We start from the raw sequence: 56,941 nt of genomic DNA on the forward strand, positions 1-56,941 counted from the left end.
ACTTCGCTCCTCCGAGAACTCCGACAACCTCGTCCGCACCGGCATCCGCACCGGCATCCGCACCGGCATCCGCACCGGCGTCCGCACCGGTCTCGCCCGCGTCCGGACCCGCGCCCCCGGCGTCCTTGACGACGCTCCACTGGGTCACCGGCATCGCCTGCCGCCACCCCGTGAACCCGCCCACCGGCACCGCGTGCGCCACGCCCAGCTTCACCAACTCGCCGCCGTGGCGCCGGTACCACTGCGTCAGCAGCGCCTCCGACTCCAGGGTCACCGTGTTCGCCACCAGCCGCCCGCCGGGCCCGAGCGCCGACCAGCACGCCTCCAGCAGCCCCGGCGCCGTCAGCCCGCCGCCGACGAACACCGCGTCCGGACGGTTGAGTTCGGTCTCCAGCCCGGCCAGCGCCGACGGCGCGGCCCCCGTCACGACCCGCAGCCGGGGCACGCCGAGCGCCGCCGCGTTGCGGACGATCCGCTCCGCCCGCGCCCGGTCCCGTTCCACGCTCACCGCCCGGCAGGTGCGGTGCGCCCGCAGCCACTCGATGCCGATCGACCCCGAACCGCCGCCGATGTCCCACAGCAGCTCGCCCGGTGCCGGGGCGAGTGCCGCCAACGTCGCCGCCCGGACGTGACGCTTCGTCAACTGTCCGTCCGACTCGAAGAGTTCGTCCCGCAGGCCGGGAACCAGCTGCTGCCGGGGGGCGTCCGCCGCGACGGCCGGGTCGAGGACGCACTCCACCGCCAGCACGTTCAGCGGATCGCCCGGCGGCAGCGACCAGCCCGCCGCCACCCCCTCGCGCACCGCCTCCGCCGGACCGCCCAACTGCTCCAGCACCCGCACCCGGCTCGGCCCGAACCCGCGCTCCGCCAGCACCCGCGCCACCCGCGCGGGCGTCGACGCGTCCGCGCTCAGCACCAGCAGCCGACGCCCCGGGTACAGCGCCGCGTGCAGGGACGCGACCGGCCGGCCGACCAGCGTCACCACCTCGGTCTCCTCCACCGGCCACCCCAGCCGGGCGCACGCCAGCGACACCGAGGACGGATGCGGCAGCACCCGCAGCGACTCCGCCGGGACGCCGCACTCCAGCAGCGTCCGCCCGATCCCGTGGAACATCGGATCGCCGCTGGCCAGCACCGCCAGCCGCCGCCCCGCGAACCGCTCCAACAGCCCCGGCACCGCCACCCGCAACGGCGACGGCCACGGCACCCGCTCCGCCGCCACCCCCTCCGGCAGCAGCCCCAACTGGCGCCCCCCGCCGAGCACCACCTCCGCCGCGCCCAACGCCTCCCGCGCCGCCGCCGAGAGCCCCGCCCAGCCGTCCGCACCCACCCCGACGACGGTGATCGCAGACACGCGCAACTCCTCAGGGCTCGGGGACGGGGCAGCCGCAGCCTACCCGCAACCGGCCGCCGTACCCCCCGCGAGCTGCGGAGATCCAGCGTGCGACATTGGCCACACCGGGCGGGGCGGGCCACCGGCGCGGACGCGGGCGTGCGCGCGGAAGTCCACTGCGTGAAAAGCCTGTTGGAGCGACGGGTGGTTCTGGGGTTGGGTGGGGGTGATCGAATCCGAGAGACCTGACGGGGGATTCCGCGTGCGGACAAGAGCGGGAGGGGCGGCCCTCGCGGTCGCCTGCGTGACACTGCTGGCCGGCTGCGGTGGCGGCGGCAGCGGTACGGACTCACCGGGCCGGAACGGCGACGCGGCCGTGGGGCGCGGGAAAGCGGCGGTCGTCCTCTCGGCGGAGCAGCTCCGGGTGGCCGCGCCCCTCGGCGACGCCCTGCCCGACGGGCTGGGCGGGGGGATGGGCGGCACGGACATCTTCGAGGGCCAGAAGGCCGCCGACCGGTGCGACTCGGAGACCGGCACCGCCTGCTCCGGGCTGGTGGCGGCGGCCCTGAGCGGATACACCACCCACCCGGGGGACGGCGACGTCTTCTGGGACGCCTTCTCCTTCGACACCGCCGAGGACGCGCAGGTGGCCTGGAAGGCCATGGCCGCCGGCAAGCGGGAGGAGGAAGCGTCGTCCGACCCGCAGCCGCTGGAGGTCTCCGCGGACGCGGACGAACTCGACGCCTACGGCCTCCCGCCCTCGCACGACTACTCCAGCGGGCAGGACATCGAGATCCACGACGCCAAGGTGATGATGCGGATCGGCGGGGTGGTCGTCCTGCTCACCGGTTACGACATGCCCGACTTCGAGATCATCCAAGGGCTCGCCACGGTGGCGGCGGATCGCGTGGCCCAGGTGGCCCAGGGCAAGAACCCCGACGCCTGAGCGCCGCACCGCACCGTACTGCTCCGCGCATCGCACCGCTCCGCGCACCGTTCCGTCGATTTGTCGACCTGTCGGCTCATCGAGGCCGCCCACTCCGGAGGACCGCACCGCCCATGACCGACCTCTCCTTCCTCACCGCCCCCGGCATGGCGGCCGGGTTCATCGCCGAGACCCGTCCGCGTGCCCACGGCGCGGGCATCGACCCCTACGAGTACGACCGGGTCACCGCGCCGATCGACTCGCTGCTGCACTGGCCGGACGCCTGCCGGACGGCCGCCCTCGCCCACCGCGCCCGGGCCGAACGGGCCGCCGGGCGCGGCCGGGTCAGCACCGCCGGGCAGCACCACCGCTCGGCGGCCCGCTGGTTCCAGCTCGCCGCCATGCTGCCCGACCCGGACCGGGAGCGGGCCGCCGCCGTCGCCGCGGAGGCGGACCGTGCGATGGGCGACGCCCTCGCGCTGCTCGAACCCCGGGCCCGCCGGACCGAGGGCGAGGGCTACGCGGGATGGCTGCGCCTGCCGCCGGCGGCGGACGGTGAACGCCTCCCGCTGGTGGTGCTGGTGCCGGGGATGGACTCCTCGAAGGAGGAGTTCCACGGCCCGGCCGACGCGCTGCTCGCCCGCGGGCTGGCCGTACTGGCCGTCGACGGGCCCGGACAGGGCGTGCTGGCCGACGGCCCCGCGCTCGGCCCGGACCACCGGCACGCGATCGGCCGGGCCCTGGACCACGCCCTGGCCACCGCCGCGGACCCGGCGGACCCGGCGGTTCCGGCGGACCCGGCGGACCCGGACGGGCCCGGCGACAGCGGCGTGATCGACCCGGAGCGGATCGCGGTGCTCGGGTTCAGCCTCGGCGGCTACCTGGCCGCCGCCGTCGCCGCCCACGACCCGCGGGTCCGAACGGCGGCGCTGGTCAGCGGCCCGTACCGGCTGGACTGGGACGCGCTGGTCCCGTTCGTCGTCGCCACCCTCTCCCGGCGCTGCGGCGGCACGTCCGCCGCCCGCGCCTTCGTCGAGCAGCTCGACCTGGCCGCGCTGGCCCCCCGACTGCGCGGCCTGCCACTGCTGTTGGTCGACGGCGGCCGGGACCGCATCCCGGGCGTCACCAACGCCGACGCCCTCACCGCCGACCTCCCGCACGCCGAACTGCTCCACGTCCCGCACGGCAACCACCTCCTCGGCAACGCCCTGCCGGACTGGCTCCCCGACACGGCCGACTGGCTGGCGGACGCCCTGACGGCGAAGCGCTGAACCGACCCCGGCGCCCTCCCGGCCCGGCCTCCCGGGCCTCAGGCCGGGGTACGAGCACGAGGGGACGGGGACGCGGAACGAGGTACGGACCTTCGTCGCGGCAGGCCCGCTCCCGACCACGGACGCGGAGACGGACGCGGACCTGGAGGAGCTCGACCGGCGCCGTCGGCAACTGGAGGACATCCCCCGGCCGGTCACGGCCGAGGAGGCGGCCGCGCTCGCGGCCCGCTTCGGCCCGGACGACTGCTGCGCCGTCGCCTGGACGCTGCCGCACCTCGTCCAGACGGCACCCGGCCCGCCGCACCCGCGCTCGAAGGACGACCGGTGGCACGTCCTGCACCGCCGCTGGGGGCGGTCCATCGGGCAGGGCGGGGAGTCGGCAGAATGCGGGAGATGGAGCCACCGCTGCTGTACCTCGACGTCGACGGCCCGCTGATCCCGTTCGGCGGGCCTGCCGGTCGGCACCCGGAGCACCTGACGGAGCGCCGGATCCGCGACGTGCTGGGGACGGCGGCGGGGCACCCGCTGCTGGCCCGGCTCGACCCCCGGGTCGGGGCGCGGCTCGCGGCGCTGCCCTGCCGCCCGGTGTGGGCCACCACCTGGGAGCACGCGGCCAACGACTGCGTCGCCCCCCTGCTCGGCCTGCCGCCCTGGCCCGTCCTGGAGGAGCCGGCCGACCCGGACCGGCCGGACCTCCCGCCGGGAGTGCACTGGAAGACCCCGCTCCTACTGGCCCACGCGGCCGGCGCGGCGTTCGCCTGGGTCGACGACGAGATCGGCCCGCCCGACCGCGCCTGGCTGGCCGCCCACCACCCCGCCCCCGCCCTCCTCCTCCGGGTCGACCCCCGGACGGGCCTGACGGACGACGACCTCACCACCCTGGACGACTGGCTGCGCGCCCCGACCTGAGCGGTGCTGCGGGGACCGCGAGGGCGCGGCCGGAGCCCGGCCGATCAGGCGGGCGGGGACTCGGCGGGCGAGGTGCGGCGTCCCGGGTCGGGTTCGGCGAAGAACAGCGGGTGGGCGAGGGCGGGGACCGGCGGGTCGGTGGCGGTCATCGCGGGGTGTCTGCCGGGGTGGGGCCGCCGAGGTGGCGGTTGCGGGTGGCGCGGGCGCTGAGGCGGGCGGGGGTGGGGAGGGCGGCGAGTTCGGTGAGGGCGGTGGTGATCGCGGTGGCGAGGCGGTCGCGCAGGTCGGTGGGGTAGGGGGTTTCGGGGATCACCTGGTCGACCAGGCCGGTGGTGGTCAGGTCGGTGGCGGTGATGCCCTGGGCGCGGGCGAGTTGGGGGGCGTGGTCGCCGTCGCGGTGGACGATCGCGGAGGCGCCCTCGGGGGGCAGTGGGGCCAGCCAGGCGTGCTGGGCGGCGAGGACCCGGTCCGCGGGCAGCAGGGCGAGTGCGCCGCCGCCGCTGCCCTGGCCGAGCAGGACGGCGAGGACGGGGGTGCGCAGCCCGACCAGGGTGGTCAGGCAGTGGGCGATCTCCAGGGCCACGCCGTCGAGTTCGGCCTCGATGGAGAGTTCCGCGCCGGTGGTGTCGACCACGGTGAGCAGCGGCAGCCCCAGTTCCTCGGCGATCCGGGCCTGGCGCCGCACCGCGCGCAGATCGGCGGCGGTGACGGGGAGTTCGGGCTGGTCGGGGCCCTGGCGCTGCTGGGCGACCACCATGACGGGCCGTCCGCCGATCAGTGCCAGGCCCCGGACCAGCGCGCTGTCGCCGTCCAGCGGGAGGAACAGGTCGGCGGTGTGGTGCAGGAGTTCGAGCGCGGAGAGGCGGTCGGGGCGGCGGCTGAGCAGCACCGACTCCCAGGCGTCCGGCGGCGCGGCGGGGGCGGCGGGGAGGGACACCGGTGAAGGGGAGGGGGCGGGGTGGGACGTCGGGGAGGGGGCGGTGAGGACGGTGAGGGCGCGGGAGAGGAAGACGCGCAGCCGTTCGGGCGGGACGATGGCGTCCAGCCGGCCGTGGGCGGCGAGCGTCTCGGCGCGCTGGACGGCCGGCGGCAGCGGTTCGCCGCGCAGTTCCTCGTACACCCGGGGGCCGAGGAAGCCGAGCCGGGCGCCCGGCTCGGCGAGCACCAGGTGGCCGAGGGTGCCCCAGGAGGCGAACACCCCGCCCATGGTGGGGTTGCGCAGGTAGGTCAGGTAGGGGAGCCCGGCGGCGCGGTGCGCGTGGACGGCGGCGGTGACCCGGACCATGCACAGGAACGCGGCCGAGCCCTCCTGCATCCGGGTGCCGCCGGAGACCGGCAGGGCGAGCAGCGGCAGGCGTTCGGCGGTGGCGCGCTCCACGGCGCGGGTGATCCGTTCGGCGGTGGCCACGCCGATCGAGCCGCCGAGGAACCCGAACTCGCCGGCGACCAGCGCGATCGGCCGCCCGTCCAGCAGGGCGCGCCCGGTGAGCACGGCCTCGTCCAGGCCGGTGCGCTCGCGGGCCCGGGCCAGCGCGTCCCGGTAGGCGGGGTCGGCGTACCCGGTGCCGACGGGCTCGTCCCAGCTGTGCAGACTGCCGGGGTCGACCAGCAGGTCGAGGAGCTGACGTGCCGTCACCGGGGCCTCCGTCACGGGGGAGTCGGGCAGGGAGCGGGGGCGGGCCGCGCCACCGAGGCTAGCGGGGCGGCGGGGCCGTCGGCGGGTGCGCCGCACGGTGGTGAGCAGGATCACCGGGCCGTGCGGCGGGCTGCCGCGGGCGTGACGCAGCAGACAGCCCGGGCACGGGTGTCCGCGATGCGCAATTGGCTAGGGTCGGCCCCGTGAGGCTGACCAAGGGCACCGACGTCGCGCTCCGCATCGCCATGCGCCTGGCGGTGCTCGACGAGGACCGGAACCCGACCACCCGCGAGGTGGCCGAGGCGGTCGCCGTCCCCTACCACCACGCGGCGAAGGTGGTCAGCCGCCTCCAGCACCTGGGCGTGGTCGAGGCCCGGCGCGGCCGGGGCGGCGGGCTCGCCCTGACCGCCGCCGGGCGCACCGGATCGCTCGGCCGGATCGTCCGGGAACTGGAGGGCGTCGGCGACGTGGTCGGCTGCGAGGACGAGCCGCCCTGCCCGCTGCGCCACTCCTGCCGGCTGCGCGGGGCGCTGCACCGGGCCCAGGAGGCGTTCTTCGCCTCCCTCGATCCGCTGACCGTGGACGACCTGGTCGGCGGCGGGCCGGACGGACCCGGCGGGCCGGTCCTGCTCGGCCTGCCGGTGCCGGGTGGCCCGTCCGGCCCGCCTGCTCCGCCTGGCCCGCCTGGCCCGCCTGCTCCGCCTGGCCCGCCTGGCCCGCCGGGGCCGTCCGGCCCGTCCGGCCTGCCGGGGCCGGGGCCGTTCGGCCCTTCCGCGTAACCGCCCGCCGGGCGAGCATCGAGGCGGGCGCCACCCGTTCCGCGAGCGGGCCTCCCCCCATCGTCCGACGGGTCTTCCCGGATCGTTTAATACGCATCGCAGATGCGAGTTTGGAGCTTCGGATGCTGTCCGAGAAGTCCGCGCGGACCGTGCGCGCCACCCTGCCCGTGGTGGGCGCGGCCATCGGGGAGATCACCGGATCGTTCTACGACCGGCTGTTCGCGGCCCACCCCGAGCTGCTGCGCGACCTGTTCAACCGGGGCAACCAGGCCGACGGCAGCCAGCGCCAGGCGCTGGCCGGTTCGATAGCCGCCTTCGCGACCGCCCTGGTCGAGCACCCCGACCGGCGGCCGGACGCCATGCTGGCCCGGATCGCCCACAAGCACGCCTCGCTCGGCATCGCCCCCGAGCAGTACCGGGTGGTCCACACCCACCTGTTCGCCGCCATCGTGGAGGTGCTCGGCGAGGCCGTCACCCCCGAGGTCGCCGCGGCCTGGGACGAGGTGTACTGGCTGATGGCCAACGCCCTGATCGCCGTCGAGGCCCGCCTGTACGAGGAGAGCGGCACCCGCGGCGAGCGCCGCCCCTACACGGTGGCCGCCCGCACCGCCGAGACCGACGACGTGACGACCTTCCTGCTGCGCCCCGCCGACGGCGGCCCCGTCCCGGCGCACCGGCCCGGCCAGTACGTCTCGGTGCAGGTCGAACTCCCCGACGGCGCCCGCCAGATCCGCCAGTACAGCCTCTCCGGGCAGCCCGACGGCGGCCTGCGGATCACCGTCAAGCGGGTGGCCGGCGACCCGGCCGGGGAGGTCTCCACCCACCTGCACCGGCACGTCGGCGAGGGCGACACGCTGCTGGTCGGCGCCCCGTTCGGCGACGTGCAACTGGCGGACGGCGACCGCCCGCTGCTGCTCGCCTCGGCGGGCATCGGCTGCACCCCGATCATCGGGATGCTCACCCACCTCGCCGGGACCGGCGCCACCCGCAGGGTGATCGCGGTGCACGGCGACCGGCGGGAGTCCGCGCACGCCTTCCGGGACGACTTCGCGCGGCTGGTCGACGAGCTCCCCGGCGGCGAGGCGCACGTCTGGTACGAGCGGCCGGAGGGCGAGTGGCCCGCCGACCGCACCGGCGTGGTCGACCTGGCCGGCCTGGACGTCCCCGCCGACGCCGTCGCCTACCTGTGCGGCCCGCTGCCGTTCATGCGCGCCGTCCGCGCCGGGCTGCTGGCCGCGGGCGTGCCCGCCGCCGACATCCACTACGAGGTGTTCGGCCCCGACCTGTGGCTCGGCCGGGACTGACCGGACGCCCCTCCCCGTGGGCCCGGCCCCGGACCCGTCCGGAGCCGGGCCCCGCCGGTCACCGCGCGGCCGGGCCCCCGCCGGTCACAGCGCGGCCGTGATCGCGTCCCACAGCCCGACCCGGGCCCGCAGCGCGGTGCGGACCGTCGCCGCGCACTCCTCCCAGCGCTCGGTGTCGTCGCCGCACAGGTCGATCAGCATCTGCATCGCCATCGGGGTGTGCTGCTCGCCGTCCACCTCGATGTGCCGGGCCAGGTAGTCCTTGAAGACGCTCAGCCGGCCCTCGGCGTCGTCGATCCGGACCACCTGCTCGAACATCTCCGGGATCAGGTCCTCCCGGCCGAACGCGAACGCCGCGGCCTGGCAGTGCACCGGCGCGTCCTCGATGATCCGGAACGTGACGGCCGCGAACTCGGCCGCCGCCTCCGGGATCTCGGCCGTCTTCGCGGCCTCCGCGACCGACCGGCCGGCCCGGATCGCGTCCAGGAACGCCTCCACCGGGGCGGTGTCCGCGCCCGCCCTGGCCATGCCGTCCAGGTACAGCTCGAAGTGGCTGATGTAGCCGTCGCCGAGCTCGTCGCTCTCCTCGACCAGCACGATCTCGTTGATCAGCCGGCGGCTCGCGGTCGGACCGTCCGGCAGCCACGGCAGGGTCACGCAGGTGAGCTGCCGCTGGAGGCACTTGAGCAGGGACATGAAGTCCCAGACGGCGAACACGTGGGTCTGCTGGAAGGTCCGCACCTTCTCCAGGCTGTCCAGCGACAGGTACATCGGGTGGGACACCACCTCGTGGCGGACCTCCTCGATGGACTCGCGCAGGGCGGTCAGGCCGGGGTGGCTGCGGTCCCAGTGGTAACGGTCGCTCATGGCTGCTCTCCTCTGTGGTGTGGTGCAACGGGGGTACGGCGGGGTGCGGCAGGGTGCGGCGGAGGCAACGCGGGTGGACGTCGCGGTGGTCCGGTGGTGGACAACGACCGCCCGGAGGCGGCGGTTACGCGGGAACGGCCGGGGCGGGAGGGGTCACTTCAGGACGGCGCGGATCGCGTCCCGCAGCTGCTCGGCGCTCGGCTGCAGGGCCCGGTCCAGGGCGAGGGCGAACGGGAGGACCGCGCCGTCGGGGCGGGTGACCCGGCGGGGCGGGGCGAGCAGCCGGCACTCCTCGGCGGCGACCGCCAGCACCTCGGCGGCGAAACCGGCGAAGCGGTTGGAGTCGTCGGCCACCACCAGCCGCCCGGTGCGGTCCAGCGACTCCACCAGGGCCGCCCGGTCCAGCGGGTACAGGGTGCGCGGGTCGAGCACCTCCACCGACACCTCGTCCGCCAACTCCTCGGCCACCGACAGCGCCTGCTGGACCAGGTGGCCGACCGCCAGCACCGTCACGTCCGAGCCCCGCCGGACCGTCCGGGCCTCGCCCAGCGGCAGCGGGGCCAGCGGTGCCGTCACGTCCTCCCGGACGCCCAGCGCGCCCGCCGGGGCGAACAGCACCACCGGGTCGTCGTCCGCGATCGCCGAACTCAGCAGCCCGTACGCGTCGGTGGGCGTCGCGGGCACCAGCGTCTTGATGCCGACGTGCGCGAACAGGCCGTACGGGTGGTCGGAGTGCTGGCCCGCCCAGCCGCTGCGCGAGCCCGAGCCCGGCACCACCACGGTCAGCGGCACCCGGGCCTGCCCGCCCGTCATCAGCGAGAACTTGTGCGCCTGGTTGGCGAGTTGCTCGAACACCAGGAACAGCAGCGACGGGATCTGCAACTCGATCACCGGCCGCATCCCGGTCAGCGCCGCCCCGATGCCCGCCGAGGTGAACGCCTGCTCCGACAGCGGCACGTCCACCACCCGCTCGGCGCCGAACCGCCGCTGAAGGCCCAGCGTCAGACCGGCCAGGCCCGCGCCGACGTCCTCGCCGAACACGCACACCGCCGGATCGGCCTCCAGCGCGTCCGCCAGCGCCCGGTTCATCGCCTTGGCGTACGACAACAGCGTCACAGGGCCGCTCCCGACCGGGGCCGCAGCCCGCTCGCGTACAGGTGATCATTGGCCGTCACCGGATCCGGCTCCGCCGAAGCTAGCGCGAACCGCGCCGCCCTGGAAAGGAGTTCGACAATCTCCCGGTCGATCGCGGCGGCCTCCCCGGCGGGCAGCGCGGTCGCCAGCGGGTCGCGCTCCCGCCAGGACGCCACCTCCTCGGCCGTGCGGTAGGACAGCCGGAAGCGCCGCTCCATGGTGTGGTGCGCCTCGAACCGGTACGTCAGGCACTCCAGGAACGACGGCCCGCCCCCCGCGCGCGCCCGCTCCACCGCCCGCCCGGCCGCCGCCCGGACCGCCTCCACGTCCATCCCGTCCACCGTCTCGGCCGGGATGCCGAACGCCTCGGCCCGGCCGCAGGCCGAACCGCCCACCGCCGCGCCGGCCGGCAGCGTCGTCGCGTAGCCGTTGTTCTCGCAGACGAACACCACCGGCGCCCGCCAGATCGACGCCAGGTTCAACGACTCCAGCAGCACGCCCTGGTTGAGCGCGCCGTCGCCGAAGAACGAGGCCACCACCGTGGGTTCGCCGCGCCGCCGGGCCGCCCAGGCCGCGCCGACCGCGATCGGCGCGCCCGCGCCGACGATGCCGTTGGCGCCCAGGATGCCCAGCGAGAAGTCCGCGGCATGCATCGAACCGCCCCGGCCGCCGTTCAACCCGCCGACCCGGCCCAGCAGTTCGGCCAGCAGCCGGGCCGGGTCGGCGCCCTTCGCCAGCACGTGCCCGTGCCCGCGGTGGGTGGAGGTCAGCCGGTCGGCCGGCTCCAGCGCGGCGCACACGCCGACCGCCACCGCCTCCTGCCCGATGTACGGGTGGGTGCCGCCGACCACCAGCCCGGCGCGCACCCACTCCAGCGCCAGCTCCTCGAACGACCGGATCAGCCGCATCGTCCGGTACCGGCCCGCCGGGTCCGCCAGGTGCGGCAGGCTCACCGGCCCGACCGCCCCGGCTCCGACCGCCCCGGGCCCGACCGCCACAGCACCGGGCAGAACTCCGGGTCCGCGTAGTCCGGCCGGCCGTCCGCGTCCCGCCGCACCACCGCGTCGTGGTTGTACACCACCGGCGAGCCGTCCGGCCGCAGGTACGAGCGGTAGCGGTTCGAGCCGTCCTGCAGGTGCAGCGACACCGCCCGGCGCGGCTGCGCGGACCGGTTCGGGCCCGAGCCGTGGTAGGTGCGGCAGTGGTGGAAGGAGACGTGCCCGCGCGGGATCTCGATCGGCACGGTACGGACCTCGGTGCCGTTGAACTCGGCGTTCTCGTGCAGCAGTTGCTCCAGCTCGGAGCGGTCCCGGGCGGCGAAGTGCCGGGTCGAGTCGTCGCCGCCGGGGCGCTCCTCCCAGCGGTGGCTGCCGTCCACCATGGTAATGGTGCCCATCTCCTCGGTGCAGTCGTGGAACGGCAGGAACGCGGTCAGCATCCGCTGCGAGGTGGAGGTCTGCCAGTAGTGCTTGTCGAAGTGCCACGGCACCACGTTGCTCGGCTCGCCCGGCACCGGAGGCTTGTAGATCAGCGTCGCCTGGAACAGCCGGATCTCCGCCGCCTGCGCCAGCCGCGCCGCGACCGCGCCCAGCAGCGGCTTGCGCAGGATGCGGCCGATCTCCGCGTGCTCGTAGTGCACGTAGTCGTTGTGCCGCTGCACCGGCCCGTCCGACGGCCGCCAGGACGCCAGGTGCGGCGGCCGGGCCGGGAGTTCGCGGTCCCGCTCGCCCGCGTAGTAGCGCTCGGTGGCGGCCTGCAGCGCGTCCAGCTCGGCGTCGGAGAACAGCCGCCGCGACAGGTACCAGCCGCGCTCCGCGTACTCCAGCACCTCCTCGACGGTCGGCAGCAGCGCCGACTCCTCCTCGGTCAGCTCGAACCGGTCGATCGCGGTGGTCACGTGGGCTCTCCTCTGCTCAGCTGTCCGCGGTGGCGCGCTCGCGCTCCACCGCCTCGTACAGGGCCTTGATGTTGGCGGTGCCGAAACTGCCGGCGCCGCGCCGCTCCACCAGCTCCAGGAAGAAGGTCCGGCGCGGGTGGGTGGAGCGGGCGAAGATCTGGAACAGCTCGCCGCCGTGGTCCCGGTCCACCAGCACGTGGGTGTCCCGGAGTTCGGCCACCGGGATGGCCGTCGGGCCGAGCCGGGACTCCAGCGCCTCGTAGTACGCGCCCGGGGTGCTCAGGAACGCCACCCCGCGCCCGCCCAACTCCCGCACCGCGGCGGTGATCGACTCCGTCGCGTACGCCAGGTGCTGGACGCCCGCGCCGCCGTGGGCCGTCAGGAAGCCGTCGATCTGGCCGGAGGCCCGCGAGGTGTCCGGCTCCAGCAGGGTGAAGGTGACCGTCCCGCACGGGCTCTGCACCACCCGGGAGTCCATCGCCTGGTCGCCGACCTCCACGTACTCCCGGAACACCTCCCGGAAGCCCAGCCCGTCGACCGCCCACCGCACCGAGCCGTCCAACTGCCCGCCCGGCACCACCACCGCCACGTGGTCCAGCGACAACAGCGCTCCTTCGCCCGGGAGTTCGTCCGCCGGCAGCAGGTCGTCCGGGCCGACGAAGCGCAGCGCCAGGTCGCCGAAGCCGGAGACCGTGCCCGCCCCGCCCGGCCCGGCCCCGTCCGCGCCCGCCCCGTCCGGCCGTTCGCCGTCCGGCCGTTCGCCGTCCAGTCGTTCTGCGCCCGCCGCCAGCGCCCGTCCGGCCGCCGCGTCCGCCGACGCCCGGTCGGCGTGCCGCAGCGCGATCACCGCGACGCCGTCGCCGTGCCGCCGCACCCAGGCTGCCACCGGGTGGTCGGCCTCCACCGCCGAGGTCAGCAGCACCCGGATCGAGCCCTGGTGCGCCACCACCTGCGCGGTGCCCGGAGCGGCCCGGTCCGGCTCGCTCAGCGTGAAGCCCCAGTCGTCGCGCAGCAGCGCGGCGTACTTGTGGGCGTCCTCCACGTACAGTTCGGTGTACGCGATGCCCGGCACGGTCATGAGTCCCCTCCGAGGTGCTTGGCCGTGATGCTCGGCGGGCCGAACAGCAGGCTCAGGTTGTGGCCGCCGAACGCGATCGAGTTGGACAGCGCGTGGCGCACGACACCGTGCTCGGCCGCGCCGCGGACGTGCCGCAACGCGCAGGCGTCGTCCGGCTGTTCGAGGTTCAGGGTGGGCGGGATCAGGCCCTCGGCGACGGCCAGCGCCGACACCGCCGCCTCCACCGCCCCGCCCGCGCCCAGCAGGTGGCCGGTGGCGCCCTTGGTCGAGCTGACCCACGGCCGGTGGTCGCCGAACACCTCGCGCAGCGCCGCCGCCTCGGCCCGGTCGCCCAGCTTGGTGCCGGTGCCGTGCGCGTTGACGTAGTCCACCGCCGACGGCGCCAGGCCCGCCGAGCGCAGCGCGGCCCGCATCGAGGAGACCGCGCCCGCGCCGTCCGGACGCGGCATGGTCGGGTGGTGGGCGTCGGTGGCCGCGCCCCAGCCGGCCAGCGCGGCGTACGCGGAGGCGCCGCGGGCCGCCGCGTGCTCGGCGCGCTCCAGCACCAGGACGGCGCTGCCCTCGCCCAGCACGAAGCCGTTGCGGCGGGCGTCGAACGGTCGGGACGCCTGCGTCGGGTCGTCCCAACCGGCCGCCAGCGCACGGGAGTTGTCGAAGGCGGCGGCGATCGTCGGGTGCAGCGGGGCCTCCGCGCCGCCGCACACCACCACGTCCGCCTCACCGCCGCGGATCAGCCGCAGGCCCTCGGCGACCGCCTGGGCGCCCGCCGCGCAGGCGGTGATCACGGCCGAGCTGTAGCCGCGGATGCCGTGCGCGATGGCGATCCGGGCGGCCGCCATGTTCGACAGCATGCCCGGCAGCAGGTACGGGCTGACGGCGGCCCGGCCGCGCTCGCGCCGCCCGGCGGCCTGCTGCTCGTAGCTCTCCAGCCCGCCGCCGCCGGTGGCCAGCACCACCGCGACCCGTTCCGGGTCGGTGTCCTGACGGATCGTCAGCTTCGCGTCGGCGAGGGCGTCCTCGGCGGCGGCCAGCGCGAGCAGCAGGAAGCGGTCGGCGACCCGGGTCTCGGTCGGCGGCAGCACCTCGGTGGCCGGGACGTGCGGGGCGATGCCCGCCACCCGCAGCCAGCCCGCCGCCGGGTGGTCCGGCGGCGGGGCGACCAGCCCGGAGCGGCCGGCCGCGAGCGCCCGGTACACCTCCGGCACGGCGCGGCCCAGCGGCGTCACCCAGCCGATCCCGGTGACCTGCGCGGTGACGCCGGCGGGGCTGGTGGCGCCGGCGGCGTCGGGGGCGGTCACGGCGCGCCGGTCCCGGCCCCGGCGGCGATCCCGGCCCCGGCTCCGGTCCCGGCCTCGGCCAGGTGGCGCTGGCGCAGCAGCACCTTGCGGACCTTGCCGGTCGGGCCGAGCGGGATGCGCCCGTCCGGGACGGCCAGCACGGTGCGGACCACGGCGGCCACGTGCGGCTCCAGCGCGGCGAGCACCTCGGCGGTGCGGTCGGCGTCCTGGTCGGCGGCCGGGTCGAGCTGGAGCAGCACGTCGGCGACGGTCCGCCCGCCGTCGCGGAAGGCGACCACGGTGCAGTCGTGCACGTCCGGGCAGGCCGCCAGGACGCGCTCCTCGCTGGCGGCGGTGTGCAGGCGGCGGCCGTCGCCCAGGTCGACGGTGTCGACGGCCCGGTCCACGTGGTAGTAGTAGCCGTCCTCGTCGCGGTACACCAGGTCGCCGGTGAGGAAGTAGTCGCGGACCCGGGTGCGGTGGGTGGTCACCGAGTCGTTCCAGTAGCCGGGGGACAGGGTGGGCGAGCGGGTGCCCAGCTCGCCGACCTCGCCCGGGCCGAGCTCGTTGCCGTCGGGGTCGAGGACCGCGCAGTCGACGAAGGCGTGCGGGCGGCCCACGCAGCGGCCGTAGCGCTCGGAGTCGACGGTGTGGGTGATGAAGAAGTGCGAGTGGCCCATCTCGGAGGAGCCCAGGCCGTCGATGAACACCGACCCGGCGGTGCGGACCCGGCCCTGCCGGGTGGCGGTCTCGCGCGAGCCCTGGGCGACCAGGCGGCGGATGTGCGCCTCGTGCGCGCAGTCGCCGGTGTTCCACCACAGGCCGACCGAGGAGAGGTCGCGGGCGGACAGGTCCTGCCGGGCCAGGTCGGCCCAGGTGGTGGCGAAGCCGTACACGCCCAGCGGCTGCCAGCGCTCGATCGCCTCCAGCACCGCCGGTCCCGACTGCTGGGAGATCAGGTGCAGTTGGGCGTCGAAGCTGAGCGCCAGGTTGACCGCGATCAGGGTGGCGGCGTGCGCGGCGGGCAGCGCGCTGAGCACCCGGTCGATGCCCTGCGGCCGGGGCAGCAGCAGGCGGTGGCGGATCGCCGCGTACAGGCTCTGGTGCGAGTGCAGCACCGCCTTGGGCAGGCCGGTGGTGCCCGAGGAGTGGGTGATCGCGACCGGGTCGGTGGGCCAGTGCCGGTACGGTTCGGGCGCCGACTCCGGGTCGCCGTCGGCGAGTTCGGCGGTGTCGGCGAGGACGGGCGCGCCGAAGTCCACGTCGGCCAGGGCCTTGGCGTGGGCGGCGTCCGCGAGCAGCCCGACCGCGTTCAACCGGCGCAGGTAGCGGGCCGAGGTGTCCGCGTCCAGCGCCGGGTTGAGCAGGGCCGGGATCGCGCCGAGCCGGCTCAGCGCGAGGAAGCACAGCACCTGCTCGGCCGCGGCGGACGCCTGCACGGCGACCGGGTCGCGGCGGCGCACCCCCCGGGCGTGCAGGGCGGCGGCCCGGGCCCGTACCGCGAGGTCGAGTTGACGGAGCGTCAGTGCGGTGCCCGCCGGGTGGCCGTCGACGGGGGTGTCGAAGGTCAGGGTCGGCGAGTCCAGGCCGAGGCCCTGCTCGACCCTGGTGGTCAGGACGTTGCCGGCGCCGACGGAGCTGTCGGCGGACAGCACGGCGCGAAGGGTGCGGAGGCTCATCGTTCCCGTTCTCTTCTCGTGGTGCGGGAAAGGGGGCGGGCTCCCCCGGCGGGGGCCGCGGTGCCGCGAGGGGCGGCGCGGGTGTCAGGGGGCGAGCAGGACGGCGGTGGCGCGGTCGGGCGGGCCCTGGACGGCGGTGATGGCGAGCACCTGCTCGGCGTCGCCGTCCTCGATCAACAGGGCGGCCCGCTCGTGCAGTTCGCGCTCCTCCTGGAAGCCGGGGCCGAGCGCGACGACCGGGCCGTCCAGCTGCCAGCGGGCGGCCAGGTGGCCGAGCACCGCGTTCGGGTTGGACTGGAAGAAGAGCAGCGGGGCGACCCGCTCCCCGGCGGCGGTGGCCCGGGCCAGCGCGTCCGCGGTGCCGGTGTCGCCGCTCGGGCTGGCCAGCAGCAGCGCGGTGCGCGGCGCCCCGGCGGCCGGGGGCGGGCCGTAACGGGCGCGCAGGCAGCGCTCGGCGGTCTCGGCCACCAGCGGGCTGAACGAGGACTCCACGAAGCCCGCGATGGCGGGCAGTTCGTCCCCCGGCCGGTCCGGCCAGCGGGCGGCGGCCAGCACCCGCAGCGGCCCGGCGAGAACGCGCGGCGCCGCCGACGGGGACGCCGGGCGCGGGTGGCCGGGAACGGGGACGGCGACGGCAACGGGGGCGGGGACAGGAACGTGATCGGGGGCAGGAACGTGATCGGGAACGTGGTCGGGGAGGACGGCGGGTCTCGGGGCGGTCATGCGGGAGTCACCAGGGGTGCGGGCCGGGCGGCGACCGGACGGGAACGGACGGGGAGGGCGCGGCGGTACGGACGGTGCGGGCGGTCGGGGCGCGGCGTCATGCGGGGGCCACCAGCAGCGCGGTGTTGGCGCCGCCGAACGCGGCGTTGACGGTCAGCGCCAGGCCGGGGGCGGCCGGGCGGGGGCGGTCGAGCACCAGGTCCAGCGGGCAGCCCGGGTCGGGAGCCTGCCAGCCGGCGTTCACCGGCAGCGCCCCGGCACCCAGCACGCCCACGGTGGCGGCGAGTTCGAGCAGGGCGGAAGCCTCCAGGGCGTGGCCGTGCACGGACTTGGTGGAGCTGACCGGCGGGGTGCCGGCCGGGAAGACGGCGCGCAGCGCGGCGGCCTCGGCCAGGTCGCCGAGCTTGGAGCCCGCGCCGTTGGCGTTGACGTAGCCGATCGCGTCCGGCGCGGCGCCCGCCCGGTCGAGCGCGCCGTGCACCGCCCGGGCCAGGCCGGTGCCGTCGGGGTGCGGCCGGCAGACGTGGAAGGCGTCCCCGGTCCGGGCCCAGCCGGCGATCCGGGCGAGTGCCCGGCCGCCGCGCCGGCGCAGGGCCGGTGCGGACTCCAGGACCACGGCGACCGCCGCGTCGCCGAGCAGCATGCCCCGGCGGCCCAGACTGAACGGGCGGACGGCGCCGTCCCCGGCCAGCGCCCGGCCGGCGTCGAACACCGCGAAGGTGTCCGGCTCGACCAGGTACCCGGCCGCGACCAGCACCCGTTCGCGGCGCCCGGAGGCGATCAGCGCGGCGGCGTCGGCGACGGCGCCGGACGCCGCGACGCACGCCCCGGTGTAGACCCGGGGCCGCAGCCCGGTCCGTTCGGCGACCTCCGCCGCGACCGGACCGGCCCGCCGGTCGCCGTGCAGGGCGAGCAGCAACTCCTCTTCCGCAGACGGCTGTTCGAGGTCGACCGGGCCGGAGAGCGCACCCGCCTCGGCGAGCACCGCGACCAGCTGGTCGGCCAGCCGGGGGGAACCCGGCCCGGTGGCGGCCCGGTCGGTGCGGTGCGCGGCGGTGCCGAAGCGCTCCACCGGGGTGAAGGCCGGCCGCCCGGCGAGCACGCCGTCGGTGAGCGCCGCGAGCCCGGCACCGAACGCCGAGCGCACGCCGATGCCGCCGACCAGGACGGCGCGCCGCGGCGGACCGTTCCGGAGCGCGGTCCCGGTCGCGGACGTGGTCGTGCTCACGGACGTGGTCGCGGAGGCGGGCGGGGTCATGGCGCGGCGGCCCCCGCCTCCGTGGCGGCCCCGACACCGGCCGTGGCAGCGACACCGGCACCGGCACCGGCTGTGACACCGACCCCGGCCGGGGCGGCTGCCGGGACGCCCGCCGGGGCGGCGGCGAGCTGCGCGTCGAGCGCGGCGACGGCGTCGTCCACCGTGCGGATGGCGTCCAGGCGTTCGTCGTCCAGGTCGATCTGCACGCCGTAGGTCTGTTCGGCCTGGGCGATCAGCCAGGCCAGTTCCAGCGAGCCCAGGTGCTCGTCGACCTGCTCGGGGGAGCGGTCGCCGTAGCGGGCGAGCATGGCCAGCGCCTCGGTCCGGCCGAAGCGGGTGCGGGCGTCCGTGCTCATCAGGCGGTGCTCACCGTGGACTTGGCGACCCGGGCGGCGACCTCGGCGCTGAACTCGTCGATGGTCATCAGCGCGGTGGACTCCATGTCGTCCAGCTCGAAGCGGATGCCGAACTCCTCCTCGACCTGCACCGCGAGGTCGGCCAGCGCCAGCGACTCCAGGTCGAGGCCGGCCGGGCCGAGGTCGGTCTCCGAAGTGACCTGCGAGACGTCGTAGTTCATCCCGGCCAGGGCGGTCAGGACGAACGTGCGGATCTGTTCCTGCATGGACGGACTCTCTCCAGTGCGTCGGGGAGGGGAGGGGAGGGAAGGTGTTTCCGGGCAGGGCGCGCCGACGGACGGGCGGACGGTGTCTGGAGCCGTCCACCCGGCCGGTGACGGCCGCACCGGAAGGGGAGGGAGAAAACGCGGAACGAGCAAAACGCGGGACGAGCGGGAGGGGTGGATCAGCGGGCGGCGTCGGCCTGTCGGCGCAGGGCGGCGGCGTCCCGCAGCAGCTTCCCGGTGGCGGTCCGGGGCAGCCGCGGCATCAGGTGCAGCCGGCGGGGCAGCTTGTAGCTCGCCAGCTCCTTGCCCAGCAGTTCGCGCAACTGCTCGGCGGGGCCGCCCCGTTCGGACGGCGCGGAGGTGACACCCTCGGCGGTCGCGGCGTACGCCTCGATCGCGCCGTCGGCGAACAGCACCACGGCCTCGACCACACCGGGGAGCCCGGTGAGGGCCTGCTCGACCTCGTTCAGGTCGACCTTGAGGCCGCCGATGGAAATCTGTGAGTCGCGCCGCCCGAGCACGGTCACCAGGCCGGTGCCGTCCTCGATCAGCGCGGCGTCGCGGGTGTGCAGCAGGCCGTCCGACCAGCGGGTCGGGTCGGTCGGGCCCAGGTACGGGGACCGCTCCCGGGCGATGTGCAGTTCGCCGCCCGCGACGGACAGTTCCATCCCGTGGACGGGTGCCACCGCGGGGTGGTGGTGGCCGTTCAGGTCGGTGGCGATCACGCCGGTCTCGGTCATCCCGTACATGGTGCCCAGCGGGACGCCGAACCTGGCCCGGAACGCGGCGGGCAGCTGTGGTCGGACGAGTTCGCCGGCCACCACCATCCGCCGCAGCTGCGGCAGTTCGGGCGGCGCGGCGGCCGCGGCCAGCAGCTCGGCGTGGAACGGTACCCCGATCACGGTGGTCGGGGCGCCGCCCTCGGCGATCGCGGCCAGGATGCCGGTCGGGGTCATCCGCTGCGGCACCACCAGCTCCACGCCCGCGTGCAGGGCGTGCAGCAGTCCGCCGACCAGGCCGAGCACGTGCACCGTCGAGGACAGCAGCACGGTGCGCTCGCCGCGGGTCGGGAACTCCGGGAGCCGGGCGTAGCGGTCGAGTTCGCGCAGCAGGTCGGCGGCCGTCCGGGCGATCACCTTGGACGGTCCGGTCGAGCCCGAACTGAGCTGCACCAGGGCGTGCTCGGTCGTGGCTCCGGCACCCCCCGGCAGCGACCGGAACTGCGGTCGGCCGTCGGTGAGTTCGGCCAGCACCCGGGGGTGCAGCCGGTCCACCGCGCGGTCCACCTCGGCGGCGGTCAGCCGGTGGTCCAGCAGGATCGCCTGGGCGCCGGAGCGCCAGGCGGCCAGCAGGACGGCGACGAACTCCGCCGACGGCGGCATCCGCAGCGCCACCGTCCCGCGTTCGCCGAGCCCGGCGGCGGCCAACTGCCGCTGCCGTTCGGCCACCAGGGCCCGCAGGGTGCCCCTGTTCACCGGAGCGCCGAAGCGCAGGCACGGTTCGCCGTCCGGTCCGGCGAGTAACTGCTCGTCCACCCAGTCCGCGGCGACCGTGCCGCCGCGTACCGGGGTTGGGGTAAGCGTCAACGCAACTCCACGCGCTCGTGTGGGAAGCAAGGTTCGGAAGTTGTGATGCTTCAGTGTGGAACCCCCGTCGGTGCCGACCTTTGCACGGGAGCGCATCAAGGGTCAAGGTCTATACCAGTGGCGGACTGCCCCCTACGCTGTCCCTCGTTTTCGCACGAGTTGACGGAACATCAGGAGGTTCGGACGCGATGGTTCCGCTCACCCTGGCGGAGCACGGCGCACTGGCCAAGGCCCGACTGCCCGCCGTGATCTGGGACTTCTTCGACGGCGCGGCCGGGTCCGAGTGGACCGCCCGGGCCAACCTGGACGCCTGGCGCCGGTACGTGCTGCGCCCGCGCGCCCTGGTGGACGTCTCGGCCCCCGACTGCGGCACCGAGCTGTTCGGCGACCGGCTGGCCGCCCCGTACGGCGTCGCCCCGATGGCCTACCACGGGCTCGCCCACCCCGAGGCCGAGTGCGCCACCGCCCGGGCCGCCGCCGGGGCCGGGGCGCTGCTGGTCACCAGCATCTTCGCCGGGTGCACCCTGGAGCGGATCGCCGAGGCCGCCCCCGGCGCGCCGCGCTGGCTCCAGCTGTACTGGCTGCGCGACCGCGAGGCGCTGGCCGGGATCGTCCGGCGGGCCGAACGGGCCGGCTACCGGGCCCTGGTGCTCACCGTCGACGCGCCCAAGGTCGGCCGCCGGCTGCGCGACCTGCGCAACGGCTTCGCGCTGCCGCCCGGCATGACCGCCGCCAACCTGGCGCCCCGGCTCACCAGTGCCGCCGGGCAGGCCGCACCCGGCCGCTCCGGCATCGAGGAGCACTCCCGGCAGCAGTTCGACCCGACGGTCACCTGGGCCGACCTGGCCTGGCTGCGGCGGCGCACCGAGCTGCCGCTGCTGCTCAAGGGCGTGCTCACCGCCGAGGACGCCCGGCGCGCGGTGGAGCACGGCGTGGACGGCCTGGTCGTCTCCAACCACGGCGGCCGCCAGCTCGACGGCACCCCGCCCGCGCTGGACGCCCTGGCCGAGGTGGTGGACGCCGTCCCGGCCGACCACCCGGTGCTGGTCGACGGCGGCCTGCGGCACGGCTCCGACCTCGCCAAGGCGCTCGCCCTGGGCGCCCGCGCCGCGCTGGTCGGCCGACCCGTGCTGTGGGGCCTGGCGCACGGCGGCGCGGACGGCGCCCGGGCGGTGCTCGACCTGCTGCGCGAGGAACTCCTCGACACCATGGTGCTGGCCGGCCGGCCCACCCTCGCGGACCTCGACCGCGGCGCGCTCGCGCCCTGGCCGGCGGCCCCGCGGACGTACCGCTGAGCGCGCGTCCCTCTCCTTATATATAGGGGCCGTGACGGAGCACCGACAAAGTATGTGAAAGAGAACGGAAGAACCCCCGTGACGCACACCGAATCCCGCGCCTCCGACACCCCCGCGGACCCCGCCGCCGAGCTGTTCGCGGACTGGGACTGGGAGGACCCCGACGGCCTGGCCGCCCGCACCGACGCCTTCACCGAGGACCTCGCCCGGTGCACCGCGATCGAGCTGGTCCGCCCCGAAGCGCCGCACACGCACCAGGACTTCCGGGACCTCGGCGTCACCGGCGTCGAGTTCGCCGCGTTCCGCACCCGCCACCCGCAGGGCCTCGGCACCGACCTGGTCGGCCTGCACACCGACACCGAGGAGACCCGCCCCGGCCCGGTCTACCGGATCGACGGCACCAGCCTGTACACCCGGCTGGACATCGGCGCGCCGCTCCCGTTCGCCGACCACAGCGTCGACTGGGTGTACGCCGAGCACCTGATCGAGCACGTCCCGCTCGACACCGCCGTGCGCTGGCTCGCCGAGGTGCGCCGCGTCCTGCGCCCCGGCGGCCTGCTCCGCCTCACCACCCCCGACCTGGCCCGGTACGTCGAGGGCTACCTCGACGACCGCGAGCAGTTCTTCCGCCGCCACCGCCGCCGCCTGCGCACCATGCGGGTCGGACCGCCGATGCCGGAGCGGCGGGCCTTCATGCTGAACCAGATCTTCTACCACTTCGGCCACCGCTGGATCTACGACGAGGCCGAGCTGCGGTACGTCCTGGACCGGGCCGGCTACGGCGCGTTCACCGTCGTGCGGCAGGAGTTCCAGACCGGCGCCCGACCCGACGTCGCCGCCCTCGACACCGCCTTCCGCAAGGACGAGTCGATCTACCTGGAGGCCGTCGCCCCCGGAGGACCGCGCTGATGCCGCTGCACCCCCAGGCCGAGGCGGTGCGGGCCCGCCGCGCCGCCGCCGGCACCCCGCCGCTGTACACCCGCACCCTCGCCGAGGCCCGCGCCGCCGACCTCGCCGACCTGCGCGCCGCCACCGGCGCCGGCGAACCCGTCCACCGGGTCGAGGAGTCCACCGTCGAGGGCCCCGGCGGCCCGCTCGCACTGCGCCGCTACCGGCCCGCGCCGCGCCCGCAGGACGCCCCGCCCGGCCCGGCCCTGCTCTACCTGTACGGCGGCGGCTGGGTGCTCGGCTCGCTGGAGACCGGCGACCCGGTCTGCCGCGCGCTGGCCAACGCCACCGGCGCCGACGTGTTCGCCGTCGGCTACCGGCACGCCCCCGAGCACCGCTTTCCCGCCGCCCTCCACGACTGCTGGGCCGCCCTCGACCGGATCGTCCGCCAGGCCCCGCAGTGGGGCCTCGACCCGGCCCGGATCGCGGTCGGCGGCGACAGCGCCGGCGGCAACCTGGCCGCCGCCCTCACCCTGCTGGCCCGCGAACGCGGCGGCCCCGCGATCCTGCACCAGCTGCTGGTCTACCCCAACACCGACCACCGCGTCCCCGCCGACGGCGAGGCCGACCCGGCGCTGTTCAACCGGCACTCGGTGGCCTGGTACTGGTCGCACTACCTCGCCGACCCCGCCGACGGCGCGAACCCGCTGGCCTCCCCGCTGCGCGCCCCCTCGCTGGCCGGCCTGCCGCCCGCCACCGTGATCACCGCCGAGTACGACCCGCTGCGCGCGGAGGGCGAGGAGTACGCCGAGGCCCTGCGCGCCGCCGGCGTCCCCGTCGCACTGCGCCGCTACGACGGCATGCCGCACGGCTTCTTCGCCATGCCCGGCCTGCTGGACGACGGCCGCCGCGCCCAACTCTTCGCCGCCGAGCGGCTGGTGGCGGCCTACCGGACCGGCGTGGCGGAGGGTGCCCGGTGACCAGGGTGCTGCACCTCGCCGACCTGCACGGCTCGCTGTCCGACCCGCTGCTGGACGCGATGACCTTCCTCAACGAGGTCACCGCCCGCTACCCCGAGGCCGTCTCCTTCGCCCCCGGCCGCCCGTACGAGGAGTTCTTCGACCCGGCGGACGTCCCCCGCCACCTGGAGACCTACCTGCGCCACCTGCGCGAGGAACGCGGCCTGACCGACGGCCAGGTCCGCCGGGAGGTGTTCCAGTACGGGCGCACCAAGGGCCTGATCGCCCCGCTGATCGCCCGCGCGCTGGCCGCCGACGAGGGGATCGACACCGACCCCGAGGCCCTGGTGGTCACCGTCGGCGCCCAGGAGGGCATGCTGCTGGTGCTGCGCGCCCTGTGCGCCGGGCCGGACGACGTGCTGCTGGTCTCCGCGCCCTGCTACGTCGGCGTCACCGGCGCGGCCCGGCTGCTCGACCTGACCGTGCACCCCGTCCCCGAGGCCGGGCGGGACGGCGGCCTCGACCCCGCCGCGCTGGCCGCGGCCGTCCACGCCCTGCGCGCCGCCGGGAAGCGCCCCCGGGCCTGCTACGTCGTCCCCGACTTCGCCAACCCCAGCGGCGCCAGCCTGGACGAGGCGGCCCGCCGCCGGCTGCTGGAGGTGGCCGAGGAGACCGGCGTCCTGCTGATCGAGGACAACCCCTACGGCTTCTTCGGCCGCACCGCCGCCGCCCGCCCCACCCTCAAGGCCCTGGACGGCGACCGCGGCAACGTGGTCTACCTCGGCTCGTTCGCCAAGACCTGCTTCCCCGGCGCCCGGGTCGGCTACGTGGTCGCCGACCAGCGGGTCGCGGGTGGCAGCTCCCACGTCGCTTCCGGCGGGCTGCTCGCCGACGAGCTGGCCAAGCTCAAGAGCATGACCACCGTGAACACCTCGGCGCTCAGCCAGGCCGTCATCGGCGGCATGCTGCTCGACGGCGGACTGCGCCTGCGGGACGCCAACGAGCCCGCCCGACGCTTCTACGCCCGCAACATGGACACCCTGCTGGACGCGCTGGAGACGGCCTTCCGGGGCGTTCCCGGCGTCTCCTGGAACCACCCCGACGGCGGCTTCTTCGCCGTCGTCACGGTGCCCTTCCGGGCCGACACGCAGGCCCTGGACGCGTGCGCCCGCAAGCACGGCGTGCTGTGGACCCCGATGGACGGCTTCCACCCGGGCGGCGGCGGGGAGCGCCAACTGCGGCTCTCCTGCTCCTACCTGACGCCGGAGGAGATCACCGACGGCGTGCGGCGGCTGGCCGCCTTCGTGGCCGAGTACGCCGAGTACGCCGAGCCCGGGGGGTCCGCGGAGTGCGCGGCGGAGGGCGGCCCGGGGAACGGCTGAGCGCAGCACCGAGCGGGGCCCGGCGGCACGGGAGTGCCGGGCCCCGCTCGGGTGCGTCCCGCCCCGGACCGCACGGGCGGTCCGGGGCGGTCCGGGGTCAGCGGATGCGCTGGGCGAACAGCCGGGCCGACCAGGCCACCGCGAGGGCCGTCATCAGCCCGGTCAGCAGCAGGCCGCGCCACACCTCGGGGGCGTCCAGGTGCCCGGCGAACAGGGCCCGCATGCCCTCCACGGCCCAGTAGCAGGGGTTCCAGGACGCGGCGGTGCGCAGCCAGGCGGGGGCCAGCGCGATCGGCAGCAGGGTGCCGGAGAGCAGGGCCAGCGGCTGCGCGATGGTGTTGACCACCGGCCCGAGTGCCGCGTCGGTGGGCACCAGCAGGGCCAGGCCGTAGGAGACCGAGGACGCCATCAGCGCCATCAGCGCGAGCAGCGCCAGCGCCAGCAGCAGGTCGGTGAAGCCCACGGTCAGGCCGAACGGGATGGCCAGCACGGAGATCAGCACCGCCTGGATGAGCAGCGCGGTGGTCTCCCGCAGCGCCCGGCCGAGCAGCAGGGCGACCCGGCTGACGGGCGTCACCCGGGAGCGCTCGATCACGCCCGCGTGCAGCTCGCCGAGCAGGGTGAAGCCGGTGAACAGGCCGCCCATGACGGCCAGCGCGGACAGCAGGCCGGGTACGTACACCCGGTAGGCGTCGGCGGTGCTGTGCGCGCCGGACGCGGCCAGCGCGGAGGTCAGCAGCGGGGCGAACAGCAGCAGGTAGCACAGGGGTTGGAGCAGTCCGACGGCGATCCACACGGGGGAGCGGGCCATCAGGAGCAGTTGGCGCTGGTAGACCAGCCAGGTGTCGCGGGCGAGCTTCAACGGGGACCTCGGGGCGTCGGTTCGGGACGGCGGTTCGGGGCGGCGCTTCGGGGCGGTGGTTCCGAGAACGGGGATCAGCTGTGGACCAGCGCGCGGCCGGTCAGGGCCAGGAACACGTCGTCCAGGCTGGGGCGCTGCAACTGGACGTGCTCGGGCTCGATGCCGGCGGCGGCCAGGGCGCGCAGCAGCTGCGGGATCGCGGTGGCCGCGGAGTCCACGTGCAGGCGCAGCCCGTCCCCGCCGGGCAGGGCCTCCAGCCGCTGCACGCAGGGGAGTTCGGCCAGGGCGCGCTCGGCGCCGGCGGTGGACTCCGGCTCGGGCAGGCCGATGGTGACGGAGTCGCCGGCGATCTTCTGCTTGAGCTCCTCGGGGGTGCCCTCGGTGACGATGCCGCCGTTGTCGACGATGCCGATCCGGTCGCACAGGGCGTCGGCCTCGTCCAGGTAGTGCGTGGTCAGCAGCACCGTCATGCCCTGCTCGCGCAGGCGGCGGACCTCGGCCCACACCTGGGCGCGGCTGCGCGGGTCGAGCCCGACGGTCGGCTCGTCCAGGAACAGCACCCCGGGCCGGTGGACGACGCCGAGCGCCAGGTCGAGGCGGCGGCGCTGGCCGCCCGAGTACGTCTTGCAGACCCGGTCGCCGAACTCGGCGAGGTCGAAGGCGGCCAGGCCCTGCTCGGCGCGCTGCACCGCCTCGGCCTTGCGGATGCCGTACATCCGGGCCTGCATGACGAGTTCCTCGCGGGCGGTGGCCTGGTCGGTGGTGCCGCCGCCCTGGGCGACGTAGCCGATCCGGCGGCGGACCTCGCCGGGCTCGGCGCGCAGGTCGGCGCCGGCCACGGTGGCCGCGCCGCCGTCGGGGACGAGCAGGGTGGCGAGCATGCGCAGCGTGGTGGTCTTGCCTGCGCCGTTCGGGCCGAGGAGGCCGTAGATCTCGCCCTCCGCGACGTTCAGGTCGATGCCGCGCACCGCGTCGACGGTGGCGGCGCCGCGGCGGGGCCGGAAGGACTTGCGCAGCCCCTTGGTCACGATCAACCCGGACTCCTGTGGTCGGTGGGTGCGGTCGGGTGCTTCGAGGGAAGCGAGGTGCTTCGAGGGAAGCGGGTACGTCGAAGGAACGGATGCTCCGGGGGAGGCGGATGCTCCGGGGAGCGGGGTGAGGGGCGGATGCCGGAGCAGACCCTAGGCCCCGACCGGGCCCCCCGACAATGGTCTGGACCAGGTGGCGGGGCGGTGCCGGTACGGTGCGCGCGCGAACCGCTCCAGCCGTTCGGCGGCGGCCACCGCGCCGCCTCCCGCGCGCAGTTGACGCCCCAGCAGTTCGGCGGCGGAGCGGAACGCCGGATCGTCGAGGACGGCGCGCAGCGCCGCCCGCAGCCGCTCGGGCCCGGCGGTGGCGAAGTCGACCCGGACGGCCGCGCCCAGCGCGGCCAGCCGCCCGGCGGTCACCGGCTGGTCGTGCCGGATCGGGGCGAGGACCAACGGCCTGCCGTGGACGAGGGATTCGCCGACGGTGTTCATCCCGCCGTGGCACAGTACGGCGTCCACCGCCCCGCGCTCAAGCAGTTCCAGCACCGGAACGCGCGCACACCCGATCGCGCCCGGCGGCAGCGGGACGTCCCCGGGAGCGGCCACCACCGCCTGCACGTCCGGGAGTCCGGCCAGCGCGGCCGCCGTCCGGCCCAGGAAACCGCCCGCGACCTCGGCGGACAGCGTGCCCATGGTGACCAGCACCCGGCGCCGCGCCGGGTCCAACCGCTCCCAGGGGAAAGGCGGTTCGGGACGCTCCGCGAGCAGCGGGCCGACCAGCGCGTACGTGTCCGGGACGGCCGCGGCGTCCAGGCCGAGCAGGGCGGCGCTGCTCGCGGCCAGCACCAGTCCGGGGGAGAAGCGCGGGTCGGTGTACTCCGCGGCGGGCAGCCCGGCCCGCTCCCACAGACCGCGCAGCACCCCGTCCCGCCAGGCGGCCAGGCCGCCGCCGACACCGCCATCGCCGTCACCGCCGCCGCTGCCGCCGTCGTCACCGCCGCCGTCCCGCGACCCGCCGTCCGGCAGGTCGTCGTCCCACAGGTCACCGTCCAGCGGGTCGCCGATCTCCAGCGAGGACGGCGCGAAGCTCGCCCACGGCACGCCCGCGCCGTGCGCGGCCAGCGCGCCCGCCGGGCTGTGCTGGTCGGCCAGCACCACGTCCGGCCGCCACTGCTCGACGGCCCGCCGGACCGCGCTCAGGGTGAACCGGGTGTGCGGCACCACGAAGCCCTCCCACAGCGAGCGCACCGCCGCCGGCCCGCCCACCGCCTGCTCGCGGAACACCCGGGCGCCGGTCGGGTGCACCACCGCGTCCGGCCCGAGCAGCGGGCGCAGGGCCGACTCCGGTCCGACCCAGGCCACGTGGTGCCCGCGCGCGGCCCAGGCCAGGGCCAGCGCCCGGGCCGGCAGCAGGTGCCCGGCCAGCGGGGGCACCACGATCAGCAGGCGCAGCGGAGGGAGCGGAGGGAGCGGGGGGAGCGGGGGGAGCGGTGGCGTGGCGGTGGGCACGGGCGGTTCTCCTCGGAGCGGCGGATCGGAAGCGGGCTGGAGGCGGCGCGGGCTGGAGGGGGCGCGGGAGCGTTGCCGGAAGGGCGCGCGGGCGGGCTGGAAGGGGACACGGGGCGGCCCGGCGGGGCCGGAACCGGCGCGGGCTCGGCGGCACCGGCGGGAATCCCGTACGAGTCGTGTGCAAACGAGGGAGAACTGGTACAGACCACAGGGGGAGGCCGGGAAGGAAGCGTCGGCGATCTCTTGTGCGGGCCGGTGAGGCGACGGAATACTAGCCCGCGTGACCGCTCTGGAGGCAGTCGCCGTCCACCTGCCGCCCGTCGCCGAACCGATCGAACTGGTCGGGGAACGCCTGGGGCTGACGGATCGTCAGATCAGACTGTTCCGCCGGTTCCACGGCCTGGACCAGGTCAGGGTGGACCCCGACGGCGACCTGACCGATCTGCTCACCGCCGCAGCGACGGCCCTGGCCCCGCTGCGCGGCAACGAACACCGCGTGAGGTACGTGCTGCACGCGCGCAGCCTGCCGATCGCGGCACCCTACCCGCACAACCCGCTGCACGACGTGCTCGGCCGTCTGGGGCTGACGCACGCCCGTGCCTTCACCATCACCCACCACGCCTGCGCCGGCTCCCTGCTGGCCCTGGACGTGGCCGGTCGGCTGCTGGCGGCAGATCCCGACCCCGAGGCGCTGGCGTTGATCCTGGCGGGCGAGAAGACCTTCACCCGGGACGCCCGCATCGTCCCGGACACCGCCCTGTTCGGCGAGGGGGCGGCCGCCTGCCTGGTGCGGGCCGGAGGTGAACGCGACCGCGTGCTGTCCTACGCGGTCGACCAGCACGGCGAGTTCGACGGGCGGCTCGCCGACGATCCGGAGCTGATGCTGGACTACCAGCGCAGCTACCCGGAGCTGATGGTGGCCGTGATGGAGGCGGCACTGGAGGAGGCCGGCGAGAGCTGGGACTCGATCCGGCTGCTGCTGCCGCACAACGTCAACCAGATCTCCTGGAAGCGGATCTGCCGCACGACCGGGTACCCGCCCGAGCGCGTGGTGCTGGACAACGTCCCGGCGGTGGGGCACAGCTTCGCCGCCGACATCCTGCTCAACCACCACACCGCCACCACCCGTGGCCTGCTCCGCCGCGGCGACCGCTACCTGGTCGCCGCGTCCGGGATCGGCGCGACCTTCGCCGCCATGGTGCTCCAGCACTGACCCGCACCGGCCCGCACCGCCCCGGCACCCCGGGACGGTCGGACGCCCGGGCCCGGCGGCGCGGCGCCCCGTCACCGCCGCGCGCCCACGCCACCCAGTCCACCCGCCCGCACCCGGCCGTCCCGCCGGAGTGCCGGCCAGATCAGGGGATCGCCATGACCGACTCCGCCACCGACCTCGCCGTGCCCGAAACCGCCACCGATGCCGCGGGTGCCGCCGACGTCACCGACGCCGCCGTGGACCCCGAGCTGCGCGGCCGGGCCCTCGACGGCATCCTGCTGCTGCTGCCCCGGGTGCTCAAGCGCGAGCTGCCCGAGATCGGCGAGAACGCCTGCCTGTTCGACGAGGTCGGCCTGACCTCCGCCGCCACCCTGGAACTCATCCTGGAGCTGGAGGACCACCTCGACGTGCAGATCGACGTCGAGGGCATCGACCAGGACGACCTGCGCTCGGTCGGCACCCTCGCGGGCTTCGTCGCCGGGCACGTGATCGCCGAGGACTGACGACCGTGCGCGTCCGCGGACCGCTCCCCGCCACCACCCTGCCGCGCGCCGCCTCCCCGCTGCGCCTGACCGCCGCCCACGCCCTCGACCTGCCCGGCGACTCCCCGCTCGCCGCCGACCCCGACCTGCGCGTCTTCACCGCCGACCTGGCCCGCCCGTACGGCGTGGCCCTCGACGAGGACGCGCTGGCCGGGGCGCGCGGCCAGTCGTACGCCGCGCTGGCCGAACGCGCCATCGGCGCCCTGGTGGACCCGACCCGCCCGGTCGACCTGCTGCTGCTGGTGTACGCCACGCCCGACGTCCGGCCCGGACAGGCCGTGGCCCTGCACCTCGCCGGGGTCTGCCCGGGCGCGCCGCTGTCCTTCGCGCTCTGCGACGAGGGCGCCGGCGCCGGGTTCAGCGCGCTGCGGATCGCCGACGCCTACGCCCGCACCGCCGGGGCCCGGCGCGCCCTGCTGATCGCCGTCGAGCAGGCCGACCTGCACCACCGCCCGCACCGGCCCGCCCGGCTCCCGGATCGGCACTCCGCCGCCGCCCTGCTCTGGGAGGCCGAGCCGGAATCCGGACGCCCTCTGCAAGAGCTGCGCAGCGCCCATGAAGTGACGGACCGTCAGATCGCGGACACGCTCAAGGAGTGGTGCGCCGACCTGCCGGAACAGGCCCTGCTGCTGCGCGGCCCCGGCCTGGCCGGAACCGCACCGCCGGGCGGCCCGGAGACCCGGACGGCCCGCCCCGGCAACCCGTACACCGGCGGCTGGGCCGCGCTCGGCGCGGCGCTCGCCGACCCCCGGCTCGCCGGGCGGCCGCTCGCGCTCGCCGACCACGAACCGGAGACCGGCCGCCTCGACCTCGTCCACTGGGCGCCGGCCCCCGGCGCGGACCGCGCGCCGGGCCCGGGAACGGCTGCGGGAACGGGAACGGAGCCCGCCCGGTGACCGACATCTGGCTGATCCGCACCGACGCCGCCCTCCCCGGCGCCCTCGCCCTGCTCGACGCGGACGAACGCGCCCGCGCCGCCCGCCACCCCGACGGCCCCGCCCGCCGCCGCTTCGTCACCGCGCACGCCGCCGCCCGGCTGCTCACCGCCGCCGCGGCAGGCCTCCCGCCCGACCGCGTCCGCTGGTGCCGCGGCCCGCACGGCCGCCCCGAACCCGTCGGCCTCCAGGGCGAGTTGAGCGTCAACCTGAGCACCGCCGGCCCGTGGGCGCTGTTCGCCGTGGACCACTGCCACGAGGCGGACGGGGGCGGCATCGGCGTCGACCTGGAACCCGTCCCGGACGGCCGGGCCGCCGCCCGGCTCGCCGCCCGCTACTACCCGGCGGACGAACCCGCGCCCGACGCCGAGGAGTTCACCCGCCGCTGGACCCGCAAGGAGGCGTACACCAAGGCATACGGCGGACGCCTCGCCGACGGCCTGCGCACCCACGCCGGACCGCCCGGTGACACGCCCGGCCCGCACCGGCTGCACGGCCCGCTCGGCCCGTGCACCGTCCACGACCTGCCCGCGCCCCCCGGCCACCGGGCCGCCGTCGCCCGCACCGGCACCCGCCCCGTCCGACCGCGGCTGCGCAGCTACCCGGAGCCGAGGCCGGAGCCGTCCGCACATCCGGCAGCACCGGACGCCCCCGCCGCGCGCGGCGACGACCACCGCACCCCCGCCGCCCGTCGGCCCCGACCCTGAGGCAGAGCCATGAGCACCCGCCACCCCGACGACGCCACCCCGCTGCCCACCGCCGCGCCCGGCGTCCAACTCCAGCCCGCCGCCTACGAGAAGCTGCTCGACGCGCTGCGCGGGTCGATCGCCCGGCTGGCCGCCGAGGAGCCCTTCGAACGCCTGGTCGTCCCGCCGGTGATCTCCCGCGCCACCATCGAGCGGGCCGGTTTCGCCGCCTCCTTCCCGCACCTGCTCGGCACCGTGCACAGCTACACCGGCAGCGCCGCCGAGTGGCGCGGGCTCGCCCCGCTGATCGCCGGGTCCGGCCCCTGGCACGCCCGGCAGGACATCTCCGACCTGGTGCTGCTGCCCGCCGCCTGCTACCCCGTCTACGCCACCCTCACCGGCCGTGACCTGCGCGAACCCGTCCGCTACAGCGTCGAGGCGCAGTGCTTCCGGCAGGAGGCCACCGCCGAGCCCGGCCGGCTGCGCAGCTTCCGGATGGCCGAACTGGTCACCGCCGGCACCCCCGCGCACTGCCAGGAGTGGCGCGAGCAGTGGCTGGGCAGGGTCGCCGACTGGCTGGAGGGGCTCGGCCTCAAGCCCGCGGTCGAACTCGCCGACGACCCGTTCTTCGGCGGCGGCCGCAAGCTCTACCAAGCCGCCCAGCGCGCCCAGGAGTTGAAGTTCGAACTGCGCGTCCCGGTGGCCGACGGCCTGCCGCAGGCGATCGCCTCCGCCAACATCCACAAGGACCACTTCGGCGAAGCCTTCGACTTCACCGCCGACGGCGGGACCGGCAACACCGCCTGCACCGCCTTCGGCCTCGACCGGATCGCCCTCGCCCTGCTGCACACCCACGGACCCCGACCCGTGGACTGGCCCCCGCATCTCGGCACCGCCCTGAACGGAGACTGACGGCATGTCAGCCGCACCATCCGGAAGCAACCCGGAGCCCACCACCCTCACCCTGCACTACCGCGCCGACGCGCCCGAGGCCGAGGGCCCGCTGACCCTCGGCCAGGACAACATGATCCGCTGCCTGCGCCACGACGAGCCCTCGCACATGAATAAGCAGGCCACCTGGTACGTCCCGCCCGGCGCCGAACTCCCCGCCTGCCTCGACGCGCTGCGCGCCCTCGCCGACCGCCACGCCGCGCTGCGCACCGTCTTCCCCGGCCCCGCCGACCGCCAGCCCGAACGCCAACGGGTGCGCGCCGAAGGCGAGTTCACCGTCCGGGTGATCGCCCTCGCGGACGGCGAGGACCCGGCCGCCCGGGCCGAGGAGTACTGCTGGGACGGGCGGCGGCGGGCGTTCGACCTGGCCGAGGAGTTCCCGCTCCGCTTCGCCCTGCTCACCCGGCACGGCCGGCCCGTCCTGCTCGCCGTGGTCATCTGCCACGCCCAACTCGACGGCGTCGCCACCGGGCTGCTGTTCCAGGAGTGGCTGACCCTGGCGGCCGGCGGCACCCTGCCCGCACCCACCGCGCCCACCCCCGTCGAGGTCGCCGCACAGGAGCACTCCTCCTCCGGACAGCGCCGCACCAAGGCCGCGCTCCGGCACTGGGAGCACATCCTGGCCGAGCAGCCCACCTCGGTGTTCGCCGACGACCGGATCGGCCCCAACGACACCCTGCTGCCCACCCTCGGCGTCCGCTCCACCGCCGGCGCCGCCGCCCTGGAACGCGCCACCGCCCGTACCGGAGCCTCCCACTCGGCCGTCCTGCTGGCCTGCTACGCCGTCCTCGCCGCCCACCGGGCCGCCCGCACCACCGTGGTGATGGCCGCGCTCTCCGCCAACCGGCACCGCCCCGGCCTCGCCGAGCACATCGGCACCCTCGCCCAGGACGCGCTGCTCGCCGTCGACACCGACTGCCCCGACCTGGACACCCTGATCGGCCGCACCCAGGCCCACGCCCTGTCCGGCTACTGGCACGCCACCTTCGACGCCGAACGGATCTGGCAGCTCATCGAGGACGTCGCCGTCCGGCGCGGCGCCCGGTTCGCCCGGCACGTCGTGGTCAACGACCTGAGCGCCACCGTCCCCGCCGAGATCGCCGCCGCCCGCCCGCTGCCGCCCGGCGAGCCCGACCTCGCCTGGTACCCCGCCGAACCCACCCCCACCCGGCTGATGCTCAACATCTGGCGCACCGCCGGCTGCCTCGAATTCACCCTGCACACCCACCCGGACGTCCTCGACCGCGAGGAGACCGAACTCTTCGCCCACGCCCTGCTCCGCCTGCTCGACCTCGCCGGGACCCGCACCGTGGCGCTCGGCCCCGGCGGCGAGATCGCCGCCCTCAGCGGCCTGCCCGCCGGCCGCCGGGAGAAGGCCCGCTGGCGGCAGGTCGGCAGCAACTGGGTCGACCTGGACGCCGTCGCCGACCTGCTGCGCACCGCCCTGCCCGGCCTGCGGGACGTCGAGGTCGACTGGACCGGCGGCGTGCTGACGGCGACGATCGGCACCGACGACCCCGCCCTCACCCCCGAACGGGCGCACGCCGCCGTGATGGCCGCCCTCCCCGGCCACGACACCGCGATGGCCCCCCACCACTACGTCCTGCCGCACGCCACCGGCACCGGACGCGACCGCTAGCACCGGCCCGGACCGGCCCCGACCCGCCCGCCGGGTTGCGGACCGGCCGGTTCCGTGCGGGGCGCTACGGATGCGCCCGCCCGCCGGCGCGCCGACCATGGATGGAGATCCCGCACCCGTCCGGAGGTGCGGGCGCAGGAGGTGAGACATGAGCAGGCGGGCAGTCATCTGTGAGTTCCTGGGCACGCTGCTACTGGTGCTCTTCGCGGTCGGCGCCGCGGTCCTGGCCGGGAAGAGCATCGGCGACCTGGGCGTGGCGCTGGCGTTCGGCTTCACCCTGCTGGCCCTGGCCTACGCGATGGGCCCGATCTCGGGCTGCCACGTCAACCCGGCGGTCACCCTCGGGTTCCTGCTGGCCCGGCGGATCGACGTCCGCACGGCCGCCGTGTACTGGGTGGCGCAGTTCGCGGGCGGCATCGCGGGCGCCGCGCTGGTCTTCTGGCTGGCCAAGACCGTCCCGGGGGTGCAGACGCACGGGAAGATGGGCAGCAACGGCTGGGGGTCGCGCTCCCAGGTCGGCATCAGCGGCGGCGGCGCGTTCCTGGCCGAGGTCCTGCTGACGTTCCTGCTGGTCTTCGTGGTCCTCGCGGTCACCCACCGGCTCGCGGTCACCGGCTTCGACGGACTGCCGATCGGCATCGCCCTGGCGACGATCCACCTGATCGGCATCCCGCTGACCGGCACCTCCGTCAACCCGGCCCGGAGCCTGGGCCCGGCCCTGTTCGCGGGCGGTCCGGCGCTCTCCCAGCTGTGGCTGTTCATCGTCGCCCCGCTGGTGGGCGGCGCCCTCGCGGCCGGCGCCCACCTCGTCACCCACCCCCAGCCCAACACCGTCGCGACCTGACGGCGCCCCCGGCCCCCCGTCGGCCCTCCCGCCACCCGGCGGGAGGGCCGGTTCCGTGCCGCACCCGGGCGGAGCAGCGCCCCCGCCCGCCCGGGCGCGTCGGACCGGGGCGGCCCGCCCCCTGCAGTGAGGATGGTCAGCGGCCCCCGACCACCCCCCTCACGCCGGAGCGCACCATGGAGCTGTTCCCGCCCCTGCCCCTGGAGTCCTGGCGGGACACCAAGGAGACACTGCACCGCTTCACCCAGGTCATCGGCAAGATCCGCCTGGCCGGCAGCCCCCGCCGCAACCACTGGTGGAACGTCCCCTTCCACCTGACCGGACGCGGCATCACCACCCGCCCCACCGGCCCCACCCGGGGCGGCGACGCGTTCACCATCGACTTCGACTTCACCGACCACCGCCTGTACGTCCGCACCCTCGACGGCGCCGAGGACTCCTTCCCGCTGGCCGGCCGCTCCGTCGCCGACTTCTACCGCGACACCCTGCGCGCCCTCGTCCACCTCGACATCGACGTGCTCCCCGACCACCCCTACCCCTACGACCTGCCCGACGCGCACCGCCCGTTCGCCGACGACCACGAGCACCGCAGCTACGACCCGGCCGCCGTCACCACCTACTGGCACATCCTCAGCCAGGTCGCCCTGCTGCTGGAGGAGTACGCCGCCGGGTACGCCGGCAAGACCAGCCCCGTCCACCACTTCTGGCACACCTTCGACCTCGCCGTCACCCGCTTCTCCGACCGCGAGATCGCCCAGCCCGCCGCCGACAGCGTCACCCGCGAGGCGTACTCCCGCGAGGTGATCAGCGCCGGGTTCTGGTTCGGCGACGCCAACGTCCCCGCCCCCGCCTTCTACTCCTACACCGCCCCCGAACCCGCCGGCCTGGACACCCGCCCGCTGCACCCCGCCGCCGCCCGCTGGACCCCGAACCGGGGCAGCCACCTCGCCCTGCTGACGTACGACGAGGTGCGCGCCGCCGAGGACCCGTGGGCCACCGCCCGGCAGTTCCTCGACTCCGCCTACCGCGCCGGGGCCGACCTGGCCGGCTGGGGACGCGCCCGCGAGTGCCCCGGCGGGATCACCGACACCGCACTGCGCACGCCGCCCGACGGGGCCGAGCGTCAGTAGAAGTGCCGCAGCCGGGGCCACAGCCGCGACCACGGGGCCACCGTCCCCGCGCAGAGCAGCACCGGCGCGTGCTGCTCCTCGTTCGCCACACCCCGGCCGTTGTCCACCTCGGCGACCCGCCGGCACCCGGTGAAGGCCCGCTCGACCTCCGGGTACGGCGCCGGGTGGACCACCAGCACGGGGCCGGTCGCGGAGTCCGGCGGCGGGCCCCAGTCGTAGAAGGACATGTGGCCCGAGTACACGGCGGGCAGGCCGTAGCCGCCCCCGTAGCGCACCAGCGCCCCCGCCTCGCCGTAGTCGGCGGCGAACACCACCGCCCGCCCGCGCTGCTCCGGCGGGACCCGCGCCCACCCCGCGGCGACCGCCGCCGTCAGCTCGGGCCAGCCCACCTGCTCGGCCGACTCCGGGTAGAGCCAGGAGACGGCCGACAGCCGGTCGGCGGGCAGCACCGGCAGCGTGATCAGCGAGTTGAGCAGCGCGGCCACCAACAGCAGCCCCACCGTCCGGACCCGGTCGCGCCGCGTCCCGCCTCCGGGCCCGCCTCCGCGCCCGTCCCCGCCGTCCTCCGGCGGGCGTCCCCACAGCCGCTCCGCGAACGGACCGCACCCGGCCGCCAGCACCAGTAGCAGCGGCGGCAGCGCGTAGTACGGCTTGCCGCCGAGGGCCAGCACCAGCCCGCACAGCGCCAGGTACGCGTACCCCCACGGCCTGGCCCAGCGCACCCGTAGGTCCTCGCGCAGCCGGCGGAACCCGGCCAGCCAGATCGGGACCAGCACGGGGGAGAGGTAGGCCAGCTGCATCGGGACGAAGGTCAACCGGCTGGTCAGCCCGTCCTGGCCGCTGATCCCCGAGGCGACGGTGAGCTGCGGCCAGCCGTGCACCGCCTGCCAGGACAGGTTCGGCGCCGCCACCAGCAGCGCCAGCAGCGCCCCCGCCGGCAGCCACCAGCCGCGCAGCACCGCCCGCGGGCCGGGAGCGGTGCCGCCACCGGGGCCGCAACAGGCGATGGCGGGCAGCAGGACGAGCGCGAGCAGCAGCACCAGGTCCTTGTTCAGCAGGGCGACTCCGGCCGCCGCGCCGATCGCCAACCACCAGCGGCGCTCCCCGGTGCGCAGCAGGCGCAGCACCAGGACGCCGAGCAGCGTCCAGACGAACAGGTCGAAGCTCGCCGTGCTCAGCACGTGCCCGAGGGCCAGCACCATCGCGGAGACCGCCGCCCCCGCCGCCGCCAACACCTGACCGGCCCGGCGCGCCCCCAACTCCCGTGCGGCGAAGGCCGTCAGCACGATCGTCGCCGCGCACAGCAGCACCGCGACCATCCGCAGCCCGGCCGGGCCGTCGCCGAACACCGCCGTGGACAGCCGGGCCAACAGCGGTGTCAGCGGCGGCTGGTCGACGTACCCCCAGGCCAAGTGCCGCCCCGCCGCCAGGAAGTACAACTCGTCCCGGTGGAACCCGTACCGCCCGGCCAGCGCCGCCTGCACCGCCGCGACCGCGCCCGCGACCCCGAGCACCGGACCGACCGCGAAGCGCGCCAAGCCCGTTGCGCCCTCCCCCGGCTGTCCCGAGCCGTCGGCCGGAGCCGACCCGTTCCCCCGCGCACCCATGCCGCGAGCCTGGCAGAACGGACCCGGCCCGCCCACCCGGGAGAACCCGGAGACCGCCCCGGGAAAACCCTGATGATCGGGAACCCGGCGCGGGTCCCGGACGGACCGACGCCGGGAAGGGCCGTCCGCAGCGGTCCCCGGAACCCCGGCCGGCCGTGCGGGGACCGCGCGCGATACGGCGGCGTTACGCGGCTGCGCCAGCATGGTCGGCGTTCGATCGATCGTCAGTGATCCACCTCAGACAGGGTTCCGTATGCACGTCCTCCGCCGAGTCCTCGCCGTGGTCGCCAGTACGGCGCTGCTCGCCGGCGTCAGCCTGTTCGCGTCCTCCGCCGCGCAGGCCGCCACCTCCTGCTCCGGCACCGTCACGTACGACCAGACCGTCTCGCGCGACGGCAGCGCCATCGGCGAGTTGGTCATCTACTACAACAGCAGCAACGGCGGCACCAACAGCGCCTGCTTCTACCACCGTGGAGCGTCCTACGGCGTCGCGGCGACGACCAGCGTCGAGATCTACCGGTGCCTCCAGAAGTCCGGTACGGGCGGAGGCTGCACCGTCGACGTCTCGTCGCGCGTCGACAAGGGGTCGTACGCGTACAACGCCGGACCGGTCGGCGTGACCGGCACGGCGAACTACTGCGTCTACGCCTACGGCTACGTCGACTGGGCCGGCCACGAGTACTCCGTGTCGAGCGGGACCCGGGGCTGCTGAACCCACGGCCCGCTCCCGGCGGGCCTGAGCCCACGGCCCGCTCCCGGCGGACCGACCGGAGCCCGACAGATCCGCATTTCCAACCGTGCCGAACCGCTGGATGTTCGGCGCAAGAGAGGTACATCCGTGCGCAAGAAGATCGTCTCCGTCCTCGGTGCCCTCGCGATGGCCGGAGCCGCCACCGTGATGACCGCGCCCCAGGCCTCGGCCCTCACCGCCTCGCCGACCGAGGTCTGCGGTCCCGGTTACAAGGTCGTCGACTCCGAACAGCTCATCAACCGCACCGTGTGGGTCTACCTGACCTACAACAGCTCCAACGGCTACAACTGCGTGGTCACCATCCGCGGGAACGGAGGCGACCCGGTGCACATGTCGGCCGACCTCACGGTCCAGGGCGGCACCCAGAAGACCGACACCGGCTACTACGGGTCCTACGCCGGCCCGGTCTACGCCTACGCCGCGGGCAAGTGCGTCAAGTGGGGCGGCTGGTTCAGCGACTTCGACCAGAGCGCGTACGAGAGCCCCTGGAGCCACTGCGGCTGACCCGCCGACGCGGCAGCCGACGCGGCAGCCCCGCTCACCGGACCCGGTCCCCGCCCCCACAGCGGCCCGGCCCGGTGGCGGGGCTCCGGCCCGTGCCCGCCGCCACCCCCTCCTCCGGGCCGCGTGGGGCGGGCGATCACCTGATGGCCGACCTCTGCGCGAGCAACGACAAGCTGCGCGCCCGCAGCCGCCGGATCACCGCCCTCGCCACCGGGGCCGAACCCGCCGCCGTGGACGCCGCGTTGGCCGCCACCGGCGGACGGCTCCGCGCGGCCCTGCGCGCGGCACTGGACCGGCCGCACTGAACGGACGCCACCGCACCGGCGTCCCGACACTGACGTGCCGTCAGATTTCCTGCTCCGCCCAGATGGTCTTGCCGCGCGGAGTGTGCCGGGTGCCCCAGTTGCGGCACAGCTGCGCCACCAGCAGCAGGCCGCGTCCGCCCTCGTCGTCGTTGTGGGCCCGGCGCAGGTGCGGGGCGGTGCTGCTGCCGTCGGAGACCTCGCAGAGCAGCATGGAGCCGTCCCGGATCAACCGCAGCCCGATCGGGGGCAGGCCGTAGCGGACGGCGTTGGTGATCAGCTCGCTGACCACCAACTCGGTGACGAAGGACGCCTCTTCGAGCCCCCACTCGGCGAGCTTCGCGGCCGCCGCCTTCCGGGCCCGGGCCACCTCGGACGGGTCGCGGCGCAGCGGCCACTCGGCCACGTCCTGGGTGTGCAGGGCCCGGGTGCGGGCCAGCAGCAGGGCGACGTCGTCGGTCGGGGCGTCCGGGCCGAGCGTGGTGGACAGCACCTGGTCGCACAGGTCCTCCAGCGAGTCGGCCCGGGCGGTGAGGGCCGAGCCGAGCCGGTCGAGACCGAGCCCGGGATCGCCGTGCAGCTCGGAGGCGCGCAGCAGACCGTCGGTGTACAGCGCCAGCACGCTCCCCTCCGGGACCTCCAACTCGACTGCCTCGAAGGGGAGTCCGCCCAGGCCGAGCGGCGGCCCCGGCGGCAGCTCGGGGAAGGTCACGGTGTTGTCCGGGCCGACCAGGGCCGGCCCGGGGTGCCCGGCCCGGGCCAGCGAACAGGACCGGGCCACCGGGTCGTACACCGCGTACAGGCAGCTGGCGCCGACGCTGCCGCCCGCCCAGGCGGTGCCGCCCTCCGGCTGCTCGTCCAGGTCCACCCGGAGCACCAGGTCGTCCAGGTGGGTGAGGAGTTCGTCCGGCGGCATGTCGATGTCGGCCAGGGTGCGCACCGCCGTCCGCAGCCGCCCCATCGCGGCGGAGGCGGGCACGCCGTGGCCGACCACGTCGCCCACCACCAGGGCCACCCGGGCGCCGGACAGCGGGATCACGTCGAACCAGTCGCCGCCGACGCCCTCCCGCCCGCCCGCCGGGAGGTACCGGAAGGCGACCTCGACCGCGGCCTGCCGGGGCGTCCGGCTGGGCAGTAGGGAACGCTGCAACGCCAGTGCGGTGTCGCGCTGTTGGGTGTACTGGCGGGCGTTGTCGACGGAGAGCGCGGCGCGCGACGTCAGCTCGGTGGCCAGCAGCAGGTCGTCCTCGTCGAACGGCTCGGGCGAGCGGTGCCGCAGGAAGATCGCCACGCCCAGCGTCACCCCGCGGGCGGTCAGCGGCGCGATCAGTCCGGAGTGGATGCCGAACTCCTCGGCCAGCCGCTCCCGTTCGGGCTCCTGGGCGATCCAGGACCGGAGCTCCGGATCGCGGTAGTCGACGGAGACGGGCCGGCCCGAGGCGAGCACCCGGGCCATCGGGGAGTCCGGGGCGATCACGTCCCCGGCACCGGACACGACCGTGGACTCCGGACAGCCCGGCAGCACCGACTGCTGCGCCACCCGGTAGAAGACCAGCCCCGCGCCCGACGGCGGGCCGCCGCCGAACACCGAATCGAGCAGGTCGACCGCCACGAAATCGGCGAACGAACCGGTCGCCACCTCCGCCAACTCCTGCGCGGTGCGGTCCACTTCGAGGGTCGATCCGATCCGCAGACCGGCCTCCCCGAGCAGCGCCAGACGGTGCCGGGCCCGCTCCTCGGAGGACCCGGACAGCACCGAGGGCACCGCCGCCGGCCGCGCGGCGGCCCCCGGGGTCAACGGCTGCAACGCCTGGGCCGACACCACCCAGGTCCGCTCCCCGCGCGCCGTCCGCACCGGCACCACCCCCAGCTCGACCGCCACCGGCTCGTCCTCGGCCCGGTCCAACCGCACCATCCCGGTGAACGGCTCGTGCCGGACCGCCGCCCGCAGCAGGGCGACCGGCACCCCACCCGCCAACAGCCCCACCGCGCTCCGCCCGAGCGCCTGCCCCGTCCCGAACCCGGTCAGCCGCTCGGCCGCCGCCGACCAGCCCGTCACCACCCCGCCGCCGTCGACCGTCGCGGTCGCCGCCCGGCCGGTCACCCGAGTCGCCATGTCCGTCGATCCCCCTTGGAAGCAGCAACCGCCAGGCCGTCCCGCCCAGCATCGCGGCCCGACGTGACCGCCCCAACACGCCACGCCGGAAGACCCCGCCACTTGCCGCCCGCCCCCGACCGGCACTACCCGAGGGGCACTTCCCCGCCGGGCACCGTACTGACGGGATGTCAGAGCACCCTGACAGGATTCAGCCCGACAGCCCGACCACCACCACCCCGGACGAAGGACGTGCCCATGCCCCTGTCGCAACACCGGCGTTCGCTCCGCCGCGGGGCGTTCGCCCTGCTCCCCGCCGTCCTGCTGGCCACCGTCCTGGCGGCCTGCTCCTCCGACGGGGGAGACACGATGGCGAGTTGGTCGAAGGACGGCGGCAAGGAGCAGACCCGGGTGATCGGCGAGGACCTCAAGGTCCTGCTCAACGCCAACGGCACCCCGGCCGACAACACCAGGCACTGCCAACAGGTCCTCGACGACATCAAGAAGGCCCGGGACCACCGGGCCATCCCGGACGCGACCGCCCGGACCTACTGGCAGCAGGCCCTCGACCAGATGGAGACCGCCGCCACCGACTGCACCCGGAACACCGACGCGCTCACCGGCGGCGCCAAGCTCAGCGAGGTCATCCCGGCCCAGGAGTCGTACCACCTGCTGGTCGGCCGGATCGCGGACCTCGCCGACGGCAAACCCTGATCCCCGACCCGCCCCGTCCTGTCGGGGACCCGGGGCACGGGGCGCGGTCGCGGGCGCGGGCACGGGGCGGGGACACCGGGCACGGGTACGGACCCGGGGCGGCGGCCGTCAGCGGGAACGGCGCCGACCCGGAGCCGGTTTCCCGGCCCGGGTCGGCCTCCCGATCTCCCGGCCTCCTGACCCCCCGGTCTCCCGGTTCCCAGGTCTCCCGGCTTATCGGCCTATCGGTCTATCGACAAGGGCTGGGTCAGCCGATGTTGGCGCAGGAGTTGCCGAACGCCGGGTTCAGCGCGCCGATCAGGCTGATGCTGTTGCCGCACAGGTTGACCGGGATGTGCACGGGGATCTGGATCACGTTGCCGGAGAGGACGCCGGGCGAGCCGGCGGCCACGCCCTCGGCGCCGGCGGACGCCGAGGCCGCGCCGGCGGTGCCGAGCACCGCGGTGGCGGCCAGCGCGACGACGGCGAAGTACGTGCGGGTACGGGACATGTCTGCTCCTTGGTTTCGGTCGGGTGCCGTCCCGGACGGGGCGACACCGGTCATTCGGGGTGCTCGTGCCGGCGGCGTGGCCGAGGGGCGGTGATTCACCCGGTCGGATGCGTTCCGGCACAAGATCAGGGGGTGAGCGCCGCCAGGTCCGAGCGGGCCAGGGGCGCCTGGAGCGGGTCGAACCGCGGGTCGGTGGCCAGGGCCCCGGCGAGGTCGGCGCGGGCCCGGTCGGTGCGGCCCAGGGCGCGTTCGATCTCGCCGCGGTGGTAGCGGAAGAGGGCGTTGTGCCAGCCGTGGGCGAGGGCGAGGTCGGCGTAGCCGAGCGCCTCGCGGTCGGCGCCGGTGCGGTGCAGGGCCCAGGCGAGGGCGTCGGCGACCAGTACGTGGTGGCGCCGGTCCCATTCGGCGCGCAGCAGCCGGACGGCGGTGGCCGGGTCGCCGTGGTCGGCCTCGAACTGGCCGAGCGTCAGGTCGTCGACGACGCCGCCCGCGGCGGCGAGGTCGGCTTCGGCGCGCAGCAGCCGGTACTGCTCGGCGGCCTGTTCGGGGTGGCCGAGGGACTCGTGGAGTTCGCCGAGTTCGAGCAGGTACTGGGGCAGCGGCACCGCGGTGGCGGCCTGCGCGTAGTGGGCGAGCGCGTCGTCGGTGCGGCCGAGGGCGGCTTCGGCGCGGGCCTGTCCGGCGAGGGCGGCGGTGTACGTCGGGTCGGCGGCCAGGGCGCGGCGGTAGCCGTCCAGGGCGGCCTCGGTGCGGCCGGCGTTGCGGTCGAGTTCGGCGAGCTGGTGGAGGCAGAACGCCTGGTCGCCGGGGTCGTAGGCGCCGTCGAGGGCGCGGCGCAGGGCGTCGGCGGCGTCCTCGGGCCGGCCGTGCTGTTCGAGGTCGTAGGCGGCGCGGGTGAAGGACGCGGTGCCGGGGTGCAGGTCGAGCAGGTGCTGGGCGGCCTCGGTGGCGCCGGTGTCGTCGCCGAGCTGGGTGCGGGCGTCGGTGAGGACCGCCCACGCCTGCCAGTGCAGCGGGGCGCCGTCCAGGGCCTGCCGGGCGTGGTCGGCGGCGTCGGCGAACAGGTGGCGGGCGTTGGCGAGGGCGCCGAGGCCGGTGAGCGCGTCGGTGTTGCCGGTGGAGGCGAGGGCGAGCGAGCGGTGCAGTGCCTCGTCGGCCTTCGGGTAGTAGGAGGCGTCGGCGGTCAGCCGGGCCTGCTCGACGTACTCGCCGCCGAGCCGGGCCCAGGCCGCCGCGTCGTCGGGGCGGGCGCGCAGGTGCCGCTGGTCGGCGCCGATCGCGGCGGCGAGCGCGCCGCCCGCCGGCGGTGCGGCCGGGTGCGCGGGTGCGGCCTGCGCGGCGGTGGCCGACCGCGGCGGGTCGGTCAGGCCGCCGGCCGCGGCGAGACCGCCGCACACCAGGGCGGTGGCTAACACAAGGGGGAGACGGCGCACGGGAGTTCGGTCCTCGATCGGCGGCGTGGTCGACGGTGTGGTCGGTGGAGCGGCCGGCGGCGGCCCCGGCCCGGGGCCGCCGCGCGGGCGGTCACTTCTGGTTGACGGCCTTGTCGTACGGCAGGGCGAGGTACGGGAAGGTCGCGGCGAACGGCCGGTCGGGCCCGTTGACCTTGTCGCCGGCGGCCAGGGCCTGGACGAACGTGCCGGGGGTGGCGCCCTCGACGACCTGGAGGGCGATGTCGACGACGTCGTCGCCGAGGCGGCGGCCGTTGGGGAAGCCCTGGAAGTCGCCGTTCAGGACGCCGAGGCGGTCCGGCTTCGGCGTCACCGGGGTGGTCAGGTTCAGCCGCAGCTCCTCGGCGGGGACGAACCGGTTCGGGTCGATGTCCTGGTTCATCAGCTGCGAGTTGAGGTCGACGGCGAGCGGCCCGTCCGCGGCCTTGGCGATGCCGGTCAGGAAGATCTCCTGGAGGTCGGTGCGCGGCGCGGCGGGCGCGGGCAGGCCGTAGATCGCCTGGACGAGCTTGGGCACCTCGGGGTCGAGGACCTTGGCCACCACGGCGGGCTGGTTGTGGTCCTCGGACGGGGGCAGCGCGTTGAAGGCGTCCTTGAGCCCGGCCGGGACGACGACCTCGTTGACCAGCGGGTTGCCCAGCCGCGAGACCTGGACGTACGGGCCGACCGGGTCGGACTTGCCCGGGCTGAGCTTCATGCTCTGCTTCTCGGTGCTCGACCAGACGCCGACGACCGGGTTGCGGGCCGGGTCGCCCTTGTAGGCGAGGCGGCTCTTGGGGATCTGCAGCGCCACGGAGTTGACGTTGTACCCGGCCAGGGTGTTCTGGCCGACCTCGGAGAGGTCCCCGCCGTACAGCAGGTCGAAGACCCGCAGGTCGAGGAAGAACGGGTCGGCGGCCTGGGTGGCCACCGTCTGCCCGCCGCCCGGGAGTTGGACGGTGGCCTGCTGCCGCAGCCGCCCGTAGTCGGGCATCGAGGCCCGGCCGGTGTCGGACGGGGCCGCCTGGCCGTGCTCGACCAGCGTCACCGGGGCGCAGTTCGGGTGCAGTTCCTGGAGCGTGTAGTACTGGCGGAAGCGCAGCGTGTCGTCGCCGAGGTTGTTCACCGGCCCCTTGTCGTAGAGGAAGGTGTCGGTGCCGCGCAGGTCCTCGGTGTGGAAGGTCCACCGGTAGGTGACGTCCGGCTGCCCGGTGCCCTGCGAGTCGATGTTGATGTCGTAGTGCGCGCCGTCGGCCCACGGGTAGAAGTTCGGGCCGCCGTTGGGCTCCTGGAACGGGAGCCAGTTGGCGATCAGCGTGACCGTGTCCGGGTTGTCCGGGCTGGTGAAGGCGTACACGTCGGTGTTGTCGACCTGCGGGTCGGCGGCGATCAGCGGAGCCTCGCGGTGGCTGGACGCCGAGGAGGTGCCGGCGCCGGTGCCGAGCAGGGCGGTGCCCGCCATGCCGAGGGCGAGCGCGGTGAGGACCGCGGCTCCTCGGGCGGCGGAGTTGCGACCCGTGGATCGACGAAGAAGGCTCATCAAGGAGTCTCCGGTTTCCGGTTCGGGGACGGTCGTCCGCATCCGTACCGGATGCGGGCCGTGGGGATGTCGTGCGGCGGGTCGGCCGACACGTACTGTCCTCCGCCGCCGCCCCCGGTTCGTCCCGACCCGGCTTCCGGCGTGCCCCGATCACCCTCGCGGCCCAGCCCCCTCACCCGTCCGGCCGCACCGCCCGGCCCCGCCCACCCCGACGGCGGCCCCGCCCCTCCCCGCTCCGGACCCGCTGGCCCCTGACCAGGACCGGCGCCCCCACATTGGGCCGATCGGGTGAATCTCCGGGACCGGCACCAAGCCGACGGCCCCCGCCCCACGAAGGACAGGTGTGCGCGGAGCCAGGGTCGGCCACCGCGTACGTCGCGGGGACGGGACTCCTCGGCTGGCACCACGAGTCCCGTCCCCCTCGGCTCAGGCGTCCTTGAGGCCGGGGAAGTCCTCCTCCCAGAACTCGCGCTCGCCGCGGGCCGGGGCGGCGTCGGGCTGCTCGGCGGCGGCGTGCCGGGCCTCTTCGAGGTGGCGCAGTTCGATGCGGCGGATCTTGCCGGAGATGGTCTTGGGGAGGTCGGCGAACTCCAGGCGGCGGATGCGCTTGTAGGGGGCGAGCCGCTTGCGGGTGAAGGCGAGGACGGACCGGGCGGTCTCGGCGTCGGGTTCGTGGCCGGGGGCCAGGATGACGTACGCCTTGGGCACCGAGAGCCGCAGCGGGTCGGGGGAGGGGACGACCGCGGCCTCGGCCACCGCCGGGTGCTCGATCAGCACGCTCTCCAGTTCGAACGGCGACAGCCGGTAGTCGCTGCTCTTGAAGACGTCGTCGGCCCGCCCGACGAAGGTGTAGTAGCCGTCCGTGTCGCGTTGCGCGACGTCGCCGGTGTGGTAGCGGCCGCCGGCCGTGGACCGGGCGTGCCGCTCCGGGTCGTCCTGGTAGCCCGTCATCAGGCCGAGCGGCGCGGAGGCCAGCGGCAGGCAGAGTTCGCCGTCGACGCCCTCGCCGGTAATCTCCTCGCCGGTGACCGGGTCGACCAGGACGACCTGGTAGCCGGGCAGCGGGCGGCCCATCGAGCCGGGCTTGACCGGCTGCCCCGGGGTGTTGCCGATCTGCGCGGTGGTCTCGGTCTGCCCGTAGCCGTCGCGCAGGGCGACGCCCCAGGCGCGTTCGATCCGCTCGACCACCTCGGGGTTGAGCGGTTCGCCCGCGCCGACGAGTTCGCGCAGCGGCGGCTGCCACTGCCGCAGGTCCTCCAGCAGCAGCATCCGCCACACGGTGGGCGGCGCGCAGAACGAGGTGACCCGGTGGCGGACGAGGGCGTCGAGCAGGGGGCGGGCGGAGAAGCGGGGCTGGTTGACGATCAGGATCTCCGCGCCGGCGTTCCACGGGGCGAAGAAGTTGCTCCAGGCGTGCTTGGCCCAGCCGGGCGAGGAGACGTTCAGGTGGACGTCGCCGGGGCGCAGGCCGATCCAGTACATCGTCGACAGGTGTCCCACCGGGTAGGAGCGGTGGGTGTGCTGGACCAGTTTGGGGCTGCTGGTGGTACCGGAGGTGAAGTACAGCAGCAGCGGGTCCTCGGCCCGGGTCGGCCCGTCGGGGGCGAAGCCGCCGTCGAAGCCGGCGGCCTCGGCGTAGTCCAGCCAGCCGGGGACGGGCGCGCCGACCGCGATCCTGGTGCGCTCGCCGTCCTGTTCGGCGAAGCCCCCGGTGAGCGCGGACTCGGCGATTACGTGCCGCACCCGGCCGCGGGAGAGCCGGCCGGCGAGGTCGTCCGGGGTCAGCAGGGTGCTGGCCGGGATGACCACCGCGCCCAGCTTGATCGCCGCGAGCATCACCTCCCACAGCGCCACCTGGTTGCCCAGCAGCAGCAGGACGCGGTCCCCGCGTGCCACGCCCTGCTCGCGCAGCCAGCCCGCGGTGCGGTCCGAGCGCTCGCTCAGCTCGGCGAAGCTCAGCGCGCTCTCGCCCAGCGGCGCCCCGTCCGCGTCCAGGTCGACCACTCGCAGCGCGACCGCCCCGTTGCCCTCCGCCAGGACGTCGAACCAGTCCAGCGCCCAGTTGAAGTGCTCGCCCGCCGGGCGCGGGAAGCCGCGGGCGGCGTCCAGGTCGTCGCGGGTGCTCAGCAGGTGGTCCCGCGCAGCGCGGAAGTCGAGGTGAGCGGCGGAATCCCGTCGAGCGGCCGTGTCCGGTGCCATCTGTCCGTCCCTGCGTGTCCCGGCCCCGGCCGCCGCCTCGTTGCCCGGCCGCGGGCATACCGGCACGCTGCCAGCTCCTGTGATCATCGGTCAAGGGCGGCACGGAACCGAGGAGCCGGGCCCCGGAGGCCGGCTCCCGTCGTCCGCGCAGGTCAGGCGGCTGTCTCCGGGCGGAACGACGGGACCCCGGGGGTGTCCGTCCCACCTGGCGACCCGAGCCGGTGAGGACGGCCCCGGAGCGGGTGACGTCTTGGGTGGTGGCGCGGGTTCACTCGTTGGGTTGGTCGGTGGCCGTTCCGGGCCCGTCCGGTCGGTGGCGGTCCGACGATGGCGACAGCCCCGCTCCTCGCGGGCCGGTCCGACCGAAGGAGTTGTGCCGTGGCAGTCGTCGACTACGACACCCCCGCGTCCGTGCAGGTCTCCCTGATGATCGTGGGGGACTCGATCAGCCACGGCAGCAGCGGGGACTGGACCTGGCGCTACCGGCTCTGGAAGCACCTGCGCGCGTGCGGGGTCGAGGTCGACTTCGTCGGGCCGTACAAGACCCTGGACAACATCCGCACCGAGGAGACCGGCGACGGCGACGACACCTACGCCGACGCGGCCTTCGACAAGGACCACGCCGCCAAGTGGGGCCAGCCCTACGTGGTGGCCAAGACCCTGGTCCGGGAGCAGGTCGCCGCCCACCGGCCCGACTTCGTGCTCGTCCTGCTCGGCATCAACGACATCGTCTGGTACGACGCCACCCCGGACGAACTCGAAGCCCACCTGCGGGAGTTCATCGCCAACGCCCGGGCCGGGCACCACGCGGTGCGCCTCGTCCTGGGCACCGTCCTGGAGACCGCCAGGGCCACCGCCGACTTCGCCTTCGCCCGGCGGGTCGCCAAGTGCAACGACCGCATCCGCGCCGTCGCCGCCGAACTGCGCCGCCCCCTCTCCCCGGTCGAAGTCGCGGACACCGCCGTCGAGTTCACCGCGGCCGAACACACCTGGGACGACACCCACCCCAACCCCAACGGCGAGATCCGGATCGCGGCCGCGTTCGCCGACGTCCTCGCCCACCGCTTCCACCTCGGCACGCCCTTCCCCCGCCCCTACCCGGTCTTCGACACCATCCGCCCCGAGGCCAAGGCCCCGGTCCACGTCGACACCGCCCACGACGCCGGACTCACCGGACTCACCGGACACGACGACCCGCGCGGGGCCCGAGCCCTGTAGGGAGGACGAAACGCCCGGGCCCCGGGTCCGCGCCACGGTGGGCGAACCGTTCCGCTCCCGGCCGGTCCGGGAGGCGGGGCGCTGTCCGGCGGCCGGGTGACCGGTCCGGCCGGCCGGTGTCGGCGGGGCGGGAGTGGGCAGCCGCCGGACGTGGTGTCCGTTCCGGGGTCGCGACGAGGGAGTTGTCCATGGGTGTGCGGGAAACGGGCCGGGAGAGCGGCGGGGGCGGCGACCGGGCGCCGGACCGGGCCACGGTGGAGGCGCTGGGCCTGCTGTCGGAGGCGTTCGAGACGACGCAGCGGGCGCGCGGGCGGCTGTACGACTTCCACCAGCTGACCGGCGGCGCCGACCGGCTGCTGGGCGAGGCGGTGCGGGCGCTGCGGGCGGCGGGCCACCACGAGCAGGCGGACCTGGTCGAGCGCGAGGTGCAGGGGGCCGACGTGCTGCCCGGGATGTGGACCTTCGAGGTGGTCGAGGCGTACGAGGACGGCTACCACCGGCGCTTCGCGGAGGTGGAGGAGCGGGTGCGCCGGGCGCTCGCCGGGGGACGGCGGCACCTGGCGGAGGCGGAGATGAAACGCCGCCGCCGCACGACCTGAGCGGGCGGCCGGCGGCCGGTGTGTGGGAGCCGGCGCGCGGGAGCCGCCGGGCGGTCCCGTTCGGGGGAACGGACGGCGGCGGGCGCGTCGGACGGCGGAGCGCGGGTAGTCGCGGTTACCCCACCGCGTCCAGCTCCAGGAGGAAGCACCCATGTCCGAGGTCACCGCCCACCACGGGCTGTTCCGCGACACCGCGCTGCATGTGGACGACACCGGCGGCCCGGGCCGCCCGGTCGTCCTGATCCACGGCTGGCCGCTGTCGGGCGAGTCGTGGAAGTACCAGGTGCCGGCCCTCGCCGAGGCCGGGTACCGCGTCGTCACCTACGACCGCCGCGGATTCGGCCGCAGCGACAAGCCCTTCCTGGGCTACACGTACGACACCCTGGCCGACGACCTGAACGCCCTGCTCACCGAGCTGGACCTGCGCGACGTCACGCTGGTCGGCTTCTCGATGGGCGGCGGCGAGGTCGCGCGCTACGTCTCCTCGTACGGCACGGAGCGGCTGCGCGGCGCCGTGCTCGCCTCCGCCGTGACGCCCTTCATGCTGCGGACCCGCGACAACCCGCAGGGCCCGCTGACCGAGGAGGCGGCGGCCCAGATGGCCGCTTCGCTCGCCGAGGACCAGGACGCCTTCTACGACGGGTTCATGCGGGAGTTCTTCTCCGCGGACGGCGAGCTGAAGGTCACCGAGGAGCAGCTCCGCGAGGCCCGCGCCCTGTGCGACCAGGCGGACAAGAAGGCCGCCCTGGAGTGCATGACGATCTTCGGCGCCACCGACTTCCGCGCCGACCTGGAGAAGTTCGGGCCGCTGCCGACCCTGGTGCTGCACGGCGACAGCGACGCCACCGTCCCGTTCGAGGGCTCCGGTGCCCGCACCCGGGCGGCGCTGCCCGGCAGCCGGGTCCACCTGGTCCCGGGCGGCCCGCACGGCGTCAACGTGAGCCACGCCGCCGAGTGGAACCGGGCGCTGCTGGAGTTCCTGGCCCGCTGAGGCCCACGCCCCCGCGCGCGCCGTCCCCGGCGGGGGCGTTGGCCTGCCGGCCGAACAGGTCCTTCGGACCGCCCCGCCCCCGGTTCACCCGGCCGCCGCCCCGCCCGGCCCCGCACGCCCCCGATCCGCCCGGCCGCCGCCCCGCCCGGCCCCGCACGCCCCCCGATCGGCCGGAACCGGTCCGGTGGATCCGGCGCCAGGGGGAAGGAGGGGCCGTGGACGGTACGGCGAGCGGGAGGAGGACGGTGCGGTGACCGAGGACGGGAGGGACGGTCCGGTGGGCCGGGAGGACGGCGGGAGCACGGCGGAGCCGGACGGGGCGTGGTGGCGGTCGGCGGTCGTCTACCAGGTCTACCCCCGCAGCTTCGCCGACTCCGACGGCGACGGGATCGGCGACCTGGACGGCATCACGGGGCGGCTCGACCACCTCGCCGAGCTGGGCGTCGACGTGCTGTGGCTGTCGCCGGTGTACCCGTCGCCGCAGGCCGACAACGGCTACGACATCAGCGACTACCAGGACGTCGACCCGCTCTTCGGCGACCTGGCGGCGTTCGACCGGCTGCTGGCGGCCGTCCACGCGCGCGGCATGCGGCTGGTGATGGACCTGGTGGTGAACCACACCTCGGACCGGCACCCGTGGTTCCAGGAGTCCCGCGACCCGGCGAGCCCCAAGCGCTCCTGGTACTGGTGGCGCCCCCCGCGCGAGGCCACCGGTCCGGGGGCCGCCCGGCCGCACGGCACCGAACCGAACAACTGGGGCTCGTTCTTCTCCGGCCCGGCCTGGACGTACGACGAGACGTCCGGCGCGTACTACCTGCACCTGTTCGCCCCCGGGCAGCCGGACCTCAACTGGGAGGAGCCGGCGATGCGGCAGGCGGTGTACGCGATGATGCGCTGGTGGCTGGAGCGGGGCGTGGACGGCTTTCGGATGGACGTCGTCAACCTGATCTCCAAGGACCCGGCCCTGCCGGACGGCCCGCTGCGCGGCGACGGCCCGTACGGCGACGGCTCGCCGTCCTACCTCTGCGGACCGAGGGCGCACGAGTACCTCCAGGAGATGCACCGCGAGGTGTTCGCCCACCACCCGGGCCGGCTGCTGACGGTGGGGGAGATGCCGGGGGTGACGGTCGAGCAGGCACGGCTGTTCACCGACCCGGCGCGGGCCGAGGTCAACATGGTCTTCCAGTTCGAGCACGTCAGCCTGGACCACGGCCCCGGCGGCAAGTTCGACCCGAGGCCGCTGCGGCTCACCGACCTGAAGGCGTCGCTGGCCCGCTGGCAGCGGGGGCTGGCCGACACCGGCTGGAACAGCCTGTACTGGAGCAACCACGACCAGCCCCGGATCGTCTCCCGGTTCGGCGACGACGGCCCCCGCCACCGGGCGCGCTCGGCCACCATGCTGGCCACCGTCCTGCACCTGCACCGCGGCACCCCGTACGTCTACCAGGGCGAGGAACTGGGCATGACCAACGCCCCGTTCGCCTCGATCGACGACTTCCGCGACATCGAGTCGCTCAACCACTACGCGCAGGCGCTCGCGGCCGGGCAGGACCCGGAGCGGGTGCTGCGCGGACTGCGGGCCATGGGCCGGGACAACGCCAGGACGCCGATGCAGTGGGACGCCTCGCCCGGCGCCGGGTTCAGCACCGGCACCCCGTGGATCGCGGTCAACCCGAACCACACCACCGTCAACGCCGCCGACGCCCGGCGCGACCCCGACTCGGTCTACCACCACTACCGGCGGCTGATCGCCCTGCGCCACCGCGAACCGGCCGTCGTGCACGGCGACTTCACCCCGCTGCTGCCCGAGGACGAGCGGGTGTACGCCTTCACCCGCCACCACCGCGGCACCACCCTGCTCGTCCTCGGCAACTTCACCGGCGAGCACGTGCCGGTCGACCTGCCGCCGCGCTGGCGGGACGCCGAACTGCTCCTCGGCAACCTGCCCGCCGACGACACCCCGCAGCCCGCCGCCGCGTACCCGCAGCCCGACGACACCCCGCAACCCGGCGCCGCCCCCACCGTCCTGGCGCCCTGGGAGGCCCGCGTGCACCGACTCACCGAGACCGAAGGGGAGAACGCCCGATGAGACTGACCGAGACCGCCGACCTGTGGTGGAAGAACGCCGTCGTGTACTGCCTGGACGTCGAGACCTTCCAGGACGGGAACGGCGACGGCGTCGGCGACTTCGTCGGCCTCACCCAGCGGATCGACCACCTGGTCCGGCTCGGCGTGACCTGCCTGTGGCTGATGCCCTTCCACCCGACCCGCGAGCGCGACGACGGCTACGACATCACCGACTACTACGCCGTCGACCCCCGGCTGGGCACCCTCGGCGAGTTCACCGAGTTCGTCCGCACCGCCCGCGACCGGGGCCTGCGGGTCATCGCCGACCTGGTCGTCAACCACACCTCCGACCACCACCCGTGGTTCCGGGACGCCTGCTCCGGCCGGGACGCCCGCCACCGCGACTGGTACGTGTGGTGCGACACCCCGCCCGCCGACGGCCCGCAGGGCGTCACCTTCCCCGACGCCGAGCAGAGCCTGTGGCAGTACCACGAACCCACCGGCCAGTACTACTTCCACCGCTTCTACAAGGAACAGCCCGACCTCAACATCACCAACGCCGCGGTCCGCGACGAGATAGCCCGGATCATGGGCTTCTGGATGCAGCTGGGCCTGTCCGGCTTCCGGGTCGACGCGGTGCCGTTCCTGCTGGAGACCGCCGGACAGGTGGACGCCGACGACCTGCCCGACCCGCACGCGTACCTGGCCGATCTGCGGGCCTTCCTCGGCCGCCGCAACGGCGAGGCGATGCTGCTGGGCGAGGTCAACCTGCCCTACGAGGAGACGCTCAGGTTCTTCGGCGACCCCGCCTCGGGCGGCGACGAGCTGACGATGTGCTTCGACTTCATCGGCATGCAGCGGACGTACCTGGCGATGGCCCGGCAGGAGGCAGCCCCGCTGGCCGACGCGCTGCGCGAACGCCCCCGGCCGCCGCGCGACGCGCACTGGGCCACCTTCGTGCGCAACCACGACGAACTCACCCTCGACAAGCTCTCCAAGACCGAACGCGACGAGGTCTTCGCGGCGTTCGGCCCCGAGGCCGACATGCAGCTGTACGGCCGCGGCCTGCGCCGCCGGCTGCCCCCCATGCTCGACGGCGACCGCCGCCGGATCGACCTCGCCTACAGCCTGCTGTTCACCCTGCCCGGCACACCCGTGCTCTTCTACGGCGAGGAGATCGGCATGGGCGAGAACCTCGCCGCCGACGGCCGGCTCGCCGTCCGCACCCCCATGCAGTGGACCCCGGAGCCGACCGCGGGCTTCTCCGACGCCGAACCGGCCCGCTACCCCCGGCCGCTGACCCGGGGCGCCTACGGCCCCGAGCACGTCAACGTCCGCAACCAGGCCCACGACCCGCACGCGCTGCTGACCCGGATGCGCTCCTTCGCCCAGGGCTACCGCGAGGCCCCCGAACTGGCCTGGGGCCACTGCGAGGTCCTCGACGCGGGCGACCCCGCCGTCCTCGCCCACCTCAGCTCCACCCGGGACGGGGCCGTCCTGGTGCTGCACAACTTCGCCGACCGGCCCGCCACCGCCGCCCCCGCCGGGGTGCCCGACGGCCGACTGACCGACATCCTCACCGGGGCCGCCGTCGAACGGACCGGCGCGCCGCGCGTCGAACTGCCGCCGTACGGCTACCGCTGGCTGCGGGTCGGCGAGCCCTGACCGGCGCGCCGGGCCGACACCGGAGCACCACCTGACCTGAACGGCCGGAGCGGCCGGCCGGAGCGCCGATCGGCACTCCGGCCGGCCGCTCCGGCCGTTCGGTCGGGGGCTCCTCAGAGCCGCTCCTCCAGGCGGATCGCCTCGCGCAGGTCCTGGTGGGCCCGGTCGCCGCTGCCCGCGTGCTGCTCCAGCAGGGCGGCGGCGATGGCGTCCAGCTTGCGCTGCAGCGCGTGCTCCGCGCGGCGCTCCGCGTTCTTCAGCAGGGCCAGCAGCACCAGCGTCACGGCGGTCATCACGTCCCCCGCCAGGATCTGCCACTCGGTCGACAGGCCCAGCGCGTGGACCACGAAGAAGCCCGCCACCAGCAGCAGGCAGAACACCGAGAACACCGGCGAGCCGGTCAGGTTGGACGCGGACTCGGCCAGCCGCTCGAACCGGCCCCGCCCGCCGTCGGTGCGCTCGGCGGGGTGCGGGAAGACCGTCATGCCGCCCTCCCCGCCCCGGCGCGCGCCGCCGCGCCCGTCGCCGTCGTGCCCGTCGCTGTCGTGCCCTTCACCGCCGCGCCCGTCGCCGTCGTGCCCGTCGCTGTCGTGCCCTTCACCGCCGCGCCCGTCGCCGTCGTGCCCGTCACCGTCGCCGCCCGGCGTAGCAGCCCAGGGCCACGGCCGCGGCCGTGGCGGCGCACGCCCCGGCGACGGCGGCCCGGTGGGTGGTGGCCCACAGCTGCGGGCTCCGGCCGCTGGAGCGGCCGGTGAACCGGCCGCGCGCGCCGTGGTCCTCCCGGTCGTCCACGGGCTTCCACAGGTTGCCCGGGTCGGTGTCGCGGCGCGGCTGGTCGGTCTGCTGGGAGTCGAGCCCGGTCCGGGCCAGGTAGCGGTCCAACAGCCCCGGCACCACCGCGTTGGCGACCAGGGTGGCGACCGTGCTGCCGCCCACCCAGTACTCGCGCCGCCCCGGACGGTCCGCCGCGCGGAGGACCGCGCGGGCCGCCACCTCGGGCTGGTAGATCGGCGGGACGGGCTGCGCGCGCTTCGGCAGCCGGGAGAGGACCCAGTCGAACTGCGGGGTGTTCACGGCCGGCATCTGCACCATCGTGGTGCGCACCCCCGAACCGGCGGCCAGCAACTCGCAGCGCAGCGCCTCGTGCCAGCCCTGCAGGGCGTGCTTGGCGCCGCTGTAGGCGCTCTGGTAGGGGATGCCCCGGTAGGCGAGGGCGGAGCCGACGTGCACCAGCGTCCCGCGGTCGCGCGGCAGCATGCGGCGCAGCGCGGCCCGGGTGGCGTACACGTAGCCGAGGTAGCTCACCTCGGTGACCCGGCGGAACTCCTCCGCCGAGATCTCGGTGAAGGGCGCGAAGACGGAGGTGAACGCGTCGTTCACCCACACGTCGATCGGTCCGAGTTCGCGCTCGACGTGCTCGGCGGCGGCCTCGACGGCCCGCGGATCGCTGACGTCGGCCTCGATCACGAGGGCGGTCGTGCCCGCCTTCCGGGCCTCGGCGGCGGCTGCCTCCAGCCCCGCGCGGCCACGGGCGATCAGGGCGAGGCGGTCGCCGCGCCCGGCGAACGCCTCGACGCACGCCCGTCCGATTCCTGCGCTGGCACCGGTGATCACCACGATGCGTGAAGTGGGTGCGGTCATGCCCTGTGGTGTGTCCGGTAGTTCGCCCGGCAAACCGGTCGGGCCGGGAGCCGCCGCCCGCGCCGCCGCTCCGGCCACCCGCGACCGTGACCGTGACGGCCACCGTGACGGCCGCCGCGACGGCCGCCGCGACGGCCGCCGCGACGGCGACGGCGACCGCCACCGCGACGGCGACCGCGACGGCCGCGCCGGGCCGGGCCGGGTCGCGCAAAAGGGTTTCCGCACGTTCCGGGCGTGCCGTTAGCATCGCTGTCACCTCCCGGGCGTGCGCGCAGAGGCAGTCGCACCGCCACGGCATGGCGGACCACGCCGGTTCGAATCCGGCCCCCGGGAGGCCCGAGGGCCCCGTGGCGCAGCGGCGGACGCGCCGCACCGCCCGTGTGGAGCACGCCAGTCCGCCCTCCGGTCGGGCCCGCCGTCCGCCGCCCCGCCGCACCCCCTCCGGAGGACCGTCCGATGAGCACGACCCCGCCCCGCCCCGGGGAGGAGCCGGACGAGGCCGAACTCGCCGCCTTCGAGCGGACGCTGGGCCGCCTGTGGCTGCTGCCCGCCGACCACCCGGTGCGGCTGCGGGCCGAACGCGGCGCCGAGTCCTTCGTCCGGGACGGCCGGCACACCCGCCGCCGGGTCCGCCGCACCGAGACCGCCCGGGCCGACGCCGACCTGGTCGGCGCCACCGCCACCGGCGGCACCGCCCGCCGGGAGGACGCCCCGCTGCCCACCGCCGCCGGACACACCCCGATCGGCGACCTCGCCCGCCCGCAGCGCTGCTACGTCTGCAAGCAGCACTACCGGCAGGTCGACGGCTTCTACCACCGACTGTGCCCCGCCTGCGCCGCCGACCACACCGCCCGCCGCGCGCTCAGCACCGACCTGACCGGCCGACGGGTGCTGCTCACCGGCGGACGCGTCAAGATCGGCTTCCAGCTGGCCCTGATGATGCTCCGCGACGGCGCCGAACTCGTCGTCACCAGCCGTTTCCCGCAC

The 56,941-nt window shown here is 75.6% G+C and carries 52 protein-coding genes, 1 tRNA gene and 1 pseudogene (3 of these 54 running past the window's edge); 28 read left to right on the forward strand and 26 right to left on the reverse strand.

Going from position 1 to position 56,941, the window contains the following annotated elements; all coding sequences use genetic code 11:
- On the reverse strand, nt 1-2 hold a 2-nt sliver of the coding sequence (gene cobM, locus K353_RS02765; RefSeq protein WP_111551951.1) for a precorrin-4 C(11)-methyltransferase. The gene continues 739 nt to the left of window position 1, outside the view; a 2-nt sliver of its 741-nt coding sequence is all that appears in the window; its start codon straddles the left edge of the window (only 2 of its three bases are visible, at nt 1-2); its stop codon lies off the left edge, out of view.
- Nucleotides 1-1,354 carry the 5' portion of a precorrin-6y C5,15-methyltransferase (decarboxylating) subunit CbiE gene (cbiE, locus tag K353_RS02770; protein WP_111551952.1) on the reverse strand. It extends 2 nt beyond the left edge of the window, so only the first 1,354 of its 1,356 coding nucleotides appear in the window; the start codon lies at nt 1,352-1,354; its stop codon straddles the left edge of the window (only 1 of its three bases is visible, at nt 1). Before cbiE ends, cobM begins: the two co-directional genes overlap by 4 nt.
- Before the next feature lie 403 nt (nt 1,355-1,757).
- Here cbiE and K353_RS02775 point away from each other — a divergent pair, with 403 nt between their 5' ends.
- The 3 genes from K353_RS02775 to K353_RS02785 all read left to right on the forward strand — a co-directional run bounded on the left by K353_RS02775 (nt 1,758) and on the right by K353_RS02785 (nt 4,438).
- Entirely contained in the window at nt 1,758-2,279 is a 522-nt protein-coding gene (locus K353_RS02775) for a hypothetical protein (protein WP_146616382.1), read from the forward strand.
- Between the two features lie 113 nt (nt 2,280-2,392).
- On the forward strand, nt 2,393-3,529 hold the full coding sequence (locus K353_RS36745; RefSeq protein WP_305000281.1) for a S9 family peptidase: 1,137 nt from the start codon (nt 2,393-2,395) through the stop codon (nt 3,527-3,529).
- Between the two features lie 384 nt (nt 3,530-3,913).
- Nucleotides 3,914-4,438, forward strand: coding sequence for an HAD domain-containing protein (locus K353_RS02785; RefSeq protein ID WP_111551954.1), 525 nt, complete (start codon nt 3,914-3,916; stop codon nt 4,436-4,438).
- A gap of 145 nt (nt 4,439-4,583) precedes the next feature.
- Here K353_RS02785 and K353_RS02790 read toward each other — a convergent pair whose 3' ends face one another.
- Complete coding sequence (locus K353_RS02790) at nt 4,584-6,074, reverse strand: carboxyl transferase domain-containing protein (protein ID WP_111551955.1); 1,491 nt, start codon at nt 6,072-6,074, stop codon at nt 4,584-4,586.
- 203 nt (nt 6,075-6,277) lie between these two features.
- Between K353_RS02790 and K353_RS02795 the strand changes: the two are divergent.
- A pseudogene (locus tag K353_RS02795) lies at nt 6,278-6,736 on the forward strand (Rrf2 family transcriptional regulator); the annotation flags it as partial.
- Between the two features lie 239 nt (nt 6,737-6,975).
- Nucleotides 6,976-8,157, forward strand: coding sequence for a globin domain-containing protein (locus tag K353_RS02800; RefSeq protein WP_111551957.1), 1,182 nt, complete (start codon nt 6,976-6,978; stop codon nt 8,155-8,157).
- 84 nt (nt 8,158-8,241) lie between these two features.
- On the opposite strand, the gene K353_RS02805 is transcribed toward K353_RS02800, so the two are convergent.
- From K353_RS02805 to K353_RS02860, 12 genes are all read right to left on the reverse strand, one after another.
- Nucleotides 8,242-9,024: a DUF3050 domain-containing protein gene (locus tag K353_RS02805; RefSeq protein WP_100839400.1), complete on the reverse strand. Its 783-nt coding sequence runs from the start codon at nt 9,022-9,024 to the stop codon at nt 8,242-8,244.
- Between the two features lie 153 nt (nt 9,025-9,177).
- Nucleotides 9,178-10,140, reverse strand: coding sequence for an alpha-ketoacid dehydrogenase subunit beta (locus K353_RS02810; protein WP_111551958.1), 963 nt, complete (start codon nt 10,138-10,140; stop codon nt 9,178-9,180).
- Complete coding sequence (locus K353_RS02815) at nt 10,137-11,111, reverse strand: thiamine pyrophosphate-dependent dehydrogenase E1 component subunit alpha (protein ID WP_199527965.1); 975 nt, start codon at nt 11,109-11,111, stop codon at nt 10,137-10,139. Before K353_RS02815 ends, K353_RS02810 begins: the two co-directional genes overlap by 4 nt.
- Nucleotides 11,108-12,055, reverse strand: coding sequence for a phytanoyl-CoA dioxygenase family protein (locus K353_RS02820; RefSeq protein ID WP_111551959.1), 948 nt, complete (start codon nt 12,053-12,055; stop codon nt 11,108-11,110). The genes K353_RS02815 and K353_RS02820 overlap by 4 nt, the downstream gene beginning before the upstream one ends.
- Before the next feature lie 16 nt (nt 12,056-12,071).
- Nucleotides 12,072-13,133 carry a VOC family protein gene (locus tag K353_RS36750; RefSeq protein ID WP_111551960.1) on the reverse strand — a complete coding sequence of 354 codons (1,062 nt, stop codon included), beginning with the start codon at nt 13,131-13,133 and terminating at the stop codon, nt 12,072-12,074.
- Nucleotides 13,130-14,431, reverse strand: coding sequence for a beta-ketoacyl synthase (locus tag K353_RS02830; protein ID WP_111551961.1), 1,302 nt, complete (start codon nt 14,429-14,431; stop codon nt 13,130-13,132). Before K353_RS02830 ends, K353_RS36750 begins: the two co-directional genes overlap by 4 nt.
- Nucleotides 14,428-16,089: a class I adenylate-forming enzyme family protein gene (locus K353_RS02835; RefSeq protein ID WP_111551962.1), complete on the reverse strand. Its 1,662-nt coding sequence runs from the start codon at nt 16,087-16,089 to the stop codon at nt 14,428-14,430. The genes K353_RS02830 and K353_RS02835 overlap by 4 nt, the downstream gene beginning before the upstream one ends.
- Before the next feature lie 84 nt (nt 16,090-16,173).
- Entirely contained in the window at nt 16,174-16,812 is a 639-nt protein-coding gene (locus K353_RS02840; protein WP_199527966.1) for a hypothetical protein, read from the reverse strand.
- A 97-nt stretch (nt 16,813-16,909) separates the two neighbouring features.
- Nucleotides 16,910-18,040, reverse strand: coding sequence for a beta-ketoacyl synthase N-terminal-like domain-containing protein (locus K353_RS02845; RefSeq protein WP_233533321.1), 1,131 nt, complete (start codon nt 18,038-18,040; stop codon nt 16,910-16,912).
- Between the two features lie 26 nt (nt 18,041-18,066).
- Nucleotides 18,067-18,426: an acyl carrier protein gene (locus K353_RS02850; RefSeq protein WP_233533322.1), complete on the reverse strand. Its 360-nt coding sequence runs from the start codon at nt 18,424-18,426 to the stop codon at nt 18,067-18,069.
- A complete protein-coding gene (locus tag K353_RS02855) occupies nt 18,426-18,692 on the reverse strand; it encodes an acyl carrier protein (RefSeq protein WP_100839394.1) in 267 nt (88 codons plus the stop codon). Before K353_RS02855 ends, K353_RS02850 begins: the two co-directional genes overlap by 1 nt.
- Nucleotides 18,693-18,871: 179 nt before the next feature.
- Nucleotides 18,872-20,278: a class I adenylate-forming enzyme family protein gene (locus K353_RS02860; protein WP_111551964.1), complete on the reverse strand. Its 1,407-nt coding sequence runs from the start codon at nt 20,276-20,278 to the stop codon at nt 18,872-18,874.
- A 188-nt stretch (nt 20,279-20,466) separates the two neighbouring features.
- On the opposite strand from K353_RS02860, the gene K353_RS02865 reads away from it, so the two are divergent.
- From K353_RS02865 to K353_RS02880, 4 genes are all read left to right on the forward strand, one after another.
- Nucleotides 20,467-21,573 carry an alpha-hydroxy acid oxidase gene (locus tag K353_RS02865; protein WP_111551965.1) on the forward strand — a complete coding sequence of 369 codons (1,107 nt, stop codon included), beginning with the start codon at nt 20,467-20,469 and terminating at the stop codon, nt 21,571-21,573.
- A 78-nt stretch (nt 21,574-21,651) separates the two neighbouring features.
- The gene (locus K353_RS02870; RefSeq protein ID WP_111551966.1) at nt 21,652-22,482 is read left to right on the forward strand and encodes a methyltransferase domain-containing protein; all 831 of its coding nucleotides are present in this window, start codon (nt 21,652-21,654) and stop codon (nt 22,480-22,482) included.
- Nucleotides 22,482-23,441, forward strand: coding sequence for an alpha/beta hydrolase (locus tag K353_RS02875; protein WP_111551967.1), 960 nt, complete (start codon nt 22,482-22,484; stop codon nt 23,439-23,441). The genes K353_RS02870 and K353_RS02875 overlap by 1 nt, the downstream gene beginning before the upstream one ends.
- On the forward strand, nt 23,438-24,802 hold the full coding sequence (locus tag K353_RS02880; RefSeq protein WP_111551968.1) for a PLP-dependent aminotransferase family protein: 1,365 nt from the start codon (nt 23,438-23,440) through the stop codon (nt 24,800-24,802). Before K353_RS02875 ends, K353_RS02880 begins: the two co-directional genes overlap by 4 nt.
- 97 nt (nt 24,803-24,899) lie before the next feature.
- Here K353_RS02880 and K353_RS02885 read toward each other — a convergent pair whose 3' ends face one another.
- The 3 genes from K353_RS02885 to K353_RS02895 form a co-directional block, all read right to left on the reverse strand.
- Complete coding sequence (locus K353_RS02885) at nt 24,900-25,664, reverse strand: ABC transporter permease (RefSeq protein ID WP_111551969.1); 765 nt, start codon at nt 25,662-25,664, stop codon at nt 24,900-24,902.
- Nucleotides 25,665-25,738: 74 nt separating this feature from the next.
- A complete protein-coding gene (locus tag K353_RS02890) occupies nt 25,739-26,692 on the reverse strand; it encodes an ATP-binding cassette domain-containing protein (protein ID WP_199527976.1) in 954 nt (317 codons plus the stop codon).
- Nucleotides 26,693-26,845: 153 nt separating this feature from the next.
- Nucleotides 26,846-28,201, reverse strand: a complete 1,356-nt coding sequence (locus K353_RS02895) for a glycosyltransferase (protein ID WP_233533323.1) — start codon at nt 28,199-28,201, stop codon at nt 26,846-26,848.
- Between the two features lie 280 nt (nt 28,202-28,481).
- Here K353_RS02895 and K353_RS02900 point away from each other — a divergent pair, with 280 nt between their 5' ends.
- From K353_RS02900 to K353_RS02930, 8 genes are all read left to right on the forward strand, one after another.
- Nucleotides 28,482-29,414: a 3-oxoacyl-[acyl-carrier-protein] synthase III C-terminal domain-containing protein gene (locus K353_RS02900; protein WP_100839386.1), complete on the forward strand. Its 933-nt coding sequence runs from the start codon at nt 28,482-28,484 to the stop codon at nt 29,412-29,414.
- 155 nt (nt 29,415-29,569) lie between these two features.
- Nucleotides 29,570-29,917: an acyl carrier protein gene (locus K353_RS02905; protein ID WP_111551971.1), complete on the forward strand. Its 348-nt coding sequence runs from the start codon at nt 29,570-29,572 to the stop codon at nt 29,915-29,917.
- A gap of 5 nt (nt 29,918-29,922) precedes the next feature.
- On the forward strand, nt 29,923-30,852 hold the full coding sequence (locus K353_RS33645) for a 2-hydroxy-acid oxidase (RefSeq protein WP_146616383.1): 930 nt from the start codon (nt 29,923-29,925) through the stop codon (nt 30,850-30,852).
- Nucleotides 30,849-31,598, forward strand: a complete 750-nt coding sequence (locus tag K353_RS02910) for a 4'-phosphopantetheinyl transferase superfamily protein (RefSeq protein WP_146616384.1) — start codon at nt 30,849-30,851, stop codon at nt 31,596-31,598. The genes K353_RS33645 and K353_RS02910 overlap by 4 nt, the downstream gene beginning before the upstream one ends.
- Nucleotides 31,599-31,607: 9 nt before the next feature.
- Nucleotides 31,608-32,489, forward strand: a complete 882-nt coding sequence (locus K353_RS02915) for a hypothetical protein (protein WP_111551973.1) — start codon at nt 31,608-31,610, stop codon at nt 32,487-32,489.
- A gap of 4 nt (nt 32,490-32,493) precedes the next feature.
- Nucleotides 32,494-34,167 (forward strand): condensation domain-containing protein, encoded by a 1,674-nt coding sequence (locus K353_RS02920; protein WP_111551974.1) that lies wholly within the window; start codon nt 32,494-32,496, stop codon nt 34,165-34,167.
- A gap of 148 nt (nt 34,168-34,315) precedes the next feature.
- Nucleotides 34,316-35,011 carry an MIP family channel protein gene (locus K353_RS02925; protein ID WP_111551975.1) on the forward strand — a complete coding sequence of 232 codons (696 nt, stop codon included), beginning with the start codon at nt 34,316-34,318 and terminating at the stop codon, nt 35,009-35,011.
- A 176-nt stretch (nt 35,012-35,187) separates the two neighbouring features.
- Nucleotides 35,188-36,141 carry a DUF5996 family protein gene (locus K353_RS02930; RefSeq protein WP_111551976.1) on the forward strand — a complete coding sequence of 318 codons (954 nt, stop codon included), beginning with the start codon at nt 35,188-35,190 and terminating at the stop codon, nt 36,139-36,141.
- On the opposite strand, the gene K353_RS02935 is transcribed toward K353_RS02930, so the two are convergent.
- Nucleotides 36,135-37,679, reverse strand: a complete 1,545-nt coding sequence (locus K353_RS02935; RefSeq protein WP_233533324.1) for a glycosyltransferase family 39 protein — start codon at nt 37,677-37,679, stop codon at nt 36,135-36,137. The two genes, K353_RS02930 and K353_RS02935, sit on opposite strands and share 7 nt — an antisense overlap.
- 322 nt (nt 37,680-38,001) lie before the next feature.
- On the opposite strand from K353_RS02935, the gene K353_RS02940 reads away from it, so the two are divergent.
- From K353_RS02940 to K353_RS02950, 3 genes are all read left to right on the forward strand, one after another.
- Nucleotides 38,002-38,460 (forward strand): hypothetical protein, encoded by a 459-nt coding sequence (locus K353_RS02940; RefSeq protein WP_111551978.1) that lies wholly within the window; start codon nt 38,002-38,004, stop codon nt 38,458-38,460.
- Nucleotides 38,461-38,586: 126 nt separating this feature from the next.
- Complete coding sequence (locus tag K353_RS02945; protein ID WP_100839377.1) at nt 38,587-39,003, forward strand: hypothetical protein; 417 nt, start codon at nt 38,587-38,589, stop codon at nt 39,001-39,003.
- Between the two features lie 143 nt (nt 39,004-39,146).
- Entirely contained in the window at nt 39,147-39,308 is a 162-nt protein-coding gene (locus tag K353_RS02950; RefSeq protein ID WP_199527967.1) for a hypothetical protein, read from the forward strand.
- A 40-nt stretch (nt 39,309-39,348) separates the two neighbouring features.
- Here the strand turns inward: K353_RS02950 and K353_RS02955 are convergent, their stop codons facing one another.
- The gene (locus K353_RS02955) at nt 39,349-41,421 is read right to left on the reverse strand and encodes a SpoIIE family protein phosphatase (protein WP_199527968.1); all 2,073 of its coding nucleotides are present in this window, start codon (nt 41,419-41,421) and stop codon (nt 39,349-39,351) included.
- 237 nt (nt 41,422-41,658) lie between these two features.
- Between K353_RS02955 and K353_RS02960 the strand changes: the two genes are divergently transcribed.
- A complete protein-coding gene (locus K353_RS02960) occupies nt 41,659-42,114 on the forward strand; it encodes a hypothetical protein (protein ID WP_111551980.1) in 456 nt (151 codons plus the stop codon).
- Nucleotides 42,115-42,361: 247 nt separating this feature from the next.
- Here the strand turns inward: K353_RS02960 and K353_RS02965 are convergent, their stop codons facing one another.
- The 4 genes from K353_RS02965 to K353_RS02980 form a co-directional block, all read right to left on the reverse strand.
- A complete protein-coding gene (locus K353_RS02965; RefSeq protein WP_111551981.1) occupies nt 42,362-42,604 on the reverse strand; it encodes a chaplin in 243 nt (80 codons plus the stop codon).
- A 125-nt stretch (nt 42,605-42,729) separates the two neighbouring features.
- Entirely contained in the window at nt 42,730-44,019 is a 1,290-nt protein-coding gene (locus tag K353_RS02970) for a hypothetical protein (RefSeq protein WP_233533325.1), read from the reverse strand.
- Between the two features lie 109 nt (nt 44,020-44,128).
- The gene (locus K353_RS02975; RefSeq protein WP_111551983.1) at nt 44,129-45,574 is read right to left on the reverse strand and encodes a DUF4331 domain-containing protein; all 1,446 of its coding nucleotides are present in this window, start codon (nt 45,572-45,574) and stop codon (nt 44,129-44,131) included.
- A gap of 426 nt (nt 45,575-46,000) precedes the next feature.
- Nucleotides 46,001-47,773, reverse strand: coding sequence for an AMP-binding protein (locus K353_RS02980; protein WP_111551984.1), 1,773 nt, complete (start codon nt 47,771-47,773; stop codon nt 46,001-46,003).
- A gap of 378 nt (nt 47,774-48,151) precedes the next feature.
- Here K353_RS02980 and K353_RS02985 point away from each other — a divergent pair, with 378 nt between their 5' ends.
- From K353_RS02985 to K353_RS03005, 5 genes are all read left to right on the forward strand, one after another.
- The gene (locus K353_RS02985; RefSeq protein ID WP_158585317.1) at nt 48,152-48,991 is read left to right on the forward strand and encodes a GDSL-type esterase/lipase family protein; all 840 of its coding nucleotides are present in this window, start codon (nt 48,152-48,154) and stop codon (nt 48,989-48,991) included.
- Between the two features lie 188 nt (nt 48,992-49,179).
- Nucleotides 49,180-49,590 carry a hypothetical protein gene (locus tag K353_RS02990; RefSeq protein WP_233533326.1) on the forward strand — a complete coding sequence of 137 codons (411 nt, stop codon included), beginning with the start codon at nt 49,180-49,182 and terminating at the stop codon, nt 49,588-49,590.
- Nucleotides 49,591-49,741: 151 nt separating this feature from the next.
- Nucleotides 49,742-50,581: an alpha/beta fold hydrolase gene (locus K353_RS02995; RefSeq protein WP_111551986.1), complete on the forward strand. Its 840-nt coding sequence runs from the start codon at nt 49,742-49,744 to the stop codon at nt 50,579-50,581.
- Nucleotides 50,582-50,831: 250 nt separating this feature from the next.
- Entirely contained in the window at nt 50,832-52,670 is a 1,839-nt protein-coding gene (locus tag K353_RS03000; RefSeq protein ID WP_233533327.1) for an alpha-glucosidase, read from the forward strand.
- The gene (locus K353_RS03005) at nt 52,667-54,313 is read left to right on the forward strand and encodes an alpha-amylase family protein (RefSeq protein WP_111551987.1); all 1,647 of its coding nucleotides are present in this window, start codon (nt 52,667-52,669) and stop codon (nt 54,311-54,313) included. Before K353_RS03000 ends, K353_RS03005 begins: the two co-directional genes overlap by 4 nt.
- 113 nt (nt 54,314-54,426) lie before the next feature.
- Here the strand turns inward: K353_RS03005 and K353_RS03010 are convergent, their stop codons facing one another.
- Together K353_RS03010 and K353_RS03015 are read right to left on the reverse strand one after the other, a co-directional pair.
- Nucleotides 54,427-54,798, reverse strand: coding sequence for a low affinity iron permease family protein (locus K353_RS03010; protein WP_111551988.1), 372 nt, complete (start codon nt 54,796-54,798; stop codon nt 54,427-54,429).
- Nucleotides 54,799-54,940: 142 nt separating this feature from the next.
- Nucleotides 54,941-55,954: an SDR family oxidoreductase gene (locus K353_RS03015; RefSeq protein ID WP_111551989.1), complete on the reverse strand. Its 1,014-nt coding sequence runs from the start codon at nt 55,952-55,954 to the stop codon at nt 54,941-54,943.
- Between the two features lie 258 nt (nt 55,955-56,212).
- On the opposite strand from K353_RS03015, the gene K353_RS34165 reads away from it, so the two are divergent.
- Nucleotides 56,213-56,287 (forward strand) — tRNA-Ala (locus K353_RS34165).
- 123 nt (nt 56,288-56,410) lie between these two features.
- Nucleotides 56,411-56,941: the 5' end (the start) of an SDR family oxidoreductase gene (locus tag K353_RS03025; protein WP_111551991.1), read on the forward strand. 900 nt of this gene lie beyond the right edge of the window; only the first 531 of its 1,431 coding nucleotides appear in the window; the start codon lies at nt 56,411-56,413; its stop codon lies off the right edge, out of view.

Source organism: Kitasatospora sp. SolWspMP-SS2h (genome assembly GCF_003259315.1).
GTDB classification, from domain to species: domain Bacteria; phylum Actinomycetota; class Actinomycetes; order Streptomycetales; family Streptomycetaceae; genus Kitasatospora; species Kitasatospora fiedleri.

What these genes read in the sequence shown, in the direction of transcription:
- K353_RS02915 (WP_111551973.1), top strand. Translation starts at nt 31,608, where the DNA reads ATGAGCACCCGCCACCCCGACGACGCCACCCCGCTGCCCACCGCCGCG.
- K353_RS02990 (WP_233533326.1), top strand. Translation starts at nt 49,180, where the DNA reads ATGGGTGTGCGGGAAACGGGCCGGGAGAGCGGCGGGGGCGGCGACCGG.
- K353_RS02930 (WP_111551976.1), top strand. Translation starts at nt 35,188, where the DNA reads ATGGAGCTGTTCCCGCCCCTGCCCCTGGAGTCCTGGCGGGACACCAAG.
- K353_RS02800 (WP_111551957.1), top strand. Translation starts at nt 6,976, where the DNA reads ATGCTGTCCGAGAAGTCCGCGCGGACCGTGCGCGCCACCCTGCCCGTG.
- K353_RS02975 (WP_111551983.1), bottom strand. Translation starts at nt 45,574, where the DNA reads ATGAGCCTTCTTCGTCGATCCACGGGTCGCAACTCCGCCGCCCGAGGA.
- K353_RS02840 (WP_199527966.1), bottom strand. Translation starts at nt 16,812, where the DNA reads ATGACCGCCCCGAGACCCGCCGTCCTCCCCGACCACGTTCCCGATCAC.
- K353_RS02965 (WP_111551981.1), bottom strand. Translation starts at nt 42,604, where the DNA reads ATGTCCCGTACCCGCACGTACTTCGCCGTCGTCGCGCTGGCCGCCACC.
- K353_RS02850 (WP_233533322.1), bottom strand. Translation starts at nt 18,426, where the DNA reads ATGAGCACGGACGCCCGCACCCGCTTCGGCCGGACCGAGGCGCTGGCC.
- K353_RS02835 (WP_111551962.1), bottom strand. Translation starts at nt 16,089, where the DNA reads ATGAGCCTCCGCACCCTTCGCGCCGTGCTGTCCGCCGACAGCTCCGTC.
- K353_RS02980 (WP_111551984.1), bottom strand. Translation starts at nt 47,773, where the DNA reads ATGGCACCGGACACGGCCGCTCGACGGGATTCCGCCGCTCACCTCGAC.
- K353_RS03010 (WP_111551988.1), bottom strand. Translation starts at nt 54,798, where the DNA reads ATGACGGTCTTCCCGCACCCCGCCGAGCGCACCGACGGCGGGCGGGGC.
- K353_RS02960 (WP_111551980.1), top strand. Translation starts at nt 41,659, where the DNA reads ATGCCCCTGTCGCAACACCGGCGTTCGCTCCGCCGCGGGGCGTTCGCC.
- K353_RS02905 (WP_111551971.1), top strand. Translation starts at nt 29,570, where the DNA reads ATGACCGACTCCGCCACCGACCTCGCCGTGCCCGAAACCGCCACCGAT.
- K353_RS03015 (WP_111551989.1), bottom strand. Translation starts at nt 55,954, where the DNA reads ATGACCGCACCCACTTCACGCATCGTGGTGATCACCGGTGCCAGCGCA.
- K353_RS36750 (WP_111551960.1), bottom strand. Translation starts at nt 13,133, where the DNA reads ATGACCGTGCCGGGCATCGCGTACACCGAACTGTACGTGGAGGACGCC.
- K353_RS02940 (WP_111551978.1), top strand. Translation starts at nt 38,002, where the DNA reads ATGCACGTCCTCCGCCGAGTCCTCGCCGTGGTCGCCAGTACGGCGCTG.
- K353_RS36745 (WP_305000281.1), top strand. Translation starts at nt 2,393, where the DNA reads ATGACCGACCTCTCCTTCCTCACCGCCCCCGGCATGGCGGCCGGGTTC.
- K353_RS02855 (WP_100839394.1), bottom strand. Translation starts at nt 18,692, where the DNA reads ATGCAGGAACAGATCCGCACGTTCGTCCTGACCGCCCTGGCCGGGATG.
- K353_RS02950 (WP_199527967.1), top strand. Translation starts at nt 39,147, where the DNA reads ATGGCCGACCTCTGCGCGAGCAACGACAAGCTGCGCGCCCGCAGCCGC.
- K353_RS02995 (WP_111551986.1), top strand. Translation starts at nt 49,742, where the DNA reads ATGTCCGAGGTCACCGCCCACCACGGGCTGTTCCGCGACACCGCGCTG.
- K353_RS02920 (WP_111551974.1), top strand. Translation starts at nt 32,494, where the DNA reads ATGTCAGCCGCACCATCCGGAAGCAACCCGGAGCCCACCACCCTCACC.
- K353_RS03005 (WP_111551987.1), top strand. Translation starts at nt 52,667, where the DNA reads ATGAGACTGACCGAGACCGCCGACCTGTGGTGGAAGAACGCCGTCGTG.
- K353_RS02875 (WP_111551967.1), top strand. Translation starts at nt 22,482, where the DNA reads ATGCCGCTGCACCCCCAGGCCGAGGCGGTGCGGGCCCGCCGCGCCGCC.
- K353_RS02865 (WP_111551965.1), top strand. Translation starts at nt 20,467, where the DNA reads ATGGTTCCGCTCACCCTGGCGGAGCACGGCGCACTGGCCAAGGCCCGA.
- K353_RS02805 (WP_100839400.1), bottom strand. Translation starts at nt 9,024, where the DNA reads ATGAGCGACCGTTACCACTGGGACCGCAGCCACCCCGGCCTGACCGCC.
- K353_RS02785 (WP_111551954.1), top strand. Translation starts at nt 3,914, where the DNA reads ATGCGGGAGATGGAGCCACCGCTGCTGTACCTCGACGTCGACGGCCCG.
- K353_RS02925 (WP_111551975.1), top strand. Translation starts at nt 34,316, where the DNA reads ATGAGCAGGCGGGCAGTCATCTGTGAGTTCCTGGGCACGCTGCTACTG.
- K353_RS02955 (WP_199527968.1), bottom strand. Translation starts at nt 41,421, where the DNA reads ATGGCGACTCGGGTGACCGGCCGGGCGGCGACCGCGACGGTCGACGGC.